Annotated in this window: 41 protein-coding genes (2 of these 41 cut by a window edge); 18 read left to right on the top strand and 23 right to left on the bottom strand. The window is 47.8% G+C overall.

Going from position 1 to position 57,671, the window contains the following annotated elements; all coding sequences use genetic code 11:
* The 3 genes in view from HRU79_06695 to HRU79_06685 are tightly spaced (each overlapping or abutting the next) and all read right to left on the bottom strand, a layout consistent with a single transcriptional unit that may run on beyond the window.
* Nucleotides 1–3,644, bottom strand: the 5' portion of a protein-coding gene (locus tag HRU79_06695; protein QOJ26354.1) for a choice-of-anchor D domain-containing protein. 28 nt of this gene lie to the left of the window's left edge; 3,644 of the gene's 3,672 nt are visible here — the first part of the coding sequence; it begins with the start codon at nucleotides 3,642–3,644; the stop codon falls past the left edge of the window.
* Nucleotides 3,644–5,683: an OmpA family protein gene (locus tag HRU79_06690; GenBank protein ID QOJ26353.1), complete on the bottom strand. Its 2,040-nt coding sequence runs from the start codon at nucleotides 5,681–5,683 to the stop codon at nucleotides 3,644–3,646. Before HRU79_06690 ends, HRU79_06695 begins: the two co-directional genes overlap by 1 nt.
* Nucleotides 5,661–8,774, bottom strand: coding sequence for a choice-of-anchor D domain-containing protein (locus HRU79_06685; protein QOJ26352.1), 3,114 nt, complete (start codon nucleotides 8,772–8,774; stop codon nucleotides 5,661–5,663). Before HRU79_06685 ends, HRU79_06690 begins: the two co-directional genes overlap by 23 nt.
* 418 nt (nucleotides 8,775–9,192) lie before the next feature.
* On the opposite strand from HRU79_06685, the gene HRU79_06680 reads away from it, so the two are divergent.
* From HRU79_06680 to HRU79_06670, 3 genes are read left to right on the top strand one after another with little or no spacing between them, the layout of a single operon-like run.
* Nucleotides 9,193–17,682 carry a hypothetical protein gene (locus HRU79_06680; protein ID QOJ26351.1) on the top strand — a complete coding sequence of 2,830 codons (8,490 nt, stop codon included), beginning with the start codon at nucleotides 9,193–9,195 and terminating at the stop codon, nucleotides 17,680–17,682.
* Nucleotides 17,679–19,655: a hypothetical protein gene (locus HRU79_06675; protein ID QOJ26350.1), complete on the top strand. Its 1,977-nt coding sequence runs from the start codon at nucleotides 17,679–17,681 to the stop codon at nucleotides 19,653–19,655. The genes HRU79_06680 and HRU79_06675 overlap by 4 nt, the downstream gene beginning before the upstream one ends.
* A 1-nt stretch (nucleotide 19,656) precedes the next feature.
* Nucleotides 19,657–21,420 carry a hypothetical protein gene (locus tag HRU79_06670; GenBank protein ID QOJ26349.1) on the top strand — a complete coding sequence of 588 codons (1,764 nt, stop codon included), beginning with the start codon at nucleotides 19,657–19,659 and terminating at the stop codon, nucleotides 21,418–21,420.
* Nucleotides 21,421–21,435: 15 nt separating this feature from the next.
* On the opposite strand, the gene HRU79_06665 is transcribed toward HRU79_06670, so the two are convergent.
* Nucleotides 21,436–22,065, bottom strand: a complete 630-nt coding sequence (locus HRU79_06665) for a DUF1573 domain-containing protein (protein QOJ26348.1) — start codon at nucleotides 22,063–22,065, stop codon at nucleotides 21,436–21,438.
* A gap of 121 nt (nucleotides 22,066–22,186) precedes the next feature.
* On the opposite strand from HRU79_06665, the gene HRU79_06660 reads away from it, so the two are divergent.
* The 3 genes from HRU79_06660 to HRU79_06650 all read left to right on the top strand — a co-directional run bounded on the left by HRU79_06660 (nucleotide 22,187) and on the right by HRU79_06650 (nucleotide 25,700).
* On the top strand, nucleotides 22,187–23,185 hold the full coding sequence (locus tag HRU79_06660; protein QOJ26347.1) for a lytic murein transglycosylase: 999 nt from the start codon (nucleotides 22,187–22,189) through the stop codon (nucleotides 23,183–23,185).
* A 382-nt stretch (nucleotides 23,186–23,567) separates the two neighbouring features.
* Nucleotides 23,568–24,863, top strand: a complete 1,296-nt coding sequence (locus tag HRU79_06655) for an exo-alpha-sialidase (GenBank protein ID QOJ26346.1) — start codon at nucleotides 23,568–23,570, stop codon at nucleotides 24,861–24,863.
* Nucleotides 24,864–25,025: 162 nt separating this feature from the next.
* Nucleotides 25,026–25,700, top strand: coding sequence for a hypothetical protein (locus HRU79_06650; protein QOJ26345.1), 675 nt, complete (start codon nucleotides 25,026–25,028; stop codon nucleotides 25,698–25,700).
* On the opposite strand, the gene HRU79_06645 is transcribed toward HRU79_06650, so the two are convergent.
* From HRU79_06645 to HRU79_06630, 4 genes are all read right to left on the bottom strand, one after another.
* The gene (locus HRU79_06645) at nucleotides 25,681–27,501 is read right to left on the bottom strand and encodes a M3 family oligoendopeptidase (protein ID QOJ26344.1); all 1,821 of its coding nucleotides are present in this window, start codon (nucleotides 27,499–27,501) and stop codon (nucleotides 25,681–25,683) included. The two genes, HRU79_06650 and HRU79_06645, sit on opposite strands and share 20 nt — an antisense overlap.
* Before the next feature lie 84 nt (nucleotides 27,502–27,585).
* Nucleotides 27,586–28,938, bottom strand: coding sequence for an asparagine--tRNA ligase (gene asnS, locus HRU79_06640; GenBank protein ID QOJ26343.1), 1,353 nt, complete (start codon nucleotides 28,936–28,938; stop codon nucleotides 27,586–27,588).
* A gap of 75 nt (nucleotides 28,939–29,013) precedes the next feature.
* The gene (locus HRU79_06635; protein QOJ26342.1) at nucleotides 29,014–29,703 is read right to left on the bottom strand and encodes a PorT family protein; all 690 of its coding nucleotides are present in this window, start codon (nucleotides 29,701–29,703) and stop codon (nucleotides 29,014–29,016) included.
* A gap of 26 nt (nucleotides 29,704–29,729) precedes the next feature.
* A complete protein-coding gene (locus HRU79_06630) occupies nucleotides 29,730–30,617 on the bottom strand; it encodes a PCMD domain-containing protein (protein QOJ26341.1) in 888 nt (295 codons plus the stop codon).
* Nucleotides 30,618–30,659: 42 nt separating this feature from the next.
* Between HRU79_06630 and HRU79_06625 the strand changes: the two genes are divergently transcribed.
* The 5 genes from HRU79_06625 (at nucleotide 30,660) to mscL (ending at nucleotide 34,368) form a co-directional block, all read left to right on the top strand.
* Nucleotides 30,660–31,019 carry a DUF971 domain-containing protein gene (locus HRU79_06625; protein ID QOJ26340.1) on the top strand — a complete coding sequence of 120 codons (360 nt, stop codon included), beginning with the start codon at nucleotides 30,660–30,662 and terminating at the stop codon, nucleotides 31,017–31,019.
* A gap of 49 nt (nucleotides 31,020–31,068) precedes the next feature.
* On the top strand, nucleotides 31,069–32,736 hold the full coding sequence (locus tag HRU79_06620) for a urocanate hydratase (GenBank protein ID QOJ26339.1): 1,668 nt from the start codon (nucleotides 31,069–31,071) through the stop codon (nucleotides 32,734–32,736).
* 108 nt (nucleotides 32,737–32,844) lie between these two features.
* Nucleotides 32,845–33,498, top strand: coding sequence for a sigma-70 family RNA polymerase sigma factor (locus HRU79_06615; GenBank protein QOJ26338.1), 654 nt, complete (start codon nucleotides 32,845–32,847; stop codon nucleotides 33,496–33,498).
* A gap of 12 nt (nucleotides 33,499–33,510) precedes the next feature.
* The gene (locus HRU79_06610; GenBank protein QOJ26337.1) at nucleotides 33,511–33,912 is read left to right on the top strand and encodes a hypothetical protein; all 402 of its coding nucleotides are present in this window, start codon (nucleotides 33,511–33,513) and stop codon (nucleotides 33,910–33,912) included.
* A 54-nt stretch (nucleotides 33,913–33,966) separates the two neighbouring features.
* Entirely contained in the window at nucleotides 33,967–34,368 is a 402-nt protein-coding gene (mscL, locus tag HRU79_06605) for a large-conductance mechanosensitive channel protein MscL (GenBank protein ID QOJ26336.1), read from the top strand.
* Between the two features lie 2 nt (nucleotides 34,369–34,370).
* On the opposite strand, the gene HRU79_06600 is transcribed toward mscL, so the two are convergent.
* Entirely contained in the window at nucleotides 34,371–35,615 is a 1,245-nt protein-coding gene (locus HRU79_06600; protein ID QOJ26335.1) for a hypothetical protein, read from the bottom strand.
* A gap of 79 nt (nucleotides 35,616–35,694) precedes the next feature.
* On the opposite strand from HRU79_06600, the gene pckA reads away from it, so the two are divergent.
* Nucleotides 35,695–37,287, top strand: coding sequence for a phosphoenolpyruvate carboxykinase (ATP) (gene pckA, locus HRU79_06595; protein QOJ26334.1), 1,593 nt, complete (start codon nucleotides 35,695–35,697; stop codon nucleotides 37,285–37,287).
* A gap of 9 nt (nucleotides 37,288–37,296) precedes the next feature.
* Here pckA and HRU79_06590 read toward each other — a convergent pair whose 3' ends face one another.
* Genes HRU79_06590 through ettA form a run of 3 tightly spaced genes read right to left on the bottom strand, consistent with a single transcriptional unit; the run spans nucleotide 37,297 to nucleotide 39,845 of the window.
* A complete protein-coding gene (locus HRU79_06590) occupies nucleotides 37,297–37,542 on the bottom strand; it encodes a DUF2007 domain-containing protein (protein QOJ26333.1) in 246 nt (81 codons plus the stop codon).
* Between the two features lie 10 nt (nucleotides 37,543–37,552).
* On the bottom strand, nucleotides 37,553–38,158 hold the full coding sequence (locus HRU79_06585) for a hypothetical protein (GenBank protein QOJ26332.1): 606 nt from the start codon (nucleotides 38,156–38,158) through the stop codon (nucleotides 37,553–37,555).
* Between the two features lie 4 nt (nucleotides 38,159–38,162).
* A complete protein-coding gene (ettA, locus tag HRU79_06580; GenBank protein QOJ26331.1) occupies nucleotides 38,163–39,845 on the bottom strand; it encodes an energy-dependent translational throttle protein EttA in 1,683 nt (560 codons plus the stop codon).
* Between the two features lie 35 nt (nucleotides 39,846–39,880).
* On the opposite strand from ettA, the gene HRU79_06575 reads away from it, so the two are divergent.
* The 6 genes from HRU79_06575 (at nucleotide 39,881) to pdxA (ending at nucleotide 46,739) form a co-directional block, all read left to right on the top strand.
* Entirely contained in the window at nucleotides 39,881–40,501 is a 621-nt protein-coding gene (locus HRU79_06575) for a phosphatase PAP2 family protein (protein QOJ26330.1), read from the top strand.
* Between the two features lie 61 nt (nucleotides 40,502–40,562).
* On the top strand, nucleotides 40,563–41,954 hold the full coding sequence (miaB, locus tag HRU79_06570; GenBank protein QOJ26329.1) for a tRNA (N6-isopentenyl adenosine(37)-C2)-methylthiotransferase MiaB: 1,392 nt from the start codon (nucleotides 40,563–40,565) through the stop codon (nucleotides 41,952–41,954).
* A gap of 140 nt (nucleotides 41,955–42,094) precedes the next feature.
* Entirely contained in the window at nucleotides 42,095–43,657 is a 1,563-nt protein-coding gene (locus HRU79_06565; protein QOJ26328.1) for a hypothetical protein, read from the top strand.
* The gene (locus tag HRU79_06560) at nucleotides 43,605–44,480 is read left to right on the top strand and encodes a phosphoribosylaminoimidazolesuccinocarboxamide synthase (GenBank protein QOJ26327.1); all 876 of its coding nucleotides are present in this window, start codon (nucleotides 43,605–43,607) and stop codon (nucleotides 44,478–44,480) included. Before HRU79_06565 ends, HRU79_06560 begins: the two co-directional genes overlap by 53 nt.
* Entirely contained in the window at nucleotides 44,480–45,769 is a 1,290-nt protein-coding gene (gene rodA / locus HRU79_06555) for a rod shape-determining protein RodA (protein ID QOJ26326.1), read from the top strand. The genes HRU79_06560 and rodA overlap by 1 nt, the downstream gene beginning before the upstream one ends.
* Before the next feature lie 10 nt (nucleotides 45,770–45,779).
* Nucleotides 45,780–46,739, top strand: coding sequence for a 4-hydroxythreonine-4-phosphate dehydrogenase PdxA (gene pdxA, locus HRU79_06550; protein ID QOJ26325.1), 960 nt, complete (start codon nucleotides 45,780–45,782; stop codon nucleotides 46,737–46,739).
* On the opposite strand, the gene HRU79_06545 is transcribed toward pdxA, so the two are convergent.
* From HRU79_06545 to HRU79_06495, 11 genes are all read right to left on the bottom strand, one after another.
* Nucleotides 46,736–48,697, bottom strand: coding sequence for a hypothetical protein (locus HRU79_06545; protein QOJ26324.1), 1,962 nt, complete (start codon nucleotides 48,695–48,697; stop codon nucleotides 46,736–46,738). The genes pdxA and HRU79_06545 overlap by 4 nt on opposite strands.
* Nucleotides 48,698–48,813: 116 nt before the next feature.
* Nucleotides 48,814–49,056 carry a T9SS type A sorting domain-containing protein gene (locus HRU79_06540; GenBank protein ID QOJ26323.1) on the bottom strand — a complete coding sequence of 81 codons (243 nt, stop codon included), beginning with the start codon at nucleotides 49,054–49,056 and terminating at the stop codon, nucleotides 48,814–48,816.
* A complete protein-coding gene (locus HRU79_06535; protein QOJ26322.1) occupies nucleotides 49,053–50,441 on the bottom strand; it encodes a hypothetical protein in 1,389 nt (462 codons plus the stop codon). The genes HRU79_06540 and HRU79_06535 overlap by 4 nt, the downstream gene beginning before the upstream one ends.
* Complete coding sequence (locus tag HRU79_06530; GenBank protein QOJ26321.1) at nucleotides 50,438–51,502, bottom strand: hypothetical protein; 1,065 nt, start codon at nucleotides 51,500–51,502, stop codon at nucleotides 50,438–50,440. Before HRU79_06530 ends, HRU79_06535 begins: the two co-directional genes overlap by 4 nt.
* Before the next feature lie 3 nt (nucleotides 51,503–51,505).
* Complete coding sequence (locus HRU79_06525; protein ID QOJ26320.1) at nucleotides 51,506–52,135, bottom strand: hypothetical protein; 630 nt, start codon at nucleotides 52,133–52,135, stop codon at nucleotides 51,506–51,508.
* Between the two features lie 149 nt (nucleotides 52,136–52,284).
* Nucleotides 52,285–53,598, bottom strand: a complete 1,314-nt coding sequence (locus tag HRU79_06520) for a T9SS type A sorting domain-containing protein (GenBank protein QOJ26319.1) — start codon at nucleotides 53,596–53,598, stop codon at nucleotides 52,285–52,287.
* The gene (locus HRU79_06515) at nucleotides 53,595–54,425 is read right to left on the bottom strand and encodes a hypothetical protein (GenBank protein QOJ26318.1); all 831 of its coding nucleotides are present in this window, start codon (nucleotides 54,423–54,425) and stop codon (nucleotides 53,595–53,597) included. Before HRU79_06515 ends, HRU79_06520 begins: the two co-directional genes overlap by 4 nt.
* Nucleotide 54,426: 1 nt before the next feature.
* Nucleotides 54,427–54,657: a hypothetical protein gene (locus HRU79_06510; GenBank protein QOJ26317.1), complete on the bottom strand. Its 231-nt coding sequence runs from the start codon at nucleotides 54,655–54,657 to the stop codon at nucleotides 54,427–54,429.
* 3 nt (nucleotides 54,658–54,660) lie between these two features.
* Nucleotides 54,661–55,290 (bottom strand): hypothetical protein, encoded by a 630-nt coding sequence (locus HRU79_06505; protein QOJ26316.1) that lies wholly within the window; start codon nucleotides 55,288–55,290, stop codon nucleotides 54,661–54,663.
* A 149-nt stretch (nucleotides 55,291–55,439) separates the two neighbouring features.
* Nucleotides 55,440–56,615, bottom strand: a complete 1,176-nt coding sequence (locus HRU79_06500; protein ID QOJ26315.1) for a T9SS type A sorting domain-containing protein — start codon at nucleotides 56,613–56,615, stop codon at nucleotides 55,440–55,442.
* A 181-nt stretch (nucleotides 56,616–56,796) separates the two neighbouring features.
* A protein-coding gene (locus HRU79_06495) for a hypothetical protein (GenBank protein ID QOJ26314.1) crosses the window boundary here: on the bottom strand, nucleotides 56,797–57,671 show its 3' portion. 160 nt of this gene lie beyond the right edge of the window; 875 of the gene's 1,035 nt are visible here — the last part of the coding sequence; the start codon falls outside the window, past its right edge — the gene reads right to left on this strand; the stop codon is at nucleotides 56,797–56,799.

The raw sequence follows: 57,671 nt of genomic DNA, 5'->3' as shown, positions 1-57,671 counted from the left end.
TGGACAACTCCGTTTGTGCCGGTAACCGTTACAAACAATACACCATGCGAATTGTTGGGAACTGGTACTGATACTGTTTCTCCTGCAGATACACTCATTTCCTGTGACGACAACAAATCACCTTGCAGGGTATGCCACTGAACCAAGACCGTGCCTGACTCAAAACCAATCAGGCTAACGTCCGCCCCGTATGTGTATAGCTGTACACCTTGCTGTACTGGCGTAACCCGCCTCTGGTCAAATGCACAGTAGTCAGCCCGTAGCAGTCCGTCCTTAGTGCGGATATCAAAGTAGCCGCCGGCAATGGTGTTAAGTTTAATGATTATCGGACTCCGCAACCGGGAACCCAGAAGTATGTCGGCTGAGAGTCGTGCAAGCTCATTAACGGTTCCGGTAACAGCAGGCACACCGCTCACATACGCTGATCCGGGTACTGGCTGAACCGTTCCGGAAATTAAGCCCTGAATGTCTGTTGTAAATCGTGCCATACTGCTGTCGGTACGAACTTCAAACTCGGTCAGTGTCCCCTGAGATGCCAGCACAGCAAACAACGAATCCTGGGTTAGCGTTGTTCGTTCGTCAGGTTGTAAATAAATTGGTATTTCGGATACTGTGCCTACCATGGCATCAACAGTGTCAGCCCACAGCGTCCCGCACACTACTCCAACAATTCCTATCCGAAGTGTAGTATCCTGAACAGTAAACCAGTCGGCATTTGTCTGAACCGTACATTCACAGGCATCCGGACCAATTCGGGTTGGACTTAGCCGAATTGCAAGCTGTTTTTCTTCTCCGCTGTCCAGGCGTATGGGAAGGGGCTCAGGTAGCGTAAATGCATTTGACCCAGTACAGGTTATTTTGTTGATACTCAGTGCTTCGTTTCCAAGATTTCTGATCGTGACGGTTGTATCTGCAACACCTCCATAACACACACTACCTTTTTGGATGTCATGTCGCTCAATGTCGAGTAGTGGCTGAACACCGTATTGTACAATGGTAACCGGCAGAATTGGAGCACATAATTGTTCACGGGTCTGAAGTATGGCCAGGGTGCGTCTCTCACCTATTCCCTGTGTTCGGCTGGTGACAAAGCATGTTTGACCTTGCAGAGGCAGAATCGTTATCGGCCACGGCTGGCCTCCGGGCAACTCGAGTGTTGCGTCGGTAGGATTTTGCCCTCCGTACTGCACACCTGTAATGGTGAGTGGTGTTTGTGAGTTGTTGCTGATAACAACACTATCAAGAACATACACCATATTCTGCGACACTCGCTGGCGTCCCATATAAATACTGTCAGTTACGTTCAAGCTTTTGTCAGCCGAATATCCAACGACCGTAATGTCACGATTACCACCCTCGGCACTGAATATCCTGAATGTTGACGTCCAAGCCCCTTGCACAACCGGTGTTACAGCAACCGAAATGCTCAACGTGGATTTCGGACCTACCAGGAAGGATGTTTGCGGACTAATCGCTGCCGGATCGGTACCAAGTATTCTAACCGAATCGATCAGGATGTCGCAGCCTGTGATATTGGCGAGATCGAAACTTTTTGCAGTGGTTGCGTTTGTACAAATAGTATCCATGTACAAGGTATCACCTTGTACGGAATACGCCGGTTTATCCACCTCGATTTTAACGGGGACTCTTATCACTACGGGTTTTGCCGGTGAACTGAACTCGATTTCGCCTACGAAGGTACCTGCTATTGCAGAACTTGCCTGCACAAAGAGTTGGCCGCGGGCGCCACGGGCAATAGTTTGCGGTATTACGGTTTTCGTATTGAGTGTAAATACGCCCCCCGCATCATTGCTTAGTCGCGCATTTGTAATCGTGGCATCACACCCACCAACGTTTTGAATTTGCATTGAATCAACCATTGTATCGCGCACACAGATCCTTGGCAGAACCAACGTATCACCGGCAGTAAGCGCCTGAACTTCTGCATGCTTACCAACGATTGTCACCTTTACAGTATCAATCAATTCAACCCAGGTTGTATCACCAGGGGCAAGTGATTCCCAGTCACGCACTACAATTTGGACATACACATCTGTTTGCTGCTCAGATAATGGTGCAGATTCAATTTGTACCGATGCACTACCATTGGCAGGAAGTACAGGCAATGGACCTACGATGGAGGCAGGAGCACCGGAAGGTGCAATCACAGTTGCACGGTACATGGGCAGACACCGGATTCCATCCAGTTTGACAGGAATATCAAACGTATCACGGTTTCCCGGACACACCGGTAGAGTAACAGTATTCGCTCCGTCTATCTTTCCAAGTATGCCGGGGACGATCACACACACTGTGCTTTGCAGAATCGTATCTGATGCGTTAGCCATAAACGCAATCGGGATAGTATAGGTTTGGTCATACAATCTGGGGACAACTTCGAATGAGGCCAGACCAACACCAGTTTGATCAACAGTAAGAGCCGCCGGAATTACCTGTGTTGTCTGAACAAGGGGCCTAATTCCTGCCGGCAAAGCACCCAGCTCAACTCTAACATTGTTTAACAGGTTCTGGCCAGTGTTTGTAACCAGGAATAAACTGGTAACGGTATCAGGGGCATACGGTGAATATCCGGCCTTCCCACAGGTATCCTCTATCACGGTGGCAACACGCATACACCCTCCGGGTCCGGCAACACCAAGGCTACCCCCGCCCCCGCCACCACTACCACCACCACCGCCACCGGTTCCAAACGAAACCGAGAGCGAATCAACCAAACCAATTTCGGTTGCAGCGAGCAGTTTTCGCGTTCGTGCAGCAAGCTTTTGTTGCTCCCACAGAAGTAAAATTGCACTGTCAGTAAAGCTTAATCCCGATGGAATCCGCTCGTCCCACATAACTTTGTACAGCCCGGGAATACCTGTACTGTTATCGTCAACCCAGTTACCAAACAAAAACCGGTCGGGCTCAATAAGTTCACTTGCCCGAAGGTTACCACGCGCCGTCAGGCCGGGTGCCAGCGGCGTTCCTTCCAGTGCAATCCAAAACTCCGGAATTCCGGGTGCTGTATTTCTGCGATACTGCGATTCGATCCCGCTGTAGCCGAATGCCGTTCCGATTGGTGCTCTGTCGTTCTTCCCAATCTTGGTATCAACAAGCATCAGCACACCTATTGAGTGCGGTACAATCCCGGAATTGTCAACACGAACCGATAAGCGGATAAAGCCGCCACTGGGACGCTGCACCGGCTCCATCGTAAAAACCAGTTTCACGCTGTCGCCGGCGGATGGTATTGCCAGAAGTCTGGTATTTATCCTTGGTCTGCCCTGGACGGTATCCCGAAATAAATCCTGAACAATAAGGGGGTTGGGTGGCGGCGGTAGGTCAGTTGTCCTGTCAATTTCGTACGGCAGCTGGTAAACCACATCATCAATTTTAATATGAACGTGCGAGGTATAGTTAACCGGACGATTCCCTGCACCGTCTTCCCGGTATATCAGTGTCTTGGTGGTATCTGTAGTATAGTTTGTCGTTATCGAAAAATGTCCATTGTTTAGGAGTCTGGCACTCAGTAAATACGGCGGCAACTGATCGTTAAGTTCCAGCATGGTTTGTGCACCGGCCGAATTGCCCAGTACCACACATGCAACAACCACATACAGAGAAGCTATTGTCAGCGCTTTCATTATTCCTCCGCCGGGGTTGCAATTTCGATGAGTACGGTACGGTTGTACCACCTGCCTTCGGGCAACTCATTATTGTAGATTAATGTGGGGCCGGCAGCCTGTAAGCTAACATGATTCGGAACAATGCGTTGCTTAATATCTGCTTCGATGGCTTCGGCTCTACGCCGCGATAGTTCAGTGTTGTACGGTACACTGCCCATTCTGTCAGTAAAACCGGTAATCCGAATAGCCGAATTAGTTCGCATCCTACTCCGAATGAGATCTAAAATCGATTTATTAAAGCTGCTTATCACTGGTTTGTCAAAGTCGAAAAAGATTAGCCGAAATCGTTCAATCACACTATCGCGCACAAGCTCATTTGAGTAGCGACGGCTTTGAACAATACGACGCACGCTCATCAGTGAGCTTCTGGCATCGGTCTGCCCGTCAGAATACCGAACTGAAACATTCACTTCACCTGTTACGGAGTTCTTCACACCCAGAACTTCTGTTAAACTGCCCGCATTCACCGTCCACACTGCTTCAGCACCGGATATCGGGATACTGCTTCCAACCTGATTCCCGTTCATGATAAGCCGAGCTTCCTTCTCTGCGATATCATCCTGAGTCGAGAACACGGGCTTAATAACAAGTTCACGAGGTTCCACGTTCCGTTTTGTGAATGCCAATTGAATGGGTGCCAGAATCCGGGGATCAGCACTTGAAAGTTCAGCACGACGGTTTTCTTCCCTTCCGTCCTGCGCTGCACGATTGGAAACCACGGCCGGCAGTGTACCGGACTTTATTTGAATTCGTGATTCGCTTATTCTCCATGAATTGGCAAGAAAATCTTTTACGGACCGTGCTCTCTGCAATGCAAGGGTTGTGTCGGTTTCACCATCCAGGGGTTCACAGAATCCCTGAATCACGAGGTTGGCATCTGGATACAGGCGTAAACGTGATCCCACGATGTTCAGGAGGTTGTGATACAAGCCCAGAATACTATCCTGCAGCATCCGTTCATCAAAACTCATTCCTGCAAATTCTTTGTAACGAGCCGGCACACTGGCAGATCCAGCATCAAAAAACACGAATGGCAGCAATGGTGCTACATCGCCTATACGCTCTTCGTGAATCAGGATGTCGGCACCGGGTATTATGCTTCCATCCGACATCTTCCCGCTTACATCAACTGACATTGACCGAACCGGCCTGGCTGCCTCTGCAACGATGACAGGTTTTGCGTCAGCCGGAGGTGTAGGCTGAGCAGGAAGCGGCTCGGGTGCGGACTTCACTGACCAGGCTACTGTTACACCGGCATGCAGGTAATGGACGCTCCAGTCAGATGTATTAAGGATATTTGTAAATCCGTAGGTATAACCAATTTCGGGTGATATTACAAGATCTGCTGTTGTCGGTATATCATAACCGGCCAGAGCGGATACAGCGATACGCAGATTTGCACTTGTATTGTTCTGAGCAAAGCTGGAAGAAAGGAATGTACGTTCCCGTCCTCCCTGCGTAAACTCAAGGAATGATGGTTCAAGAATTGTCTCTGTCTGCTCAAAAGCTGCACGAAGATTGCACCCAACCTGTGGCCCGAATCCCAGGAACAGCCGCTCGATTGGATACCATAATGCAAGCAAGTCCAGGTTGATATAGTCAAGCGATGTAGAAACACGGTACTCACTGTTCATTCTAACCAGTGTACCGTTGGGTAGGGCAACATTTGGCTGTACATCATTCGGAGCCGTGAACACCCCGTCGGCCTTCCAGTATTGCAGTCGTGGGTTAAATACAATATTCTCCGTTAACGGATACCAGAAGCTGTTGCCTACTGTCCACCCGGGAGTTGTAGCATCAGTAAATTTTCCGCATTCCAACAGACCGTCATTGGTAGTCAGCGTTCCATTGTGCATGTTGAGACCCGCTGACCCGGTAAGCCCGATTCGGAATAATTCCTGTGGGGCAGCAAACATGCCGCATACAACAACAAACAACAACGTACACAAGCACACCAGTCGTTGAATGTGCTCCTTAGTGTAGTACAACGAATACATACGAATCCTCAAGCCCCTTTTCGGAAAATAGTTGTGCTGAGTAAATGCCGGCAGGCAGGTCTGATACTCCGATGCTCATCGGAACAGATACCGACGGGTTTACTACGGAATGATGAATAATGCCATCAGCGTCAACAATCCGTAACAACTGCGGTGTACGGTTAACGGCAGAAACTGTAATGATCATGTTATCGGTGGCAGGAGTGGGTGAAACACGCACGTTGGCACCTGAACTCATGCGTACGAGTGACCTCTCCAGGCCACAATTGGGATTTACTGCGATTTCGGACGTGTCAGATGAAACACATGCTTCGCCAATAGCAGAACGTTCACAGTATAGTTTCGACACCACGTCAGAGCCCCTCAATGCTTCTACCTGTATTCCCACCCGCGCAACCGGTATCGGCAACGGCGAGTCCCATACAATCCGAATCCGTGTTCCTCCAGATTCCCGCTGCACTGAACTGCGGGCCGAGACAACGGCATCTGTCTGCATCGTACTCACACCGGTAATAGCGAGCATATCATACGCATGAGCAATGCTAAACTCTGTTACTGTATCAGAAATGGCGTTGATTTCAACCGGCAACACCTTGATATCCCCGGGCTGCATTGAGGCTGACGGAAGCACAACTGCAAGTGCGTCCATCGCCCGGCCCTGAATTGGTATTGCCGTTGAACCCCGTGTAGAATTCACGACAAGTGATCCAGCAATTGCTCCAGGTTGTGAGGCAGTAACAGTTACTCTTAGAACCTTACTTGATCTTGGGGATAGCACGAAGCCCGTGCCTGAGTCAACCTGCGCCTGCTGCGTATTCTCGACCGTAACATCTGTTATGGTAATTGATTCAACAGCACTGGTGTTTGTAAGGATAACGGTTGTAGACACCGTATCGCCTATACAAAGGTCACCTACTGCAATTGCAGAAATGCTGGGAACAACGGACCTTGACAGGACAACTGCACACAGCACTCCGCCAACGGCTGAATCACTATTCGAAATGGCAGATAGCTGAATACGTTCTTCACCCTCTTTTTGAACGGTTAGAATTACATCAACAAAGCGGAGTTCGTTTGGACGTAGCGTAAACGGTATCGCTGATGAATCAGCAAGCCTGGCTATACCGGGTAGCGAAGTAGCAAGTGAAATTGCAGATACCTGTATATCTCTGTCTGCAACATTCTCAATCATGGCACTCAGCCTGACTTCTTCGCTCCGCTGGGCCGAGACGGTATCACAACCCGGCTGACGCAGAACGGCAAGCGTACGGTAACCATTGCCAATAACCGACACCGGGTACGAACGTGGTCCAATATGCAGCGATGCAGATCCGGCAGCTACTCCGCGGGTGGCAGGAGTAAACGTAAAGCAAACCTCGAGTGAAGTCCCTGGGGCAACCGCCACTCTGCCAACCGGGCTTTCAACTACGTACACTCCTGGAGGTTCAATCACAATCGAGTCAATCCATGCCGTGTCAGATCCGTTATTCTTTAACACCGGCAAGCAAATTTTGCGCGTACTGTCTACACGTACATCTCCAAAGTCAACGGCAGCAGTTAATACTTCCACTGTTGAAGCAAGCCCAGTTCCGCTTAAGAGTACTGTGTCAGCAATCATACCCAGGTTAACCACTAAACGGGATGTTCGCATTCCCGACATGGATGGTCGGAACCATCCAAGCAGTGTGCGTGACTCTCCGGCAGCAAGTTTAACCGTTGTTGTATCAACCGCAACAATAAAGTCGGCCCCATCGAGAACAGTAATCTTTTTTATCTCTATTGGCAACATCCATGTATTTGTAACAACGATAGGAACACTATCCGACCGTGCCCCTACTTCAGTACTCGGAAATGATACATTTGGAATTGAAAGGGGCTGGAAGCATTCTACAGATGACGTAGCGTTACCGCCAACAACAACGGGCAGATTGTTACCGGCAACGGCTACCTGCCGGCCGGATGCCGCAGTATTCAACGGGCTAAACTGTACCCACATTCCGGCCGGATCAGAGCCCGATGGCAGCGTAAAGATTTCGCATGTACGAAGGGCCGTTCCCGTACCCCGGCCGGCCACTGTTATGTATGCCGCTGCTGTATCTCGTGTCCCGGCTATCTGCGTAACATCAAAATCAGCACGGGCTTCAATCATGCGTGGCGCATTGCGCCATCCGCTCTTGTAGTCGTACCATTCACATGTGGCCACAGGTGTTCCTCCAGATTCGCCACCAAAGGCACGTGCAATACCGGCATTATCCGATATGCCTACTAAGTTCGTCCGATGGATCAGCGGCGCATTTGCACGAGGATCCCACACCGTACCGGCCAGGAGTTCCGTACTTGTGCCTTGGGCATCCTCACCGCCGGCAACGGCCACAGTTCGCTGTAGATTTTGATCAAGAAAACAATAGGCGGCATGAGCAGCTCTGGCAGTAATGTGATCACCAAGTCTGCGCACAACCCCCGTCTGGATATTGATAGATGCCGTTGCTTTTGTCACAACGCCAACTCCCAGTGGACCGGCACTCTGAATACGTCCACCCGATACAATAATGTTCCCTGCGCCGTCAGACACTGCTCTGCAGTCCCCCACTGCAACGGGAAGAGTTCCCACATTTTCGTACGACCACAGCTTTGATACTGAATCATACCGGATTCTTGTAATGGCAGCACTACTTACATACGTTCCAGCTCCTCCTGTATAGCCACCTATCACGTATACAATACTCTGGCCCGCTGCGTCCTTCACCGCAACAACTGCACTATTTGTTCTGGGTACCGGATCTTGGTTAACAAGCGGGCGGTAGGACCCTGTCGCAGCATCGATCAGGAAAGAAGTTCCCTGAACCACACCTGCTGAATTTCTGCCCCCTATTACCACCAAGTCTCCGGTGTGCAATTGTACCACATCATGCCCGAACCGCACATCACTCATCGGACTGAGTTGTCGCCAACCGGGAGTACCGCCCAACATGGGCAGAGTACATGCAATCAGCCCAATCCATACTAAAACATAAATCAATTTGCGAAGGCAGTATATACCGTCTACAGAGCCGGGAGAGTGGCTAAGGGGCTTTAAGCAAGTGATTGACATAGCATTTATTCACGTTTGTGGTACCCTATACAACGTCAACCGGAAGACCGTTGAATACCGTTCGAACGATGCGAAAACTACGTAAAAACTAAATACGCACTATTATCCTGACATCTGGGCGTCCGAGGCCTGTACATGTCCGATTTATACAACTACCCTTTCATGCTGAGAGGTTTCAACAGTCTATGTGTCGGAAAGCGATAACTGCTTCAGCCGAAAACCCTTTTGTTTACGAACAAGAAAAGTGGTAGAAATCCAGACAGATCGATTGAGCACGGTACTCCATTTGCCTTGGTTAACAGTACTGTACTACCTGCTTATTAATATGATGATATTATTGTTTGTCATTGTTTGTTTATTTAATTTATGATCGTATTGGTTACTTCGGTGATTGTATGTTCTTCTGAAAGCTGCCGCTATGTCTCGTTTATTGCTTCTCGGTGCCGTTCTTACGGCTCTTCTTAATCTTTCTGTTACGGCTCAGCCTTTGCAGTTGCAGCTCGTGATTAATCCAAATCCGTCAGCATACCTGAGTGACTGGCAAACCAGGAGTGAAACCGTGTTTCTCTCGGTTACAAATGCAACTTCCGGAAGCTTCCTTGTACGAGTAAACGCCTCTGTTAAAAAAGGAACACAATCGGGTAGTGTGGTAGCAGAAACAAAGACTGAACAGATGCAGCCAATCGAGATTCCCCCCGGGGTTACAATCCTGAATGCCGAGGATGTGTTTCAGTACGATCTGGTTCGGTTTTACGGAAATATTGACAAGATTTCTACCCGGACTGGACGGCTTCCGTCCGGACTTTATACCATTTGTATTTCACTGGTTGACGCACGTAGTTCTGAACTGGCGCTGACCAATGATGTTTGTGCTCAGTTTTCTGTTCAGGAGGTGTTGCCTCCGCGTTTAATTGCACCTCAGAACAACGCCGAGTTATCGCCCGAGCTGCTACCGTCAGCAGTGTTTCATTGGAGCAGGGAAACTCCTCCCGTAACCGGCACGCATGCCGAGGTTGTTGTTGTTGAGTACCGGGACGGACAGCCTGCTTGGCAGGCCCTTGAGTCGAATCCCATTGTTTTCAGAGATCGGGCTTCTGAAGGTTCAACCGGGTTGCCGTGGCCTCCGGATATTCAACTGTTTGAAGGTCGCCGCTACGTATGGAGTGTGCGTATACTCGATGAACAGGACCGACCGGTAACTCAGCCGCCATGGGCAGAACCGTTCCTTTTTAGTGTGGTGCGGAACAGTATGGTTGCTAATTGCAATTGCAACAATCTGCGAATTGTGACTTCACCTGATAACATAGAAACCCAACCACCTGAAATAACAGAGGCCATACCCGAGACTGAGCTTGCCACCAAGAGTGTGACTCCCGCGTTCCGCACTCTTTCGGGTCAGCCTGTTGAATTAAATTACATTACGGATTGCCAGCCTGCTTGCATCAAGGAAGCCACATGGGAGGTACGGTATGTTGGTAGTGCGGCAGACGGCACCGGAAACAACGATGTCTCCACCAGTCCAATCCCTCCTGGTGCTATCGTACAAGCCGGTACCGGAGTATCATTGATATTTCTGAATACGCCCTCCGGAGCCTATCAGGTGTTATGTCGCATTGCCAAAGCCCCTTCATCAACCTCAGCAAGATTGTCTGAGACAAACACTATGGTCGCAACGGCAACTGTTGTGGTGCAGGCCGGTGAAACCCCTGCGCAGTCACGTGATACAGTGCCCTGCTCACTCTCTGTTGTGGAGCCACTCCTTCCTTGTACTGGCACCGTTAAGGACTATCATACAAGCGGGGCTATTACTGTCACCTACGCCGTATCAGGAAACGTGACTGATGCCACTATTACAATTACCGACAACCCTTGCGGTAAATGGATACCACCCGGAATACCACGGGTACCAACGGAGACAACAACTCCCAGTCCCTCTGCCCGACTGCCGGTGCCTTCAGCTGCCGGAGTACACTCCGTTACCATCCCAATCATCGAATATGTTGAGCCCGGTGCAGCATATATTATTCGGATAAACGGACGTTGTACCTCACCCGCCGGGCTGACTGCTGATGTTGTTTCTGACGATGTGTGCTGGCGGTATCGGCCACTGAAGGAATCACCCGAAACCGACACGGAAACTCCGGCATCGGACCGTACCACTGAAACCAGACCCGGGTCTGGAGACGTAACTGAGACCCCCGTACCACGAGTTCCGGGAATACCCGTACCTGAACGTCCGTGCGACTCTATTCCGCCTACCGTTGTGCAATGCAATCCAACACGCGGCACGAATCCGGCAACACCAATTCAGGCAACGCTGGAGCTGAAAGACGCTGACCTCTACAAGTACCCCAGGGCAACCCCGCTCCGCGTTAATGCTGTTGACTGGGACTATGCGATTTTCACCTGCGAGGGCTGCGGAGGCGGAGATGCACAGAAGTGGATTCCTGTCCGTGACGGCATCAGCACCATTACGTGGAAACTTACCGGCAAAGGCTCTTTAAACTCTCCGTTTAGCAGCACTGCAATCGGTGCCGTTGATAGTAAACTTAATGATTTGCTACAGCTGCTTAAGGAAGTTACTGATAGTTTGAAACAATTAGCTGTTAGCCGACAGAACGCAATTGATGAATTTAAGCGCATTCAGGATAATGCACAAAAACAGCTGGCAACAGCCAATGATGATCTGCAACACACTCGCGATACCCTTAGCGTAACTGAGCAACAACTTTCGGCATTAGCTGATTCACTATCGGCCTGCTCCAAACGCCTTCAGCACATTAGTGAGAATTCCCTGGAGTTGTTCGAACAGGTCCGTCGTGCCCAGGATTCGGTAGCTCGCTATGATAGCTTGCTCATTAACCGTCCGGGCCCGGAGGAACTGTCGCGCTTGATTACTTTGGAGAACACTCAGTCAGCTGTGAACAAAGCAAAAGCAACCCTCAACTCAATCCAGCAAGAAATTGTCAGTCAAACAAAGGTGCTTCAGGCCTCCATTCGCACTACCGAATTACTCCTCGCCCGCGCACAGAAGACGTATTCTGATCTGGTTAACACGTCAGGCCGGCACACCAGGAACATAGCAAATTTCCAACAGCAGTTATACCATAGTCCTGAACTTCGATCATATCATGGAAGTGTTCGGGACCTGCACCGTTACCTGACACTGTACGCTGCTCAATTCCCCGCAGCCTTGAACCTGGCTGTAAACACCTCCCGAATTGAAAACATGATCAGCACCGTCCACGAAGCTCTCACCCGCGGCTCAACCCCAAGACAGCGTAGCCAGGCCCGCTCCTATGTGGACTCACTGTATCCGATAACACGAGCATCGCTTCTTTTATCGTGCAGTGTAATATCCGACTCTGTGCAACGCACATCATGTTCAACGGCAGCGGGTAATGTTACTGGCGCCCTCGATGCATTTGTAACCATTGCTATTACCTGCATTGATGGTGGCCAGACAATGCCACGTGGAGTTGAACAGAGAATTCAGTCAGAGCGCACCTCAATGCTGTCGTTCGAGGCCGCACTGGCGAGTGCTTACGCAAGTGTTGAAGTTGCTTCTGCACAGCACAGTAAGGCACTGCTGGCATATTCTGACAAAATGGAATCTCTGGATGCAAGTCGCGTGAATACCGTGGATGAGGTAGAACAAGCAACCGTTGCTCTTGCCGAGGCGCAGCAATTGTATGACCAGGAGCGCAACAGCCGCGACTCGCTGTTCAAGGCAATGCAGCCCCAGCTTCTGAACCAACGGGCGCACCATTCAGCTGTTCGTGACAGTGTACGCAGAATGATAGACTCGAATGCTGTTTCGTTTACGAAGGCCATTGCTGATTCTATTGCCGTTAACCTTCAGAATGATTCGGCACTTGCGCGGAAACAGGAACTCACCATCAGAGAGGCCGGACTCAAGCAAACAATTGCCCGTTTGAAAGAACTGCTAAAGAAAACCGAAGCCGATGTTAGAAAACCGTTCGACAACCTCGAAACAGCTCTTCGAGCCGACAGCATCAGAATTGAAAAAGAAATTGCCGAGGCACTCAAGACCCGCGAACAGCTCTCGGGTGGCAATAAGGCTGCTGAAGGTGAATTTGCGTACTACATCCCTCCTCCGCTTGAAATCCTGATGAATGACGCCGAGAAGAAGGAGTTTCAGCGTCTGAAAGACTCTGTTGCCGTAGCCGAAGCTGCCGTTACCATCGCGCTGACAGCAAAGGAAGCACTGCAGGCGGAACTCACCGGGATGCTTGTGTCAATATCTACAGCACTTGCCGAAATAAAGCAACTGGCGTATCAGCAATCCGAAGCAGAGGATGCAATTAAGGAACTTAATTCCAAGATTGCCGATGATAAAAACAACCTTGCCCTGGATTTCAGAGAAACCTACGACAAGCTTCAGGAGATCATTGGAAAAGCTCAAAAACTTGAGCAGGATGCCGGTAACGGACTCGAGGTTAAAATCAGCGAGGCAACACGGAAGGCACGCGAACTTGAAACAAAGAAAGCAGAGTACGACAAGGTTGTGTTGGAACTCTACACGGCATCAATTGAGGCAAATAACACCATAGAGGATGCCAGAACAAAGGCATTGGCAGCCCGAGAAACCATGAACACTCTTAATGATGCCTCCCTAATACAACACGAAAACCGCCAACAGCTAAAGAGCGTTGCACGAGAACGTTCAAGAGCTAATGATCAGACTCGCCGGGCTATTGCACAAGAAAGTGCGGCTGCCGAAACTGCGGCAAAAGCAGCAGAACTTTCTGCAAACGCAAAGCATCAGAACAAGGTAAGTGAAATTGCAGCACAACAGACGATACTAAATACATTGAATACCTTGTTCGAAAAGGAAATCAACAATATGGCTGCAGCCGATTCTCTGGTTAGCAAAACCCAGAAAGAGTGGCTAAGGGTGTATAATACATATCAAAAAAAGCATGCTACTTATAAGGAGGCATTCAGTTCACTCGAGACTACGGTGCAGGAAATCGAAGCAATTCGCGGAATTCGCGACAGAGCCTCTGCAAAAGCAATGAACGCACAGGCCGCACAGGAAAACCTGCCCGACCAGGATGATGTTGTAGAAAACAACAGTGACATAAAGGCCAGCCAGACTGAACGTGATGCAAAACAAAAGTTGGTTGAAACCATTAAGAAAAAGATAGATGCACTCAGTACGGAGATCTCCGGGATTTTGTCCAGTAAAGAGGAAAAAATCAAAAGTGCACAAGAACACCTTGAGAGTGCCCGTAAGAACCTACAACAAAAAAACGCCGATCTCCGGAGTTTTGTCCTGACCCGTTTTAACAGTCCAAAGAACCTTGACACCCTTGAGATTACCGTTACCGACAAGGTTGTGGATGCCTTTCGATCAAAGGATGGTGTTACCAAATTTATTTGCTATGTACGATACGATGGCTCCCGAACACCTATGGTTCAGTGTGACCCCTTTAACGAAAACAAACCACCGGTAAAGACAACTGCCGGTCCATGCATCCCTAAAGTTGATCCACTCCCGGATGCTCCGGTGACCGGTGCCGATCCGCATATCGAAAAGTTCGAACCACGCACGATTGCCCTGCTGTACAAGAATGGTGAGCCAATCTGGCCAGAATGGCCGGTGTTCGAGTCCGGACTATTAGCCAAGGATGTGGTGGTTTTACAAGGCGCGGCTGCTGATAACGACGTTTTTATTCACAAATGCCTTCCATCCGATGCCTGGTGTATTCGCCCACCACCAAAACGCCTTTCCGTTGTTGACCTTCCGCACCGACAGTGGAGTGGCAAGGGTATGTTCAGGCATATTCTGCCAAGATCGGAACGCGTACTGTGGGAGCCTGAACACGTAGAGAAACCGGTTTGTAAGGAACCACAGGAAACAAAGGCTGATTACACTGCTCCTGAAATCGCCCCCGACCCGGAAGCTCCCAAGAAAGCAAAGCACATTGTCAAGGCCGCGGTTCTGATCGAGGTTACTGACAGTCTCACCGGCTGGCCAAAGCATACCGATACAGTGATTGCCCGGTTAGTGACTGGCGATCATAAGGGGCTGGGGGGTGAACGGATCATCCTAAAACCACACCTGGAACAAGGTGAATCCAAGGATTGGAGTCTGAATGGTGTTCACGATGTTGTCGAGGTTACTACCGATGCCAACGGATACATAAAAGTGCCGTTTGACTTCGGCGATGGGTTTGCCTCCTGGAAGATCAATCTGTCATGGGTGCGCACCGACACCTGCGAACGAAGAACAATTCATGTTATCTCACCCTTACTGCTGAAGTTCCATCGATTTAATAAATCAGCGCCGACAATTGCGTGGGATGCCGCAGTGAAAGTATGGGAAGGTAGTAGCGTAAATAGTGTTCTCGACGAGATGCCCGATGTTACGGAACATGATAATCCGTATGGCAAAATGGTTCACTCGGTTACAGGTTTATTGGACCACAATCGTGATTTTGTTAATGATGAAACGATCAACTTTAAACCATTAGCACCGAAGTTTACTACCGTTCCTGACAATGCAAAAACGGGTCTTTTTGGAATAGCACGATCACAGGTTAAGGATACAATCGAGAAAACCGTGCTAAAAATGCAGGTCTTCCCTTCCGATACACTAAAGCCCCTTTCACATCCGCCAGCAATTACAAAAGAATACAACCCCAAGGGTGGCAAGACATTTTCGATCGGAGCTTCTGACGATCTGTTTGTTGTTGAAATGAATGAGTTATTTGATCCGCAGGATGTGGTTGCGGGTGAAGGTACTCTGAAGATCAATAGTCCCAAGGAATTCCTCCGTAGTCTTGTAGATCTCCCAGTTACCGCCGAAGGCATTGTTTTAAACGGTTCCCTGGTTGCAACCGAAGGCACGGTACGGCATGAATCAGGTGAATTACAGGCAAGATGGGATGCGTTCAGCTTCTCTATTACATCTGTGGAAATTCAGGCCGGTGTAGGCTGTGCAATCGAAGGATCAGTATCTCATTCCAAGATTGAAACTCCGGTTGTGTTTACAGCCGCACTAAGTACCAATGGTGAATTTTACGGACGAATTGAGAACCTTCCGTCAATCACTGCCGCTGGTTTTACAGTAAAACAGGGCGCATCGGTTGCACTGGATTTCCACTCCAAGTTCCCTGCCAACGATCCGTTGGGGGCTGATTTCCGCGGTATTGCCATTGGTAAGGCCGAGGTTGAATTTCCGGACGAATTTAAGTCTAAGGATGGCGGAATACCAACGGTTCTGAGTGTGTCGGATTTCGGATTTGGGTCATCCGGGCTAAGCGGTAAGATCTCCATTGAAGGAGGGCCTCTTTCAATGTCGTTCTCGAAGTTTAGTATCAGTGTTTCTAAGCTAACGGTGGTCTTTGAGAAAAACAGTATTAAAGAGGGTTCAATTGAAGGCGCATTCTCACTGGAGAAACCATTAAGTGGTACTCTCGTTACAAATCTTACATGGTCAGATACCTGGAAGGCTGAATTCGAAACAAAGAGTTCGTTAAGCATACCACGGTGGAAGGCTGTTGTTGCTATTCTGCCCGGTACCCAGCTTGAATACGATCCACAAACCGGTGTTGGGTTGTTCACGCTGGTGTCCACAATCCAGAGTGATCGGTTTGGTACCATCCGTATTAATGAACTGATACTGGGATCCGACGGAACCTTTAAAATTAACGGCGGAATCGAGAAGGACGTTAACATTAAAATCCTGTCCGGTCTGGACCTAACAATTACGAACATTAATATTGAGGCAACCGGAGATGATTTTAAGCTTGCAATTGATGGAGGGATTGGGATTCCTGGAATTGGGCTTCAGCAGACGTCAGGAACACTATACGTACTGCCGGGACCTGAATTCTCAATTAAGTTTAATAGTGCGGACATTACGATTACCAAGGGTCCTTTCACTCTCAATGGGAAGTTCGAGTGGGCAGATAACAGTATATATGCCAAGCTCAAGGTTGAAATCACAAATGTGCTTAGTGGTATCGAGGGTGAAATCATGGTTGGCACTCAACCAACCAGTGATAACAAGACGTATACATTCTGGTATGTTGGATTAACCGTCAGCACTGCTATTCCGCTTGGACAGAGCGGTTTGTCCATCACATCAATTGGCGGTGGCATTGGTTGGAACTGCAGACCACCAGCGGCTTCGGGAAAGCCAACGCCTGAGTTCTTCGATAATATCGCTCTGCGTGCCAGCGTAGGTGTCGGGAATACCCTTCCTCCACCTGCCGGAAAAGTGTTTAACAGCGAGTTTGTAATGGTGTACGTACCCGGCTCAATTACACTGAACGGGCAAGCATGGCTCATGAACCAGCGGTCATCAATTCTTGGGGAGGGCGAGCTAACGCTGGCATGGTCTCCGAATACGCTGGTCTCGGGATTTCTGCGTGCAAGCGTTGGTATTCCCGATAACGAGGGTAAGTTTCTCCGCATTCAGGGCAAGGTAGATTTTAAGTTCTCACCCTCCGAATTTGTTATTAAAAGTGAATATTTAGATGCCTCACTCATGGGTATTATTAATGCAAATGCTCAATTTGAAGTAACCAAACAAAGGGGCTTTATTCGCGGCACATTGTCGTACAATGTGAACAAGGAAGCCAACATTGTTATTGGTACTGTAAAGGCAGGTATTAACCTTAGTGCTACAGCCGAGCTTGCATACACAACCGAGCCGTTGGTTTCCGTAAGCGGCAGTGCTTCATTCAGGGGCGATGCCTATCTCACCTTTGAGAACTGGTTAACGAGTTTTGACATTGCCCGAATGAATGCAGTCTGTAACGCATCATTCAGCACAACGGGATCTACCTTTACCATGAATGGGTCTGTGGACCTGTATGTTTCTGTACTTTCGTTTGGAGGTACCGTCAATTTTGATGTGGGAGTATCAGTATGAAAGCTGTTGTACTTCTCTGCGTTGCAGTGGCGTTAGTCGCTGCCGAACACGCGATGGCTGCCCACGACATTCAACTCTTCGCATTCCGGACCGATAGCGGTATTCACCTGCGGTGGATTGGCAACACTGATCCCGACATTACGGGATGGCTTCTGGAACGGCAGGTTCATAATGCATCCTGGGAACGATTAACGCCTGCTCCATTGCCTTTCGTGCTGTCGTATAAGGAAATGAGCGCTGTTGTAGGACGCTACAAGGCAATGTACTTTTTAACGCTATTTGGCGTAACAGATGAGCGCGATCTTAACGAAGCTGATATTCGCCGTACACTCACCTCACCGAATGTTGGATTACATTTGGCCTTCCGGGCTGCTGCACCGGAAGTGGCAGTGATATCCGGTGAGTATTATTTTGACACACTTCGCATAGCCACCCCTGTCTCCTATCGTATTATCCCTGTCAGCGCCCGATCTGTACACGAAGAGCTTGCAACATCAGTTTCTGTACCATCCACACAGCCACGTCTTCCACAGCCTATCGACGTTCAGGGATCAGCGTCTGATGAAGGGGCTTTACTGACCTGGCTGCGGAACAGCAGCAACGATAGCGCAAATGCCATTGTTGGCTACAAAGTGTGGCGAAGTGCATCAGAGTCCGGACCTTTTGAAAGGGCAGATCTCTTAACATCCATTCCGTTATTTTCAGCTCATGATACCAGAGGTCTGTACAGCTGGGCTGACCCCTCAGTGGCGGTCGGCGATACGGTTTACTACTACATTACAAATGTTCATGTAACCGGAGTTGAAAGCTCCCGTAGCAGTATCATCAGAGTTGTTGGTACTCCGGCACTATCCTTGGTTGTTCCCAATAACTTCCACTACGTTCCTTTCGCAGCAGGAGTAAGATTGCGATGGAATTGGGAAGGGGCTTATCGCCCGCACACATTAATCCTACACAGGAAGAGCTCCGATGGTGATGGTTGGCAGGAAATTTGGCTAAAGCCTGCCGACACACTGTACACCGACGCACTAATGCAGCCCGGATATTCATACTCTTACTTTATCAGCGTGATGGTTAATGACACAGCAGCACATACCGACACGCTTACGGTTTCGTTACCCGATAACGTGCCACCATTACCACCACGCATTACCAACGTTAAATCTGATACCGGCAAGATACTGCTCTGGTGGACAAGGTCTCCCGACAGCGATGCAGTAGGATACGTTGTGTATGCCACTTCTGACACGGTTCGGCAGAATTTTCTTCAATTGAATTCCAGTCCAATATCCGATACAGTTTATACTCATCATGTTGACAAGTTCACTGACCACGAATTGTTTTACAAGGTAGTTACGGTTGACGCTGCCGGCAATAACTCGCAGTACAGCATAACCATTAGTGCAAAGCCCCTTGATATCAACCCACCGGCACCGGCACAAATACAGAACTTTCGGTTCGACAACGATGTGGTTGCATTTTCAATCCTTCCGTCGGTTTCTGAAGATGTCGCGCAATACACCGTGTTTCGTCGGCATAACGCTGCAGACTGGATTACACTAACAAAGACAAGTGCGCTTGAGGTTACCGATAAACCAACCGACCCGGGCACCTATGAGTACCGGGTTGCAGCGGCTGACCATGCGGGAAACATGTCTCGGCTTAGTCAGTCGCGTATAGCACATAAAGCAGCAACCTTGCCATCACCCAAGCAGCTGACAGTTGTTGCGGAAGCTGTATGTATCCGATTGCAATGGCAGGCAGTGCCCAATGCTGCGGGTTATCGCATCACTCGAATTCACCCGCACACGAATCAACGAACGGTGATTGACAATGTAGAAGCGTCGGTGCAGAGTTACGCCGACAGATTTGCTGACAGGCTGCAGCAGCATACGTATGAAGTTACTGCCAGAACTGACAACTGGGAAATGGGTTTGCCCGCCACTATTCTGTACACTCCACCGAAGGAGTAAAATGTGCTGGCTTCTTATCGTTGGAATCATGTTGTGTGCAGGGTGTGCGTATGGGGCTGACACTGCATTTGTATCTGTTCACGGCTCCGCCCGTGTTTCAGCCGAGTTCTACAGTCTAACCAGCAGTGGAGCAACGTCTGCAGTTCCACGCCGCCCGGAAGCTATCTTTAGATTGTATTCCGGCACCCATCTGCGTTTTTCAGATGTACTGGAAATCCCAATTCAAATCCAGTACACCTATCGTAGCCCCTTCGATCTTCAGGCTAACGTAGCAACGGCATCTCTGCCCGACATTTTGTTTAACCCACTAAATCATTTTAGCATATCTCCTGTTTTTGGTCCGGTTCGTCTGGAAATTGGGTCAGTGTACACGCGATATGGTTCTCTGATAGCTGACAACGCCCAGGTGTTTGGTGCTGGAGGCAGCATATCGGTTGGTAAGCTTACTGTAAGCGCAACCTACGGCATTCTGCAAAGGGGCATCCAGGCCGATACTGCAACTGTCTCTCCAGGCAGTTTTATGAGAACATTGTTTGCATGCCGCATTTCTTCTGAGCCTGAGCCACAGTTTTCGTATGGATTTTCGCTTGCAAAGATTAATGACGACGAGCAGTCAATCCCTCTGATCACTGATGATATGACCGTTCCCATACCGATCGTGAATGATAGTGGCATTGCCGTACGCGACACCCTTCTTAGCCTTACCATACCCGATGCCTTGATGCCCGTGGCACAGGAAGGTATCGCTGTCGGGTTTGACATTCGAGCACCGGTAACAAAAAATTTTACCATCGCTGCTGAAGCTGCCGGAGTATGTTTTACCCGTGATAAAGCAGCCCCCGAACTAACGACCGAGGTACCGGTTCTAAGTTTACTGTACCTCATGCGCACCTCTACACGATTGGATTGGGCCGGAATCGTATCAGCCGGTTATGAACAAGAAACCTGGGGTATTGAAGGTCGGGTTAATTACGTAGGACCCGGATTTATATGTCTTACGCAGCCTTTGTATCAGCCTGACCGTATAGATGTAACCATCAACCCACGCATTTCCATGTACAACGGCCGGCTAAATGGAACGGCCACGTTGGGCTGGCGGAAGCAAAATATCGCGGATGCGCTTGATGTTGCGTCTGACCAGATGTTAATTCGTGCCAGCCTGACGGCCACTGTTCTGTCCGAGCTGAATATCAACGCATCCTTTACAAACTTCGGGCTGCGCACAACCTCTGATTTTGATACTCTACGGTATGAGCAGGTGTCACAGTCTCTTGGCATAACACCAACATTTACGCTGTTAACACAGAATCACTCTCATCAAATTAGTGTCTCTTTTAATCGGGATGTGTACACGGTTCAAGCTGTTCTGTCGCAACCTGCCACAGTAACCTCGTCCATCTCTGCAAATGCACTCTACGGTCTTTCGCAAACAAGTGGACTATGGGGAATGCGTGTGGTAGTATCCTACGTCAGCAGCAGTCAGCAGGCATTCGGCGTTTCTCACTATAGTGTTTCGGCATCCGGGAACTACAAACTGTACAACGGACTTCTACATCCCGACGTATCACTTGTAGTAGGATCTCAAGCTATTGGAACTCTTCCGTCTGAACTACGAAAAACTGTTCGAATGGGAATTCGGTCAAAACTATCCTCGTCTCTTACCGGTAACGCACAAATGCAGATAACGGATGTTAACTCTACAAATCCGTCTGGCAGGAGCTTCACTGAATATGTAGGCTCCGTAGGCCTTCAGATTTCCTTTTAGCGTTCCGAATGCCGACTACTTTTTGGGATCTGCGAAACCATAGCCCCATAAATCAAGATGCGGATATTCTTTGTGGTCGGTGTTAACAACTACCTGACACGAAAAGGCACCTGGCTTATCGGCATAGTAGCCAACATCTATCATGCCTGAGCCCCCCGGCTGAATGGTAAATTCGGAAGGGCTATACAGACGGGTGTGCGATCCGGGTGACTGGATTTTGAATGTAATTGGTGATTTGCCAAAAACGGTAAGCTGAATTTGTCCCCGTATAGTGTCACCAACAGAGCCCTTATTAAACGGGATGAAGCTTGATGATAATTGGAGGGGTCGCTCAACCACCGCAAACAGGTTTACCACTTTAACTGAGTCGGATTTATCATTACTAAAAATAGATATCAACTTATGCAGTTCACCATTTTGATTTGGAAGCTTGAGGCCAATATGCATATACGTTGAGTCTCCGGGAGGAACAACATTTTTGTCGATCGGTGCCGCTGTGCATCCGCAGGAGGGTTTAACTTCTGAGATGATAAGGGGTTCTGTTCCCTTGTTGTAAATGGGAATACTATAGTAAACTGTAGGCTCCAGATCGTCAAGTATTGTATCCGGTGAGACTGCACCCCAGTTAATTGTGTCCTGTACCACTATTTTCGGTTGTGCGTATAAGGAAGTTCCGCACACAGTGATTGCAAATAGGACAATAAACCAGTAATTGTAACGCTGTTTTAACATCATCAACACGCAATAATTCGGTAATTTGATAAGTATGCAACTTAAGAAAAGCGATTGTTCAAAGCTGCTTCGAAGTGTACGCAAGACAGATCCAGGCCATAAAGGTTACGGTACGGAACGCGAGTATCGTACATCTATGTTCCGATTCCGGTGGCTACTGACGTTTAGTGTGCCCGGCATATTTTTTTGTGCAGCACTTGTTCTGTTTAACGCAACTGCTCCTGTTTTAGCAGCGCCGGCCGACAGTTTGCTGGCTTCAGCGGCTGCAAAAGCAAGGTCACTCGGTCTTGATTCATCATTTGTACAGCGGATTAGTACAACGCCTTCGGCTGGATTTGTTGCAAAAGCCGTTCGAATTAACGTAACCAACTATGCGTCGGTACCCGACTACTCCTGGAGCTGGAATGCTTCCAGCGTAAAAAGCGTTAAAGAATTTATGAAGGCAAATGCCTTGTTATTTAGTGGCGCTCAAAAGAAGTATGGCGTAAACAAAGAAGTTATCGCAAGTATATTGTGGATTGAGTCTCGGTGCGGAAAAATCACTGGCACGTATCATGTCCCCAGCGTTTATCTTAGTCTGCTGATGGCCGCAGATACCTCCAACATTAACGCTAGCCTGAATCGCGTGATAGAGTTACAAACATTAGACAGTAGTAAAATTGACAGCATGCGAACAGTGATTGAGAAGCGCGCCTCGCGCAAGGCAACATGGGCATTACGTGAACTCAAAGCTTTAGAGAAGGTGGACAAGGCGGGGACGATGAATGTGGTCGAGTTAAAAGGCTCGTGGGCGGGTGCATTTGGGTTTTCTCAGTTTCTTCCGTCGTCGTACGCATCATGGGCAGTAGACGGAAACTCTGATGGTCAGGTTGACCTGTATTTGGCTGACGATGCTATTTACTCAATTGCCAATTACCTGAAGTCCAACGGGTGGAGTAAAAGCTTGAAGAAGCAAAAAAAAGCAGTACACCACTACAACAACAGCGATGCCTACGTTAACGCCGTGTTTACGCTGTCGCGCAAGCTAAAGTAGGACACCCTGACTTAAACCTGCCACGGCCTCTGGCGAATGCACGGTAAGCTGTACGTTACACTCTCACCGCCTGATACCGGTGAGCCCCTTCCCATAAAAGTCTGACTGATTATCCTCATCTGAGCATTCATCCTGAAGAGTCTATAGGGCTTTGTTTAATCATTTTATTTTACAAGCTCATCGTTTATTTTTATTGACTCACGAAGCCGTCACATTGTGATCACCCAGGAGATAGCTTATGAACCGAGCTTCAATTTTAGCAGTCACTCTGCTGTTGTTTTCCCTTTATTGTCCATTATCAGGACAAGTTCAAATTCACCCTGTTAAACAAGTTGCCCTCGAACCGATTGGTATAAAGTATTGCTTCAACAATACCAAGCTAATGGTAGGTAAATCTGCTGACAGCAGACATCTGGTGTATTTTTCCGACGACACGATTTACGTTGTGTCATACACGAATGGCTCATGGCAACGAAACATTGCTCATACAGGAAAATCCATCTTGTCGGCAACCATAACACGATATGCCGATACAATCTGGTTATGCTGGAAGGAAGGACCTCTAATTATGGCCAGCTACAGTGCAAACCGGGGCGAAGTATGGTCAACCCCGATTCCGGTAAGTGATGCCGGGAGAGTATCTTCACCATCGGTATGGGCTTCTCAAAACGGACGTATCTGCTTTGTTTGGTCCAATGAGTCTGACGCCGGTTCAGTGATTTGTTATCGCAGTTACGATAACGGCAGCCTAACGGATAGCACCATAACTATTAGCAACCCCGAGGATATGGCATCATTCCCGTCGGTTATTGCTGTTGGCGATACTGTTCTTTGTACCTGGAAAGTAGGGAAACTCCCTTCGAAGGTTTGGTTCAGTTCGTCATTTAACGGTGGTGTGCATTGGAATGAAGCAGTTCTTACGGCACCCTCACTTTCGGCCTCGAAGGACCCGAACCTTGCACATGCCTATGATTCGGTATCAGGCACTCACTACGTTTATCTTGCGTATGACGGTAGGAATAAAATTTACTTTCAGCGTTCAACAGACTGGGGGGTAACGTGGAGCGATCCTGAAGTTATCAGCAGCCAGAGTAAGTCGTCGCAGTTTGCCCACATTGATTGCAATCACCGTGGCTTTGTTGGAGTATCCTACGAGCAATTTCCATCCGGCACATCACTGTTTAACGATAAGCTCAAAGACGTTGGATTTACGTATTCAACAAACTGGGGAGCACCCGGGAGTTTCGGTGCAGATACGTTAGCCTACACCGGCAACCCACTTGGCTCGATCTATGCCGCACTGTGCAAGGTCAGTGAAACCGCATTCTACCTTACGTGGCTCTCGGTTGACAGTACAGGTGGCAATACCCACGTTTTTGAGCGAAACATTTCGGTGGACTACGCATCGAGTATTAACGAAGGAATCTACCGTGAACGTGAAATAACCATCATACCTAACCCTGTGGTTGATGTCTGTACTGTTGGTGTTGAACGTGGATTGCACAACGCTACCGTTTTTGTGTATAACGAAATCGGTACTGAAGTTATCCGGCTACATGATGTATCGGGTCTCGAGATTCGGCTGGACTGTAGTGATGTGCATCCGGGACCGTACTTCATTAAAATTTCTCAAGCGGCTGAGAATGCATTGTTTGGTAAGTTTACGGTGTGGCGTTAGGCTGTTTACCAGTAGAGCGGGACAGTTACCCGTCTGAGTCAACTCTGACCCGTATTTGAACCGTTATTCTTGAGCCTTAAATGCTACTCGTAACATCACACACATTTCCCATTGACGTTGCCATTTTAACTATTATCTGTAACTTTAACTAATATACGCTCTATGAACAATAATCTCCGGCTGCTTGCATTTAGCCTGCTGGCATCTTCCATCATATTCACATTTCCTGGCCAGAGTTTGGCCCAGAACCCAGGCACTGATTCTGTACAAACTCTTTTTCCTGCTTCTCCATTTGAGAGCGGTGGCTATGGTGGACCTGTAGTAAAGTTCGGACCAATGAATGATGCTACGGGAGTAGTTTTTGGAGGCAAGGGTGGCTGGGTAATCAACCGCACCTATGTAATTGGTGGTGGAGGTTACGGGTATTCCGACGTTCCCTTTAGCCGTCAGACTAACACACAGGTGCCAGATACCAACATCTCCTTTGGCTACGGTGGGCTTGAGTTAGAGTATCTGTACGAGGCAAACAAGGTTCTGCATGGAACCGTGGGATTGTTTGTTGGTGCAGGCGGGTTTACCGTGTTCCGCCGACACCGGTTTGATCAGGACGATATTGAGTGGGACGATGACACGCGTGTTCTTTACGCTACCCCATGCTTTGTAGCAGAGCCAACAGTATGTGCAGAACTCAACATTCTAACCTGGTTGCGTCTTCAAATAGGTGCCGGATACCGATACGTAAGCGGTATTGATGCAACCATAGGAAGCAAACACTATACAAACTCAACCGTAAGTGGTTTGTTTGGGATGGGAGTAATCAAGTTTGGGCTGTACTAATTCCGGTAAGTGCCGCGAACAACTCTTCTGCCTCGCGCAGCCCTCGATCCATTACATCTAAACCTGTATTCCAGAACGCAGGATCTTCAACGTTGATACCAAACGGTTCCATGAGCTCCCGTGGGCTCTTGGAACCACCTGCCTCCAGCATCGTAAAGTACAGCTCAGGGAACCCTGACCTATTCTTCTTGTACTTTTCGTACAGGGCCAGCACAAGCAACTCACCGTATGCGTATGCGTACACATACCCGGGTGTATGGATGAAGTGCGAAATGTATGACCACCAGTACTGATAGCCATCGGTAAGTGTCACCGATTCCCCAAATTGATCTTGCTGTGTTTGCATCCATAACTCGCACAGGGTGTCAACCGAAAGTTCACCCTGCGACCTGCGTGTTGTATGGATTGCATCTTCAAACCGATTCAATGCTATCTGACGAAATACTGTATTCGTCATATCTGTTAATTTCTCGACCAACATTCCAAGCCGTGCGCTATTATCAGTCTCTTTGTCAAACAGACTGTTAAAGGTAATGATTTCGCCAAACACCGATGCAGTTTCGGCAACGGTTAGTGGTGTGTGCATTAACAGGCTACCTTTCTTGCGCGACAAGTACTGATGCACTCCATGGCCAAGTTCGTGGGCAAGGGTCTGAACATCCCGAGCCGTTCCGGTATAATTCATAAAAATATATGGATGTACCGACGCCGCAGTACCAGCACTGAATGCGCCACTGCTTTTGCCCTTGATGACCGGAGCATGAATCCAATTCTTATCAAAAAACATCTCAACAATTTCACCCATCTTAGGATGAAAACTCATATAGGCATTGACAACAATTTCTTTGGCCTCGGCCCACGTCCATAACCTTGAGGTTGCCATGACTGGCGCATACCTGTCATAATCATAAAACTTATCGTATCCCAGGATATTACGTTTTAATTCAAACAACCGCTGAACCGTACTGTAGCGTGACTCAACTGCATGAATGAGGCTAAGGGCACCCTGATCTGTGACTTCGTTGCTTAGATTTCTTTCGGATAGCCAGGTAGGAAACTTCCTCAATTTCATCTGAGTTGCATGATCGGCTATCACTGTGTTAAAGATATATGCGTTGGTTGAGGCATTGTTTTTTAGGCCCTCAGAAATTGTCCGTGCAACCGATTCGCGAGCGTTCCTGTCATTGTCATGAAGCATTGTAAAAATCTGCGGACCCGTGAATTCCTTTCCATCCATGACATAAACCTGCTCATTCGATACCTGATCAAAAAACCGTACCCAAGCAGATCTGGATGTTAGCCCCGTAACTGACAGTACTTCTTCAACTTCTTCAGAGAGCTGATACTGTTGGAAACTACGAATATTGTCGAACCAGTGTTTATACTTCTGCAGTTCCGGTGCACCCGCAGCTATCGCATGCTGTTCAGCCGACAACCTACCCGTTTCAACCACAAAAAACACCAGATTCATACTTGCCGTTGACGCCACCTCTCTTGCTGTTTGCAGGCTTTTTCCTGCTTCGGGATTAGTCGTCTGAGTTGTCCACTGCAAGTGTGCAAACGACATTATCCGGTCAAAGGCTTCATGAATTTCCTCATACTCTAACAGAGCTTCAAAAAACTGCGGAGGTGTTAGTGTTGCCACCTTCCCTTTCCACCGTGATTTAAAGTCCGCACACCGTTCGTTAAGTCCGTTAAGATCAGCCACAAATTCCTTGCTCACCGCCGAAGGATAAAGGTCTGTCAAATCCCAGATAACATTATCTGCACCTGAAACAAATTGCTGGTTTTCACTAATCATGGTTGTTTCAATGTAAATAACAATAAAGACGAAATGCAGGCTATTTTGTCAATGCTGGTTCGGGCATTGCAGGGCCACCTCACATTACGGAGAAATTCTGTATATCATTCGCGGGAATGGGATACACTCCCGAATATGTTCTGCACCGCTGATCCACTTAACTGTGCGTTCCAGTCCCAGCCCAAAACCGCTATGTGGGACTGACCCGTACTTCCGTAAATCCAGGTACCACTGGAATTCTTCCGGCGACAGGTTTTCGTGGACAATGCGCTCAAGCAGAGCATCATGATCATCTTCGCGTTGTGACCCTCCGATTATCTCACCGGCTCCTTCCGGACCTAACATATCCATAGCCAGAACAACCTTGGGGTTTTCCGGATCACGTTTCATATAAAAAGCCTTAACTTCTGTGGGATAGCGATGAATGATGCAAGGTTTTGTGAACTGCGTCATTATGGCCTCTTCTTGTGGTGCACCAAAGTCCTCGCCCCATGGGAAGTCTATGTGCATCTCTGTTCCATCCGCCTGTTTTCTGGTAAGCTGAACGTTATGAGCGTTGAGCCATTCTACAGCTTCGGTGTATGACATTCGGTGGAAGGGTCGCTTAACAGTTTCAAGTTTCGAAGTGTCTCGTTGCAGAGCGTTCAGTTCCTGACCGCACTTCTGCAGGGTATATTTAACGATATACTCCACAAGGTCTTCGGCCAGATCCATGTCATCGTTAATATCAAAAAACGCCATTTCAGGTTCAACCATCCAGAACTCAGTAAGATGGCGTCGGGTTTTACTTTTTTCAGCACGGAACGTCGGGCCAAACGTGTACACCTTACCCAGGGCCATAGCGCTCGCTTCGGCGTAGAGCTGACCACTCTGGGTGAGGAACGCCTTGCCCAGATCAAAGTATTCGGTTTCGAACAGTGTAGATGTTCCCTCGCATGCATTTGGCGTGAGCATCGGACTATCCATGAGTTTGAAACCATTGCCATCAAAGAAATCACGAATTGCTTTTACAACTGCGGCCCTAATCCGCATAATGGCATGTTGTCTGGTTGACCTTAGCCAGAGATGTCGTTTTGCGATTAAGAACTCTACGCCGTGTTCTTTGGGTGTTATTGGGTAGTCGGCTGAAAGCTGGTAAATTTTAATATCGGAAACATCAACCTCAACACCACCGGGGGCACGTTCTTCCAGGCGTACTGTCCCTGTAATAGCAACAGAGCTCTCCTGAGTAAGTGATTTGGCACGTTCAACTGTTTCTTCACTAACGTTCGGTGCAAACACCACGCACTGAACCATCCCGCTGCCATCACGGAGCCTGATAAATGTTAGTTTTCCCTTTCCAGTCTTATCTTGAACCCATCCCTGCAGTGTTACGGTCTGACCGGCTTTTTGGGTGAGTTCCTCTACGGTTACGTAGGTTTTATAACGAGATTCCATACACAAATCTACCATAGGCGTGGGAGTTCAGTAGAAAAGTGCTACTAAAACTGAAAAAAGGCAACCGCGGAGGAATCACAGGAAGTACTGAACGGTGCCATGAAGGAAGATGTTACTCACCGTACGATCTATCGTAACGAAACCGGGTGCAAATATCGACGTCAGACCGACAACGGCCCGAAGGTCCAGGCCCAAGGAACGAGAAACCTGATACCAGGCTCCACACTGCACACCGTAATCCAGCCCGTTGATTTTTTCATCAAAGTATAGACTTTTTTCAACGATTTCCGTACGAATTCCAACAGTACCTACTCCGGTAGCCACCGAACCGGTACCCAGCAGCCACCCCAGATAGCCGCCAACATACGGGGCAACAGATTCCGACGCACGGTACTTAGCAAGAACCGGAATCTGGACATAGTCATTCGAAAACTTTCCGGATGCCATGCCGGAAAATGTAGTATTCACTTCAAAAACGGCCGTCGATCCGTCGGGTGCCTTAACGTTTACCCTGTCAATGTATGGCTGATTTTCCATTGGTGTCCTGAACGACGCACTGTAGTGAACGTACTGAACCTCACTTGCAATTGTCCACAAATCGGATAACTGCCAGTCAGCACCCGCCCCAACAACTACCCCGGGTATTGCCGAACCGTGTGCTCCTGCCGGAACGTCGCCAACGGGTATCGGAGAACCCACGCTAAGTCCTAACCGTGCATACATCGTTGGGACAACAGCACAAACGGTTGGAACCCAAACCACCATGAACAGAATGATAACGTAATTTATTTTTAATGTACTAGAATTTTCTGACGGCATACCAAGCCCCTTTCAGAATTTACCTGAACAATGTATGCACCCGGATGCAGCTCATCAGGAATAATGGATTTGGTGTTACGTACAAGCGTGACCTGGCGTCCGCGAACATCGAACACAACTACTTCCGAGAAGGTACCAAGACGATTCCGGAATTCTTCGATATCGCCAATTGTATGCCCTGTCCGGCTATCACCCGCTTGTACGCTCGATCCGTATACCAACACAACATCATCCACATACAAAGTACTACCCTCAGCCCCCTTAAAAAACTCACCTCCCGCGCTGGCGGCAAACACAACAGCAATGGTGTCGGGCTGCTCACCTGAATAATAAACAAACGGAACAGTAAGTTTTGTCCACTCCTGAACCTCCGAAAATTCCTTCTTCCTGGCTTCGGCTATTGCAACTCGCTTCGAACCATCCCATCTTGACAGTATGGCATACAGCGTTGCGCTATCGTTCTGTTGCGGTGCATACTTATACCAGGCTGTAAAGGCCGTCGGCTTCTCGGTAAACGGAATTCCTCGTCTTGCACTTTCGGCGGGGTTGGCCAGATTTAGCTGGAACGTACCCGTAAACAGACTTCCCGACGCAACCTGACCAAAAATTTTCTGTGTCACCAGCTTTGCGGCATAGCTACCTGAATGGGCATCCGTTGTTTTCTCGCAGACGGGATTGGAGCCTGCAGCAATATGAATCGCACCATTGCCGGATGACCAACCTCCGGCCGGTTCTTCGTAAGTTTTGTACTGTCCGGAACCCTCAGTGGTAATCCATTCCTCGAACGAGCCGTTTGGAACCTGCTGAGCACCAAGAGAAGAAACTGTTAGTAGTAATGCAATGAGTACTGCATACACCATATTCACTCCTTTAATTCTTTTTGCAAAATCGTGATTTTTCCTATGCAACCACACACCATAAAACGTCGTAACCCTGTAGTTCTTTCTGCATCATGGCCCGATGGTTTCGAAGCCCACATTCTGCTGAGTAGTCTGCGTGACGCATGTCCGTGCGCATACTGCGTTGGTGAGCAAGTGATGGGTCAGACAGTTTTTATCGGAATTAAGGCAATTAATCCAAGGATGAACGAGCTAGCCTCCCTTGTGCCTGTTGGTAATTACGCCATTCAGGCTTCATGGAACGATGGTCATAACAGCGGGATTTATACATGGGACCAGTTTCGAATGGTTTTTGAACAAAACGCACTATCGGAACAAACCCTGGTAGAGCTCGACGAGTTATATCATCAGGACCAGCAGTAGTCTGTTTGAAATTGTTTTTCGGAATCATCCGATTTCGTAGTTTGAGACCATGAAACCACAATCACACCCACCCATACGTGCACCGCGCGGTAGCAAGCTAACGTGTGCCAACTGGCAAATCGAAGCGGCCTACCGGATGATTCAAAACAACCTGGATCCAGACAATGCCGAAAAACCTGACGAGCTTATTGTGTATGGCGGTCTGGGTAAGGCAGCACGGAACTGGGCGTGCTATGATGCCATTATTCGGTGCTTAACCACGATGGAACCGGATGACACACTGCTCGTGCAAAGCGGTAAACCAGTGGGAGTAGTAAAAACCCATACCATGGCGCCTCGTGTGATAATTGCCAACAGTAACCTTGTCCCCAAATGGGCTACCTGGGAAGAATTCCGACGCCTGGACGAGATGGGGCTGATAATGTATGGTCAGATGACAGCAGGCTCCTGGATTTACATCGGAACACAGGGGATTGTGCAGGGTACGTACGAAACGTTTGCCCAGTGCGCGCGCAAACACTTTGGCGGTACGCTGCACGGACGGTTTCTACTTACAGCAGGAATGGGTGGCATGGGCGGCGCACAGCCACTGGCAGCCACTATTGCCGGAGCTGCAGCCTTGTGCATCGAGATCGACGAAACACGAATCGATAAACGTATTCACGATGGCTACTGTAACCGCAAAATGTACAACCTTGATGAGGCTCTGGCTGTTATCAGGGACCATGTGGAATCCAGAACCCCTATCTCTGTTGGGTTCGTTGGTAACGCAGCCGAAATCCTACCACTGCTGGCAGAACGAGGTGTAGTCCCTGATGTTGTCACCGATCAAACATCGGCTCATGACCCGTTAAATGGATACTACCCTGCCGGCATGACAAAGGCTGAGGCTGATGCACTGAGAGTTTCTGACCCCCAGACTTACCTTAAATGTGCGCATGCCAGTATCGGTGTCCACGTTCAGGCAATGCTGAAATTTCAGCAGAAAGGGGCTGTGGTTTTTGACTACGGTAATAATATCCGCGGTATTGCCCGCGATGAAGCAGGGGTTGCCAATGCCTTTGACTTCCCGGGCTTTGTCCCTGCCTTTGTTCGCGAACTGTTTTGCGATGGGAAGGGACCTTTCAGGTGGGTAGCACTGTCGGGAGATCCGGCCGACATTAAAGTTACCGATGATGCACTCATGAACCTGTTCCCTGAAAATGTTGCATTGCACCAGTGGATCGAGAATGCTCAAAAACATATCGGCTACCAGGGTCTGCCCGCCAGAATATGCTGGCTGGGCTACGGTGACCGCGCTAAAGCTGGTCTGCTTTTTAATGAGTTGGTGGCCTCAGGAAAGGTCAGCGCCCCAATCGTAATTGGACGCGACCACCTGGACTGCGGCAGCGTGGCCAGCCCATACCGCGAAACCGAGGCTATGCTGGATGGCTCCGATGCCATTGCTGACTGGGTTTATCTTAACTTTGCACTGAATACCATCGGCGGTGCAACATGGGTTTCCCTCCACCACGGCGGCGGTGTTGGCATGGGGCTTTCACTTCATGCAGGCATGGTTACCGTTGCCGATGGAACCAGCGAAGCAGAAAAAAAATTGGCACGGGTATTGACTTTTGATCCATTATTAGGTATTATGCGTCATTCCGACGCTGGATACGAACAAGCTCTCACAAATTCAAGGAAATTTGGCATAGAAATACCAATACTCTCTGTATAACCCGATTATCCATATAAGCGGACAAAATGACATAATTGCTACGACACACTGACATTCGAAGACTGACATTTCGTCTGTCGATTCTTTAACCTAGTAGCAGGAGTTGTCATGAGAACTCGCGAATTCCGTCGGAAGACGGGTCTGCAAGTACCCACCGTACTTAGTGGCGATCGGTATCGTTCCACAACAGAAAGTATTAATGCCATGGATTTAGCCCTTCAAATCGAACAGCTCTTTCGCACAGACCGGAAGAAGTACCTTGGATTTATCCGTCAACGCATTCGCAACCAGGAAGAAGCCGAAGATATTCTGCAAGATGTTTTTACAAACGTACTTGCGGCATCTAAGGATGTAAACAAGCCAATCGACAATTTGGCTTCGTGGGTGTTCACGTCGGTCAGAAACCGGATAATCGATTCCTACCGGAAAAAACGTACTGACAACTTTTCCGACCTTGGCAGTAAGGAAGACAAGGATGACGGGATTGACTATGTAGAGCGTTTTCTTGGTGACTTCTCGTACAACCCTGAGGAAGATCTTGTCCGCAAGACTATCTGGGATACCGTAATCGAAGGATTGGAAGAGATCCCTGCTGAGCAGAAATGGGTATTCGTGAAAAATGAATTCGAAGGTGTTTCGTTTAGAGAGATGTCGGACGAAACAGGAGTAAATATCAACACCCTGTTAGCCCGAAAGAGATATGCGGTACTGCATCTGCGCACCAAGTTGCAGGAGTTGTACAACGCAGCTAACGAAAACTAACTCGGATTTATAATGTCGCTGTTAACAACACGAACAGCCCGTTCGGTGATGTATGTTTTTTGCATCGGCGGGCTGTTAATGTTGAGTAGTGTAGCCGTAACAACAGTCTGGAATGCCTTGGCTACCGCCGATGAACGCGATGATCGGAAGATTTCATTGCTCGAGGGAGCCGGTGTTTCTGCTATTGCCTATGTTTTGCTAACCGCAATCCGGTATGGTACAAAATGCGACGTATCGATCCTTGATTCTCTCAGGCGTACAGGCCAGACTACCTACAGACGTGCCAAGCAGGACTGCTCACACCTTACACCTGAGCAAAAAGCTGCTCTAAAAAAGGCCCTGGTTGATGAATGTGGGTGCCGCGGCGAGCAGGTCCCCATGTCATCTTCTAAGAACATACCACCAAAAGCCTGATCGTACTATTTTCGCTGTACACACAGTTTTTCTCAGTATCAGGGATGGTGTACAATGAGCCTTCTTTCCGAATTTAAAGAGTTTGCTTCACGCGGTAGCGTTGTTGATATGGCTATCGGTGTAGTTATCGGTGCTGCGTTTGGTGCAATTACCAAAAGTTTGGTTGACAACATTATTATGCCGCCAATCGGCCTGCTCCTGGGTAATATCGACTTTTCGGCAATTGTTACTACGCTAAAAGAAGCTGGTGCCGATGGTAAGGGCGCCGTAGTAATCTCATGGGGCGTCTTTTTTCAGACTATTATCAACTTTTTGATCATTGCGTTTGTGCTGTTCATGGTAATTAAAAGCATGAATGCCATGAAACGTAAGCAGGAAGAAGCACCGGCACCTCCAGCTGAACCGTCGGACGAGGTGAAGTTGCTGACCGAGATTCGCGATGCCCTTCGCAAGTAACACTATTCCACAACCTCGCAAATAATTGTGATATGGTCATGCCCTTTGCGGGTAATCACAATTGCATACTCAGAGTTAACCGGTACATCAGTCTGGAATGGCAACTTTTTATGGAGTTCAACCGGGTTGCCATTCCAACCTCGTTTTTTTATGGTGGTTGTTGAGGGCAACTCAAGGGTTCGTACCTGCCGACATAACCATGATGTACGAATGCCGGGGCTGATGGCAACCACTTTATACGTGGAGTGAAATGGACTGGAAGGGGGCTTTGTATTCGTTATCCCGTATGCTATCATTTTGTCAACAGGCATCGCTGAGTAGCGTGTAAAGTAATCATTCACGGCTCCTGCCGCGATAATCGCAGCATGCGGCTCAATGATGTACATACCGGGCTGAACATTACCACATTCCGGAGGTGCAGGCAAATCAGTACCAGCCTGAATAACACCCGGCGTGGCACCATCCTTAAACAAGGTTATTTTTGTGGGTGACCCTGTTTGTTGGAGGGGTGGCCTGGCAATCCAGAGAATGTGTTCCCGACATTCCCGTTTCCAGCCTATGTACTCAGACGTAGCCCCAACCGGCCGGGACACCCTGTCACCCGGCCCCACTTTAATACCTGCAAATTCGACCTTGCAACTAACAATCGCCGAGTACAGTACTTCGAGCGGTGGCTGGTACAATGTGGCATCCCGCAGTCGTTGTCCATGCGCTTTCCGCCGGGACGGATCTGCCCAAACTGCCTTGGTAGCTATCACCGTGGCCGCCGTAAATGCTTCGTTGTTCACAACAACATTTGTGCATTTGTTTCTGGCCAGATTACCGGTCAGCACCGCTGCAGTTACAGGGTCCTGTTCATAACAAACCACCTGACCTGCAACATCTGCCAATGCTGCTGTATCAACCCCGCATCCGGCGCAAACCTCGGTAACTGTATGGACGTCACGAAAGTGGGACGCATGATATGCTGCTATAACAGGATGGGTGGCCTGCTCAGCACCGGCAGAAGTAAAAAGCCATCCCGGACGCCATTTACCAAGTCTGTTTGCTTTTGATGTACCGGTGAGTACATCAACAACCAATGTACTGGCGGTGAGCAAAGACGGAATCTGCCGGCGGACGTATTCTACCTGAGCGGGCAGCAGCCTGTCACCCATACCCTGCTCGAAAATCAGAGTCGTGGCAAGCCGGTACAGTTCATCTGATTTCAGGTACTCCAACAGATCGGCACTACACTGTTGTTGCACTGCGTTCTCCATCGGAACAATGAAAACAGCGATATTTGTAACGCTTCACGATTTCTCCAAACATGTATTGAGTTCTGAAATGCAAGAAGATAACACAACACTCCGCAACAGTCTCGCCGAACAAGGTTTAGAAAACTTAGGCGACATTAGTTACAACCTTACAACTCCGGAATTATACGAGCATGCGTTACTGTACGATGAAGGCATTCTTAGCAGGTATGGTGCCTTGTGCGTAAACAGTGTGCCGTACACAGGCAGACGCGCAAACGATAAGTTCATCGTGGACGAACCGGGATCAAGTAAGGATGTTTGGTGGGGCACCGTGAACAAGCAATTCAGTATTGAGAAGTTTAATGCTCTGAAGACCAGGGTATATGCTTACTTACAAGGGCGTGATGTGTATGTTCAGGATTTGATTGCAGGTTCCGATCCGTCATTGAAACTTCCTGTACGTTTTATTCAGGAGCACGCATACCATTCGCTGTTTGTAAAAAATATGTTTATCGAGCCAACAGCTGATGAACTGGAATCTTTTGTACCCGGATTTACCGTCATTACTGTGCCCGAGTTTAAGGCTATTCCTGCGATAGACGGAACTCGAAGTGAAGCCTTCATCATCTTGTCATTCGAACAAAAACTTGTTCTCATTGGTGGCACGTCGTATGCCGGTGAGAATAAAAAGTCAATCTTCACTGTCCTGAACTACCTGATGCCAAAACAAGGCGTAATGAGTATGCATTGTTCAGCTAATGTTGGGTTAAGTGGTGACACAGCCCTGTTTTTTGGTCTATCGGGTACCGGGAAAACCACGCTGTCAACCGACCCGGATCGCGCCTTAATCGGAGACGACGAGCACGGCTGGAGTGATGACGGTGTGTTCAATTACGAAGGAGGCTGTTATGCAAAGGTTATTAATCTGAGCGCGGAAGCAGAGCCGATTATCTTTAACCTTTCAAGGACCTTTGGAACAATACTCGAGAATGTGGATATTGATGAAGAAACCCGGCTTGTTGACTATGAGTCACAGAAGTACACCGAAAACACGAGGGCTTCATATTCTCGTGAAATGATTAAGAATATCACACCCGATAACCGCGGCGGTCATCCCAAGAATATTGTCTTCCTGACTGCGGATGCATTTGGTGTTATGCCACCAATATCACGGCTAAGTCCTGAACAGGCAATGTATCACTTCCTTAGCGGATATACAGCCAAGGTTGCCGGTACAGAAGCCGGTGTTAAAGAACCGTCGGCAACATTTAGTACATGCTTCGGCGCACCGTTCATGGTACACCACCCAAGCGTATATGCCAACCTCCTTCGCGACAAAATCAACGCTCATGGGTGCAAGGTCTGGTTAGTAAACACCGGTTGGAGCGGTGGGCCGTATGGAGTGGGTAAGAGAATGAAAATAGCCTTTACCCGTGCAATGCTGAAAGCAGCCCTGGGCGGGGAACTGGACAAGGTGGAGTTTGTAAAGGACGGCTACTTCAATCTTGATATTCCAACATCGTGCCCGGATGTTCCCGCCGAGGTTCTAAACCCGCGGAACACGTGGACGGATAAAGATGCGTACGACAAGCAGGCTGCTCATCTGGTGGGTTTGTTTAAAAAGAATTTTGAGCAGTTTGCCGATAGTGTGAGCGAAGAAGTGTCCGGCACAATGGGATAGGTTTACTAACTACTCGTCGTCGAAGTCATCAAGGTCCATTTCATCGTCAAAGTCAATATACATGTCCGAATCATCGGCGGTATCTGCTGACTCCATGATTTCCTTTGCTTCTTCCAGATCATCTTCGAAGACGAGTACCCTGTAGGTATCCATTCCTTCGAGAACTTCAATCTTGGTGTCGACCCCTGATGCTTTCAGGCGCGACTCCAGCAGCTGTGCGCTGACCTGGTTATTGAATGTTGTAAGTAAAACCATGATGCACCTGTTACTTTCCTTTGTTGGCATTCATTGCGGCGCCCATCTCACTGATCAGCGAAAATATCATCTCCTGATGATTCTGCCGAACCTGTGACTCATCGTTTTGAAACGCCCAAATTACAACGGTGTTGTCATTTACCAAGAACTGCTCTTTATGTGTGCCTTTATTGGGATCCGGAGGATCTTTCTTTCCAAAGATCGCCAGTGAGAGTACTTCCTTTGCATTTGCCGGAAGCTTATTTGCGTACTCAAGGAAAACGATAGCCCCCTGCCCATCCTTACCGTTAAAGCTCTGGTAGCCTTGCTTCTGCGGTGTGCCAAATGCTTTTAATTTACCCGCAGGGTCTTTTTGAATGGCTGCAACTTTTGCAGAGGGCGATACAAAGGCAGACAGCAACTTGTTGCCGGCCGGTATCTGATTTGACGGTAGCGGCAGCCTATCCCAGGGCAACGGAATGGTTCGCGTAAGCGGATAGAAGTTATAATGTTTTACAGTCTTAACAACCTTTGCGTTTTTCCCCAAATTGGGCATCTGCGGGGCATTGGCTGGTTGAGCAAACGAAACAGTTGCAAGAATCACGGTAAGAACAACAGCAATCCCGGTTGACTTCATGATGTTAATCCCTTGTTAATTTCCTGTATGTAATTCTGTGAGGCCTGTCGGCGCTGGTACCTAAACGACGATGACGATCCTCTTCATATTGCGAGTAGTTACCTTCGAACCAGATTACATTCGAGTCTCCTTCGAAGGCAAGAATATGGGTTGCAATTCTGTCAAGAAACCAGCGGTCGTGACTAATGACAACCGCACACCCTGCAAAATCCAGCAGTGCTTCTTCCAGGGCGCGCAAAGTGTTCACATCCAAATCGTTGGTTGGCTCGTCCAAAAGCAAAACGTTAGCCCCTTCCTTCAGCATTTTGGCAAGATGCACCCTGTTCCGTTCACCGCCTGAGATTTGTCCTACCGGCTTCTGCTGATCAGAACCGCTAAAGTTAAAGCGTGCAACGTAGGCACGGGACGGCATTTCGCGTTTCCCAAGCGTTAACACATCAAGTCCGCCTGAAATCTCTTCCCAAATTGTTTTCTTGGGATCCAGCGGACGGTTCTGATCGATATATCCCAGAACAACGGTATCACCAATTGTAAAGGTTCCGGAATCCGGTTCCAGCTGCTTAGTGATCATTTTAAACAGTGTGGTTTTGCCGGCACCATTCGGTCCTACAATACCAATAATACCGCCTGGAGGCAGTGAAAACGAAAGGTTTTCGTAAAGGATTTTATCACCAAAGGATTTGCTTATTCCGTTTGCTTCTATAACAACATCACCAAGACGAGGTCCGGGCGGAATAAAAATCTCACGTTCTTCGCTGCGTTTAACGGTTTCTTCGGATAAGAGCTTTTCATAGGCGCCTATTCTTGCCTTACTTTTTGCATGACGTCCCTTTGGGTTAAGCCTTACCCATTCCAGCTCTTCCTTAAGAGCTTTTTGACGTTTGCTTTCTTGCTTTTCTTCAAGTTCGAGTCGCTTTTGTTTTTGTTCCAGCCACGACGTATAGTTTCCTTCGAACGGGATGCCATGTCCGTTATCCAGCTCCAGGATCCACCCTGCCACGTTATCCAGGAAGTATCTATCGTGAGTTACGGCAATAACTGTACCTTCGTAGTTATGCAGGTGTTGTTCCAGCCAGGCCACGCTTTCTGCATCCAGATGGTTTGTGGGTTCGTCAAGCAGCAGTACGTCTGGCTTTTGTAACAGGAGTCGAACCAAGGCTACGCGCCGCCGCTCACCGCCAGAGATAACAGCGATCTTGGCATCGGGTGGCGGACACCGCAGAGCATCCATTGCCATTTCCAGTTTCGAGTCGATGTCCCACGCATCCAAGGCTTCGATTTTTTCCTGTAGTTTCCCCTGTTTTTCAAGGAGTACGTCAAAATCAGCATCCGGGTCTGCGAACTGCTCGCTAATGGCATTGTATTCGCGCAACAGATTCACCGTTTCGGCAGCACCCTCTTCAACAATTTCGCGAACTGTTTTGTTGGCATCAAGTTCCGGTTCCTGTGGCAAGTAACCAAATGTAACATCCTTATTCTTGGTGATTTCACCAAGATAATCTTCGTCTAATCCGGCAATTATTTTGAGTAGTGTTGATTTCCCGGCGCCATTTAAACCCAGAACACCGATTTTTGCACCATAGAAAAAACTCAGATAAATATCGCGCAGCACCTGGCGGTTCGGTTTATAAACCTTGCCAACGCCAACCATGCTAAAGATGATTTTTTGGGGATCTGTAACTGACATAGAAGTCAAACTTACCACACCAACACGATAGTGCTATGCAAACACACCCTTGGCGTACTCTGTGGAGCCATAAACACGAGCGCTGGATGGCAATTACTACAGTTATTGTCTGTATAGCCGTTATTGCCATTGCCTCGAGGTATCTTCAGGTTGTAGAGCAAAGGCAGGGCGTTGTTCTTCCGGACCCGATACACCAAATGGTGGGTCCGTACAACCTAACCTGGCCTACATTTATCGTCTTGTATGGATCGCTTATTACGGCATTTATCTGGTTGCGCAAGCACCCCAATCTAATGCTGCGAGGTTTGCGTGCCTACTCTATCCTGCTGAGCTTACGGTTACTTGGTATGTATCTGCTGGCATTGAACGCCCCGCCTTCAATGATTCCTCTGAACGATCCGATTGTCCAGGCCGTAGCGTCGGATACCGGGGCAACGCTGACCAAGGATTTATTTTTCTCCGGTCATACCAGTGTAATGTTCATGGCTGCTCTGGTAATGCCGTCACTGTGGAAGCGTAGGGTTTTCCTGGTATTGGGGACACTTGTTGGTGTGGCCGTAGTACTGCAGCATGTTCATTACACGGTAGATGTAATGGTTGCACCAATGGCTGCAATTACCGCCGTTATGCTGGCAGGTAAAACAACACGATCGTAACCAACGGCTGCGGTCACCTGAAATCCGTACCTGCCCGCTGGCTGTTGTAGTTTTGCAGCGTATGAATACAGATACACTCACACCAAACGATACAGTTGTTGCAGGCCAGACAAAGCCTCTTACCAGCACAAACACCCTAAAGGTGTTTATCGAAACCTATGGTTGCCAGATGAATGTTGCCGATAGCGAAATAGTTATGGGTATTCTTGCTGCCGACGGGTATTCCATGACTGATACAATTGACGATGCTAACGTGATCCTTGTAAATACCTGTGCCGTACGCGACAATGCAGAGCGCAGAATACATGAGCGCCTGGGACACCTGCAATTTCACAAAAAGCAACGCGACAATGTTGTGATTGGTCTGTTGGGCTGCATGGCAGAACGACTGAGATCCAGACTCCTTGAAACCGAACTCGTTGACATTGTTGTTGGCCCGGATGAATTCCGCAAAGTCCCGGAATTGGTGCGGCATGCACTTACCGGCGAAAAAGGAATTGCTGTACGCCTGTCAAAAGTTGAAACCTACGACAACATCGAGCCACTGCGCACCGACGGTATTTCGGCATGGATCAGTATTATGCGTGGCTGCGATAAGTTCTGTACATTTTGTGTGGTGCCATTTACGCGCGGCCGCGAGAGGTCTCGCACGCTACCACTCATTACCGATGAACTGAAGCGCCTTGCCGACCGCGGGTTTAAAGAAGTGACTCTCCTAGGACAAAACGTAAACTCGTATCGTGACGAAAAGACGGGTGCAGACTTTGCCGATCTTCTGCATGCATGTGCAGTTGCGGTGCCCGGCATGCGCATCCGGTACACTACCAGTCATCCGCAGGATATGACGGATAGTGTTATCCAGGCAATGGCTGCACATGATAATATTTGCAAGTATATCCACCTGCCTGTTCAGAGCGGCTCGAACCGAATACTGGAGCTGATGAACCGCACATATTCCATTGACACCTACATGCGGCGCATTGAAACAATTAGGAAACTCATTCCCGAATGCGCACTATCTACCGATATCATTGCGGGATTTTGTACCGAGACCGAGCAGGATCATCAGGATACACTCGAGATTATGCGCACCGTACGCTACGATGGCGCATACATGTTTGCCTACTCGCCAAGAGAAAACACAAAGGCCTGGAAGATGGGCGATGACGTACCTAACGATGTAAAAAGCAGACGCCTCACCGAAATCATTGACCTGCAGAACAGTATCTCGCGCGAGATTAACCAGGGTGAAATCGGACGCATCCACGATGTACTGGTTGAAGGTCCTTCCAAGCGCAATGCCACTGAGTGGAAGGGCAGGTCCGACACAAACAAAACCGTGATCTTCCCTCATAGCGATCAGGCAGACTACGATGTTGGAAGCATTGTAAGAGTACAGATCGAGCGAAGCAATAGCGCAACCTTGTTTGGCACCCGGGTACCCAAAGCCTGACCCCTTTCCCTGTTATGATAAATTGTTTTGGCATAGTGATTCAACCGTGGAGATACTTTTATTGGTGTAAAACAGAATCGTTGTTGCTGTTAAGCAGTATCAGCCGAACACTTTGCCTTACTCCCGTTGTGCTTGTGCTCGTGGCGTCTGCTTCTCTGAGCGCCACCCCCATCACTGTTAGCAACATCCTTACCCTAAACGTAAACTCCGATAACGCTGTCACCCAGGTATGTTACGACAGTACAAGAAAACGCATTTATGTGGTAGGGGGCTTTGGTCACACACTTAACGTTGGTGCGCTGTCCGCAACCTCTCGTGGTGATCTTGACGGTTATGTACTGGCTCTCACGGACCGGCTTGAGCCGCTATGGCTTGTTCAGTTTGGCGGGAGTGCGCGTGATGAAGCCACCTGTGCCGTTACTGTTGGTGAACGGGGAATTGTTGTAGGGGGCTATTGCGGCAGCAATGCGGCAAACCTCCCATTTTATACCATCGGCTCGGTAACGTATTCCGGGCGCGGCAATGCCGATGCTGTTCTCATGCTTGTTGACACATCCGGACACATCGTCTGGTCCCGTAATGATGGCGGTGAATCGTCTGACAATGTAACCGGAGTTACAACTCTTGCCGACGGCTCTATTATCGCAACCGGAAAGTTCCTGGGCACAACCCGGATAGACTCAAATGTTTTTCATGCATCTTCCGGTCTGCAACATGCCTACACGCAGAAACTAACACCCAACGGAATTCAGACGTGGGCACACAGCATCATTTCATCAACTACCACTAACCGGGGTAGTGCAGAATTTGTCGGAGTAACCCAGGGCAACGCCTCAGCCATATACCTGCCGTTACGATATAGCGGGAGTGTTGAGTGGTTCGGTGCGATGATTTCTGACGGGGATTTAACTGATTACCAACAACATGTTTTGGTACTTGACCCTGACGGAAAGCCCCTTCCCGAAATCCTTCTCAGTGGCTGTAATATCGGCAGTTCTGTATGGGATTACCACTCGCATTCTGGCAGGAATGTTTGGCAGGAGCAAGCAGAACTCTGTGGCGACTTTGTGCCACCTGCGGTTTATACATTGAGTATTTCCGACACGGTTAAAGCCAAAATTGGTCATGGTACTTTACATATCAACGCCGTACAGGAACAGTTTGGCCGCGTATTATACGTTGGTTCAGTTGCGGGTGGGATTGTGTTAAATACTCCTGGTAACACCACATACGCACCAACGGTAGGTGCTACTGCAGCTATCTGTATCCTGGCAGATTACAACGGTCTCCCAACCGGATTTATCGGAATAGAAGCCTCGGAAGACGCGCAGGCCTTGGACGCTGTTGTAACGAAGCCGGGATTTGTGGTTGCTATACAGGCTGGCGGCAAATTAGCAGGGTATCCGGAAGCCGGTATGCTAACGCATGACCACCGTATAATAGCTACAGTTTCTACTACATCCGGAATTGAGTCAGCTCCCACGGTTGCCCTCCCAGGGAATCATCACGATGACCTATACTGCGGTGAACCCGCCCAGTTCTTCCGGCTCACCGGCGAATACGTTTTATCGTCAACTCTTGCAGAAGCAGCCAGCAGTTTAGTTCCGGGTTTATACGTGGTGCGTTGTCGCCACGGTCTATTTTTGCGTTATGCCAGTGCACAGCACCTCTATAAAATCGTATCCACTGCTACATCGTGGTAAGGTACGCGACGTTTATCAGGCACAAGACAATTTACTGCTTGTTGCTACCGACAGGATAAGTGCGTTCGACGTTATTATGTCGGAGCCCATTCCCGGCAAAGGCAACATATTAACGTCTATTAGCACCTTTTGGTTTAACTACCTGCGTGACGTTGTCCCGAATCACTTTATAAGCACAGACCTCCGGTTACTAAACCTGACCGATGAGGAGTTTACCCAGCTCAATGGTCGTACAATGATTGTTAAGCGTACGCAGCCAATCCTGCTTGAATGTGTTGTGCGGGGCTACATTTCCGGAGGTGGTTGGAAGGAATACAGGACTACCGGATCGGTATGCGGGATACAATTGCCGGATAACCTTGTTGAAAGTGACAAGCTGCCGGAGCCGATTTTTACGCCAACAACCAAGGCAGCCGTTGGCCATGATGAAAGTGTTACGTTCACCGAAGCTGCACAAATTGTTGGACGTAGCGTCGCAGATACAATCCGAACACTTAGTCTTGAGTTATACAGACGTGGTGCAGAGTATGCTTCTATGAAGGGACTCATCCTTGCTGATACCAAGTTTGAATTCGGGGTTGACTCGACGGGTGATATTATCCTTATTGACGAAGTACTTACTCCTGACTCTTCCAGGTATTGGCTTTCATCCGAATATCAGCCCGGCAAAGCACAGCACAATTTTGACAAACAGATCCTCCGCGATTATCTGGAAGAGATACAGTGGAACAAACAGCCTCCGCCCCCCTTGCTCCCGGCAGAAATCATTGAGGGAACCAGACAACGATATTTGGAAGCACAACGAATGCTAACAGGACAGTGATGCCAACACCATATTTATATGAAGGTAACGATGACGGTTTACAGCGGACAGTAAGCGACATGATTGACTGGGGGTTGTTTCTGGCCGTAATTGCTGTTTTGGGGCTGGGCTTGATATCAATTTACAGTTCAGTGTTCACGTCGGATCCGGGTATTTTTCGAAATCAGGTTATTTATGCCTTTGTTGGATTGGCTTCCGGAACTATTGCTTTTTTTATTCGAGAGCGATGGATAAAGGGGCTTGCATTCCCGATATATATCCTGTCGGTACTTCTTCTGATTGCCGTACTCACACCGTTAGGCCATGAAGTAAACGGTCAGCGATGTTGGATTAAGCTCGGGTCGTTCACGTTTCAGCCGTCGGAGTTTGCCAAGGTCGCCACGATATTTGCGATGGCACGTGTAGCTACCCGCAAGGGATTTAGCATATCAACACTTCGGGATTTTGCCACAATCGTATCGTTAATCCTTCCGCCATTAGCGCTTATCATGTTGCAGCCCGACACCGGGTCAGCTACCGTTTTTTTTGCAATTCTGATGGGAGTACTGTTATGGGTTGGTGCTGACCTTTTCATACTCTACGTTTTAACATGTATTCCATTTATCGGTGTTGCCGCTCTGTACAGTACCTTATTCGACAATATTTGGTGGTTTGCCGGAATAGCTGCTGCTGTGTGTGGCGGAGTGTTTTTCTTTAGAAAAGGTGTTATACCAAAAGTAATTGCCATCCTGCTTTTGATTGGCATTGGTTTGTCAGTCGAACCTGTATTTGATAAGCTGGAAACATACCAGCAGAACCGCCTGATTACTCTGTTCGAACCGGAACGTAATCCGCGTGGAGAGGGATACCACGTTATTCAGAGCATGCTTGCTGTTGGGTCCGGTGGGCTATCGGGCAAGGGTTTTTTAAAGGGTACGCAAACGCAGCTTCGCTACATACCGGAGCAATGGACTGACTTTATCTTCTGTGTCCCCACTGAGGAATTTGGTTTTATTGGTGGTGTACTGGTGATAGCATTGCTGGCATCAATCATCCTGCGGTCATTTAATATAGCAGGCAGTGTACGCACTCAGTTTGCATCGGTGATTGCAGTAGGGTTTGGTACTATGTTGTTATACCACACCCTGATTAACATTGGTATGGCAATTGGAATTGTACCTGTTATGGGAATTCCACTGCCGTTTTTAAGTGCCGGCGGTACGTCACTGATCATCAACCTCACCGTGGTAGGCTTACTGATGAATTTTTACAAAACACGGAAACGCCGCCGGGCAGGTGCCGCTGCGTGATGCCAGCACAATGGATGTAACCAGCACTACGATTTACGTCACCAGTGGTGATATTAATGGAATTGGTTTACGGTGTCTGTACGAAACACTGCGAAACCATCCGCAATTAGCCGACAACCTGAGACTTGTAATCAACCCTGATGTGTTACGGCAGGCGTGCGAGCAATACAACATCAGCTTTTCTGTCCCTGTAGTACCTGTTAAAGCAACTTGCATTCTGCAACCTGGTACCGAGCACGACGATGCATCGGCACATGCTGCCGATTCGCTTAAAGTAGCGGTGGACATGGTAATGGCCAACCGGTGCTCCAGTCTAGTAACACTACCTATTAACAAGCATGCGCTTAATAACATCGGATGGGATTTCCCCGGTCAGACGGAATACCTTGCCGCACAAAGCGGTGGCAAACCGCTGATGATTATGGCATACGAAGACCTTGTTGTTGCGCTTGCAACGATCCATGAGCCCCTGTCCATAGTACCAAAACTGATTACTGCTGACCTGCTACTGTCAACACTTCAAAAGTTTAATAATTTCCTGTGCAACGATCTGGGAATCAGCATGCCGCGAATTGCCGTCCTTGGCCTGAACCCTCATGCGGGTGAATCCGGAAAAATGGGTACTGAGGAAGCCGCCATAATCAGACCTGCAATTGAGCAGGCTGGTTTACTGGGCATACGTGCAGAGGGTCCATTCCCGGCCGACGGTTTCTTCGGATTCAACACTTTTAAGCATTATAACGGCGTACTGGCAATGTACCACGACCAGGGCCTGATTCCCTTGAAACTATATTCGAAAGGGGCCGGCGTTAACGTGACCGCAGGCCTTCCGCTTGTTCGCACCTCACCCGATCATGGCACTGCATATAATGCCGTGAACAGCAAAAACATCGAGTACGAAAGCACAGCGAATGCTATCAGAATGTGCAAACAAATTATAGAACGCCGAAACAGTTTACGCAACCGTTAGCGCGGAGACACGGAACTATTATCAAAGTTGAAGGGGGCTATATGCACACCGGTAGTCCGGATTTTTCTTAGCGGATAGTCTTCGAGAGCTGGTATGTTTACCAGTGTCGTTGTCAGCCATACAACAACATCTTCTCCGCGAAGGCGCTGGTTGTTTGACGCGTAAATAGAAACACCTGCCGGTTGCACATTTTGATTGGGGAATGGCCCAGCTGCTAGCATTTCTTCAGGATGATAGCGAGTTACCCAAAGACTATGTCGTAGGAAGTCAGCTCTGCTTCGAAGCGGATGACCTGTTGTTAGCAGCGGAACACTGTAGGTTTTAGGTGTAATCGAATAGCCAGGGGTACCGCCTAGTGCGTTTCGCGAATTTGCTGCCCAAACAATCCACGAGCGGTTGCGTTCGGCACTTATCTCGCTCTGAGCCTCCTTTTCGAAGAGCCACTCATAATTATCATACTGCATCGCAGCGCCATACTTGTTTATGAAATCAGGAGCTGATGTAATTTCAAATTCGCTGACACGGTTACGTGGTCCGTCAACATCAAGGTCAAGCCGGAAGCAGTAAAACTGCTGCCATACAGGCAACAACAAGTTCGGGCCTGTAAGAGTCCCAAGCGATTGGCCAAACTCACGATTTAATGATCCCGAAGTGTCGATCACCGACCTTACCTCAGAAAGTCCGGTACTTCCTGCTTCAATATCAATCGAACCATCTGAATGAAATTTGTAGGTAAATACGTAATCACAGTTCCTGACGGTAGAAATACTTGTAATATTTAGAGTTTTATTCGGGTACGACATTTTATTTCCGCTACGAGAATCGGTATGCCTCCACAACACTCCCTCATCAGTTTCATAAACTGCAATTGCGTCTGGTATCTCTACCGGCTTACCATCCTGAAGGATGACAGCAGAAAGTGTTTTTGAGTTTTGAGGAACGTCATATCCTGGTGTTAGCTGCGAAACATTGGCACCCAGTCCGTACTCGCCAACGGCAAGCGTATATCTGGCATTCCAGTGAAGCGCAGTATCGCCATAGGTGGTTACAACTTCGGAAAGACTAAGCCTGTGTGCAACACTGTTTAATTCACCATTACGCATAAAACTTGCCGAGTAAATTACTAATCCCTCTGAACTATGAATCAGTGCTGAAAGTTTCCAGCCATTCCATTGAATAGTATTACCGCTAACAGCTATTGAGGAAGGGGGCTTTATAAATTTTAATAATTTGCTTTTTCTGCTCTTTATGTTTTCAGGGATCCACCTGCTTGAGCCGGACTGTTCAGGAATAGGACCAAGCTCGCGATCATAAAACTCAACAAGGCGGTGCCCATCGAGATTTACAACGCATACAAGCCCTTCCACGGGCCGACCGTATATGGAGCTCCCCTCCGCGGGACGCATGTAGGTGTACACGCGTACAATTCTGAACGGCATTGTGGATACCGGGATACCACTTGCCACACATTCTAACACCACGTCGTCCGGGGTCAGTCCCCGGCGTGTGAGTCCTTGCAGCCATCCCGACGTGTTTCGTACAATAGCCTCAGCGCTGTCGCAGTCGGAATCAGTTAGTACGGGTTGTACAACACCAATACGACGCCATTCAACCACAGCGCCCGTTTTCGCATCTGAAAATACCTCATGAATCAGGTGTGAAGTGCGATCGCGGAGAATTGTCTGCGTCCTTGCAACAGTACTTTCTTCTCCGCTGAGTGCCTTATCAGCGTCGGCCGGACCGACCGATATAATCTGGTATTCCTTCGGACATCTCGCGTCGGCCGTGATTACAGTAATAATCCGTTGTATTTCTTTTACAGTCGGTTGGTGGAAGGTCTGTGAGTAAGAAGCGAACGGGTAAACGCCAGCGATAGCAAGAAGCGTAAGTTTTATTGCGACACGTCTGAAAAATGTTTGCACAACACATACCTGTACCTGGCGCGTTAAAAGTGGCATGGCTCAGTCATTCAGTAGATACATATTAAATTTATGCAAGCAGGTTTCTGCACAAATTTATCACTCAAGAGCGGATCTACTTTTTAAGAAGAAACGACAGCGTCAGCCCAAGCCCCTTACCGTCGTATGAATTGAGTACGGTGCTGTGGTGATACCAGCGTGTACACCCCGGGTGGCAGATCCATGAGGGAGAATTTTAGTTCTGGGGTATCGGGCAGCAGTGTGCGTACCACCTGACCAAGAATATCAACAACGTGATAAACTGTTCCGGGTTCCATGCCACGCACAGTGATAGCATCATCGGCAGGGTTGGGATAGATGGATAGGGGGCTTGGGTTCTGTCCACAGCAAATTCTCACCGCAAGATAACTTTACAGTACTTGTTTCCTTGAACAATAAAGTATATCCCGGGACTGTAATTATGTAAGCTTACCACGGCACCCGACTCAGAAGGCACAATAACATTTAAGGTTTGACCTATTATGTCTAGAACTGAAATTATGGCTTTCGTATCTACCTCATCTATTGAAAATGTACGGTATGAGATTTCTTTCAATTTTAATTTGGTAGGGTTATGACTTAATTCGTCTGATTTTGATTCAGCTGTACTGTTGGGGTCTAGCCTTCCGGCATAAATTATTTCGTTGTTTCCAGCTATCAGAACATAGCCATCTGATGTAGTGGTGATCCGCCTAACTTTTGAAGGTGGGGCTTGGCCGACATTGTGCCATGTTTCTCCACGATTATGTGAGATGATTACCGAGTTACTGTCAGTAATCACAATTACAGCACCAGAATTAACCGCTATATTGATAGGAACCCCCAGCTCATACCCACTTGCCGGACTAAGTCCTGCAACTGCCTGCCATGACAATCCAGCATCTGTCGTAAACCATACTATTGGTGACGTCTTACTCGGATTAGGAATTGTTGCATCAGAATTCGTCTCCGCTAACAGAACGAAGGTAGAGTCCCCCACATAAAGCAGTTTCTGTGGTGAAAATTTATGATTCCACCATGCATTAGGATGAGCGTCCGGCAACTCAATAGGCATTGATTCAGATGTTTCCCAGTTATCGCTGGTTCTCGATAATATCGGACGGGACAGAGCAGGTGTTACAACAGCCTCATCATCATTTTCGATACCTACGTGGATACCACTGTGAGAGTTCATCATTGCGAGAACACCCGAGTGCAGAAAGTCCCTGTACGGTAACAGATGTAAAGAAAAATTGGTACCATTATTTGTACTTACAAAAACACCGGCCTGGGAGAAACAGAGAGCGGGTTGCCAAATATAGTCACCAATACGAGTAGTAAGATTTTCCAGACCTGGTAACGTACAATAGCGTTCCTTTATAACATCGCTAAAAGTCCACGTGGCACCTCCGTCGTCTGAATAACTCTGCGGACCTGGTGTGTACATAATACGTTGGTGGTTCAGTATCGCTGTTGGTGTCGACTGAATAAGCATCCAATTACACCAGCAGGCTTCAGTTCGCCGCCAGGTTAAACCGCCATCAGTTGTGTATAACAGAGCGGTGGTTATTGAATCTACTTGTTCATCTTGAGAGTTGAGTACAAACACTAGAATATGTTGTCTGTTATCTGCAGAAAGTTCACGTACATAGCAATTTCTGAACCCTTCTGGCAATGGGATGGACGCCCATGACAACTGAGCCTGTAGAGGTCTTAAACAGAACACAAGTAGTATAGATATTATAGCATATAAATACTTTTTCATTGCTCTGCTCCTCGAGGTACTGTTATTAACTCATTTGAACAGCAACACCACGCTTCGATTGGCATTTCTACGATTTTACACCCACTCTGATCGAACAACGTCAGACGATCAATAATTTGATAAGGCCTATGTGTACCCAAACGAGTGCAAGGTATCGTGTATAGTAGCCCAGGTTCTAATTTGGGAGATGCAATTGCTGACCTATTCCCTGTGTTTTTATTTATTCCAGTTTGCTGCTCTGTAATTCCTCCTTTTACCTGCCTGTTTTCAAGTTCCCATCCTGCTACACATCCGGATGACTCAGCTGTACTGTTATTCCTATCCAAAACAATGTTAACACCACAGCAAAACCCAGTAGTTGCACTACCTTGACTACATGCACTTTTAGAGCACCCTTTTACGGAAATGCTGTAATTACAACCACAGCTCACAGAGCATTTATAATCATGAACAACATAATCAGCCGACCTTTTAGGATCGATGCCGGGATGGTTTTTCCACGAAACAACACGAAAAATTATAAGTTTTATCGTGTGTACTTTGCTATCCCTTTGGATGCATATAATATTATTTTCAAAGCGAAGCCGATACGGAAACTCAGACATACCAATAGGATTAAGTTCCCATTGGTATTTGCCATACACCATATACGCTCCATAACGCATTTTGCCAGCAAGATGTACTTTTTCTATAGGAGGAAACAGAAGCGTTTCTGTCTTAGTGGGTGAATTAATACCATCAATTTCTAAAGATATGTACAGCTGATTTGTATACCCAAGTTCCTCATGTGCTTTAAGCCACCTTAGATCCGCATTTGTATGAAGGTACCATCGATAGCAACAACTTGAACCTGGAGCTTTGTCTTCGTTATAATAAGATTGTGAACATGAAGCATCCGGGGCAGGTTCAACAACAATATTGAAATTATCTCTTTTGAATGGTGAATCCTCAATCAGGGACTCTGTACCATTAATAGAGATCGTACGTTCCAAGTCAATCCCTGACCCACTAAAGAAAACCTTTGCCGGTAATAGCCCACCCTCTATTCCACTGCCATTCATCGCTTACACTCCAACAACATCAAGAGCGAACATGCCCCATCCGGGAGGTCCTGGACTTGTGTTGTTATCAATGGTGCGAATACCAAAACTGTAGCGGCCGGAGCTGTATAAGACAAGGCGTAGAAGGACTAATCCGGTATATGTATCGCCTGTCCAGTGAATTACCGGGATTGTCCCTTGCATATCTCCCCGTGTAGCTGCATTATCCAGCATGCTTAGTTCTATGTCCACCACGGCATGGGGTGAACCTTGAATTGTTAAGGGGATAATGTTGGTCCATTCTACACCTGCTCGTACAAAAATCGTGTTGCGCAATGGTGGCGGTGTTGTTGTTGAGGTATTGCTGGTCTGATTTCGGAAATTCCAGCTCTGTGCATCAAACTGTTGCTGCATCTGATCAGCCCCGTTGCTAATCACTGTGACTTCACCGTTAACACTTACAGGGGTAGGCAACCACGTAGATGGTACTGTCGGCTCGCGGTATGTTGAGCTTAATGCCCATTGCCCCACCTGTGATGGACCGGCAACTGAAAGTTCTGCATAGCTGATCACACTGAGTGGATCTACTGGGAAGGACTGCAGAAGTGAGTTCCAGTTGCGTATATCACGGCTATTGTTACATCCGCATCCCATAATTCCTACGGATTAGATGTTTTGTTAATAATTATGTCATAACTAGTTCAACGTCACCAAAATAATAAGAATTTCCAGAAATGCAACTTATGTAACCAAAATGTTTCCCACTGCCTGTGCATGACCTCCTTTCCGTGAGCCCAAGCCCCTTACCGTCGGATGAATTGTATGCGGTGTAGTGGTGACACCAGCGTGTACACACCGGGTGGCAGGTCCATGAGGGAGAATTTTAGTTCTGAAGCATCGGGCAGCAGTGTGCGTACCACCTGACCAAGAATATCAACAACGTGATAAGCAGTTCCGGGTTCCATGCCACGCACAGTGATAGCATCATCGGCAGGGTTGGGATAGATGGATAGGGGGCTTGGGTTGTCGTGGGTTGTAGCTTCATTGACATCTGAAACACCACCGGTAGTTGTATAGTAGATGGTACCGGGGCGTAATAAAAAGACAATGTTGTTAGTGAACGGTACAATGTAGGAGTCTAAAGCTGGGACTGGCACAGGCGGGCTAACTACTGTCCACGATAGACCGCTATTAGTAGTGCGGTATAATCTGTTCCCCGGACTGACAGCGTAACCAATGGCACCTTTCTCCGGAAAATATAAATCTTGTATGTAATTAAGAGTATTAAAGAACTCTACCGGGACCCACGATACGCCATTATCAGTTGAGCGCCACATGTGCCACTTACCCGGTACATTGATGCTTTCCTGTCTGCCGGCAAGTATCAGCGTACTGTCCTCTGCATAGGCAAGGGATGAGTATATAATCAGGGGCAATCCTGTATTTTCTATCTCCGTCATCGTTTTCCAGTTATCATCTGTCTTGTATATTCTTGTAAAGTCGTTATAGATGTCCTCGCTATACTTACTAATTGCAAGTATGCCTTCTGTTTTCGTACGCATTGCAAGGCTACGACTGACGGATTTACTATCTAATGCAACCAGGGAAAATGATGCACCGCGGTCAGTACTAATATCTATTGCATCTTTACCGCTTTCTCCATTATCACCTGTTAACCATAAGTACTCCTCATCAATATCCTGTATTTTGTCGAACACTAAGTGCATTGGTGCAGGTTTCCACGGATTACCGTATCCCCGCGTTCTATGCGGTGCCCAATTCATTTTCCGGTACCATGTATCATCACCTAGGTACCATATACTCTGTGGGAAATTCGAATCCTCACCACACCATACTTCAGTGGTGGTCCAGTCAGCCCCACCGTTGGTCGTGTATAAAACACAATAAGGAACATCATTCCCTCCATACGGTTCAGTGCGCGCAATAACCACCATTTCCATTAAACTTTTCGCCGCTATTCCACCTAAGATATAGTTCCGGTACTCTTCCGGCAGGTCAATCCTCCTCCACACATCCTGTCCATGTAGGTTGTGCGATAGTGTGACCAGGCTAATTACAAGTATTGGTACGAAGAGAAGGTGTTTGTGTCGCATCATTGGAAATCATTAGTTTGTTCTTTAGTTGGGGGATTGCATATACACTGGATTTTTATTGGAATCTCTTCCAATACTCTTGCACAGCGATCATACAATTCTAATATATCTTCATAATCATTACCACCCGAAAAGCAAGTGAAGCAGTGAAGCACTGAACTTGGTAATGAGGGATTTAATATACGCTCATACGGCGGATCGTCCTCCTGTTCCATCATCAATTCCCCCCCACTTAGGCCTGCTTTCTGTAGCTTCCAGCCACCAACGCACCCTACATCATTATTTCCACCTGAATTTTCTAAATGGATACACGTTTTGCAACAGATTCTCGGATCACCAAAAGCTGGACCAGATTGAGAAGAGCACCGAGTGTGACTCGACGTGATCTTGATTTTATAGGAACAAGGCTTGCATGACAGAACAAAGTCTGTATATCCCATATACTTCTGTTCAACTTCATACGGTGAATAGATTTCGAATGCATCAGAGTTTTTAATGTAGGCATGAATACGAACTCTATGCACTTCCCCATCCATTGGAATACATACTTGTGGAGGTCTGTGGTACTTATATCTAAAATTATCACGATTGGGTTTAAGTTTAACCCACTCTGTTGTGGCGACTGAAACCAATGCACCGTACCTAGTTTTACCACCAAGTTTTTCGTTACCAGTGTACCCGGGAGCAAGAAGAGTCATGTATTCTTTAGTGTCGGGTAGTCCCGGTGCATTGACTCCATCAAGCTCAAGGAAAAAATAAAACTGCACACTTTTCCCTTTTTCGTTCGGGTTTCGTAAGCCCTCCAACGTTGACTTTGTATAGATATCCAAGCTATATATAGCAACAGCGTTTCAATTTGTCTTCTACATTTCTGTAGTCTTGATCACAAGTTACGCTTTCGTGAAGCTCAAAATAGAAAAAGTTGTCTTTCACTTCTTGGGTATCAAAGAATTGTGAGATTGGCTCTCCGTTTAGTGTAATATTACGTTCCTGATCGGCTTCCGACCCACTAAAGAAAACCTTTGCCGGTAATAGCCCACCTTTTATTCCACTGCCATTCATCGCTTACACTCCAACAACATCAAGAGCGAACATACCCCATCCGGGAGGTCCTGGACTTGTGTTGTTATCAATGGTGCGAATACCAAAACTGTAGCGGCCGGAGCTGTATAAGACAAGGCGTAGAAGGACTAATCCGGTATATGTATCGCCTGTCCAGTGAATTACCGGGATTGTCCCTTGCATATCTCCCCGTGTAGCTGCATTATCCAGCATGCTTAGTTCTATGTCCACCACGGCATGGGGTGAACCTTGAATTGTTAAGGGGATAATGTTGGTCCATTCTACACCTGCTCGTACAAAAATCGTGTTGCGCAATGGTGGCGGTGTTGTTGTTGAGGTATTGCTGGTCTGATTTCGGAAATTCCAGCTCTGTGCATCAAACTGTTGCTGCATCTGATCAGCCCCGTTGCTAATCACTGTGACTTCACCGTTAACACTTACAGGGGTAGGCAACCACGTAGATGGTACTGTCGGCTCGCGGTATGTTGAGCTTAATGCCCATTGCCCCACCTGTGATGGACCGGCAACTGAAAGTTCTGCATAGCTGATCACACTGAGTGGATCTACTGGGAAGGACTGCAGAAGTGAGTTCCAGTTGCGTATATCACGGCTATTGTTACATCCGCATCCCATAATTCCTACGGATTAGATGTTTTGTTAATAATTATGTCATAACTAGTTCAACGTCACCAAAATAATAAGAATTTCCAGAAATGCAACTTATGTAACCAAAATGTTTCCCACTGCCTGTGCATGACCTCCTTTCCGTGAGCCCAAGCCCCCTACCGTCGGATGAATTGTATGCGGTGTAGTGGTGACACCAGCGTGTACACACCGGGTGGCAGGTCCATGAGGGAGAATTTTAGTTCTGAAGCATCGGGCAGCAGTGTGCGTACCACCTGACCAAGAATATCAACAACGTGATAAGCAGTTCCGGGTTCCATGCCACGCACAGTGATAGCATCATCGGCAGGGTTGGGATAGATGGATAGGAGGCTTGGGTTGTCGTGGGTTGTAGCTTCATTGACATCTGAAACACCACCGGTAGTTGTGTAGTATATGGTTCCGCTATCACCGACAATATATACCGTTTGTTTGTTCATAATCGCAACATCGTTCAATTTAAATTGTGTTGGTGAGATAAGTTGATACCATGAAGCCCCGGCATCCAATGATTGAAGGATTATACCATTTGTGCCAACACCAATGCACAGTGAGTCTTGCAGGCATTCATACTGCAAAATGCGCGACAATGAATCCCCTTCGATGAGATGATATTCGTTTATTGGTCTCCAGTCTGTACCAAATGAGGTTGTTAAATACGACTTTGTGGCTGTATTAGGAGGACCCAATACATAGAGAAGAGCATTAGAATCGTTAACGATTAACAGTTGATAGATATTACCGAATTGAATAGTATCAACTACCTGGTAGTCCTTCCATCCGTTGGTAGTGCTAAGAATTCCATATGACTTAAATCCGGTGTTACCAATGCCAGCAACGCTCACAGCTGCCAATCCCCTTTGTTCGTCCAGCATAGAGATCAGGCTTTCATTAGGTATCTCATCGGGTATGTAGCTTACTTGATTTACCTCCTCCCACGAACGACCATAGTCTGTGCTAAGCTGGATAGATCCTCCTCCTCGAACCTCGCAATCTACAATTCGCCACAACTGCCCGTACTTGGTAAGAGAATAAGAAGCAGGATTATGAACCCCTTCATGAATACAGTCGTCATCCGGTCCATCAGAGTGTATCCATTCGTTTCCACTATTCGTAGTGTACATACAGCCGCCAATAGGATGATAGTACACATAATTATCTCCGGAAACATGGCGAACCTGGCGCGCCCAATTCAGATATCCTCCACACCAGCATGTATTAGTACAGGTCCATGACACACCGGCATCAGATGTTAACAAAATACACGAAGCTGAATCCTCTGGGAGAAAAGCCATTACCATTATCGAATCTGGTGACCGAACCGCAATAGACTGTATCCGGCTGTATTGATATTGTTCGGGAAGAGATATTCTCGCCCACCCATCAGCATAGGACGACACTATGCTGATGCACAAAATTAGCAGGCTTAGAATGAATGCCGAAAGAGTCAAGGTAAAATCTTCAGAATATTCATGATTACTGATTGTCATGCATTATTATGGTGTCTTCTGGACAGTATAACTCAAAAGGCTGCACTTTAACGAGATTTCCACAGCGATCGTATAGTTCCATTTCGTCAATAAATGTACCAAATTTTCGAATACAGATAAGAATACCACTGGGCAAGGCAGGATTCAATTTTACGCTGCCATCGGGGTGTCTACCTTGCGCGAGCATCCCTCCTTTTTTTCCACTGTTTCGGAATCTCCAGCCACCAATACATGCTTCATCGCCATTTTGATATTGCAAGGTAAAGCAATAGTCGCAGCACAATGCTACGGGAGATTCTAGGGGTAATTTACTTTGATTTGCACCACGACATGGCCAAACAGAAGCAGATACAACAAAAGAACAGTTTGGGGGACACTCAATTTCTATTGTATTACTGGAAACATAATAATCATACAATTTCGTTTGTAAGTATTGATTATGTACGTCTGTATAAATATGAATCTCGTGTGATACTAACGTGATTTTGTGCTTCATCCCATCACAAGCAGAAATTTTAATAGAACCAAGTCCACTACCTATATACTTCCATATGCGTTTACTTGCAGAATCTGATACTATTTCCCATTTCTCAGGTTCCATTACTCTAAATACCCCTGATATCATCTTTCCCCCGATTTCCCATTCCCTACTATCAGAGCCGATGCTTCCATACTGCATCAATACATCGTCATTATTCTGTCCATCTATAAGTAGATATAAGTAATATTGTATTACTTGACTTCCTATAGTACCTGCTTTAGCAACAACGGTTGGATCAACAGTAGAATAGAGTTTGAAATGAAAAATGCATGCACCATCTATACTATAATCTGGATACAGCTCAATAAAAAAACCGAACT

Source organism: Ignavibacteria bacterium, from assembly GCA_015709655.1.
Lineage (GTDB): Bacteria > Bacteroidota > Ignavibacteria > Kapaibacteriales > Kapaibacteriaceae > OLB6.
This window is presented reverse-complemented; position numbering and strand designations above follow the sequence as displayed.

Coding starts and splice junctions, on each gene's coding strand:
- HRU79_06690 (QOJ26353.1), bottom strand. CDS start 5,683: ATGTATTCGTTGTACTACACTAAGGAGCACATTCAACGACTGGTGTGC.
- HRU79_06685 (QOJ26352.1), bottom strand. CDS start 8,774: ATGTCAATCACTTGCTTAAAGCCCCTTAGCCACTCTCCCGGCTCTGTA.
- HRU79_06680 (QOJ26351.1), top strand. CDS start 9,193: ATGTCTCGTTTATTGCTTCTCGGTGCCGTTCTTACGGCTCTTCTTAAT.
- HRU79_06675 (QOJ26350.1), top strand. CDS start 17,679: ATGAAAGCTGTTGTACTTCTCTGCGTTGCAGTGGCGTTAGTCGCTGCC.
- HRU79_06670 (QOJ26349.1), top strand. CDS start 19,657: ATGTGCTGGCTTCTTATCGTTGGAATCATGTTGTGTGCAGGGTGTGCG.
- HRU79_06660 (QOJ26347.1), top strand. CDS start 22,187: ATGCAACTTAAGAAAAGCGATTGTTCAAAGCTGCTTCGAAGTGTACGC.
- HRU79_06655 (QOJ26346.1), top strand. CDS start 23,568: ATGGTAGGTAAATCTGCTGACAGCAGACATCTGGTGTATTTTTCCGAC.
- HRU79_06650 (QOJ26345.1), top strand. CDS start 25,026: ATGAACAATAATCTCCGGCTGCTTGCATTTAGCCTGCTGGCATCTTCC.
- HRU79_06645 (QOJ26344.1), bottom strand. CDS start 27,501: ATGATTAGTGAAAACCAGCAATTTGTTTCAGGTGCAGATAATGTTATC.
- asnS (QOJ26343.1), bottom strand. CDS start 28,938: ATGGAATCTCGTTATAAAACCTACGTAACCGTAGAGGAACTCACCCAA.
- HRU79_06635 (QOJ26342.1), bottom strand. CDS start 29,703: ATGGTGGTTTGGGTTCCAACCGTTTGTGCTGTTGTCCCAACGATGTAT.
- HRU79_06630 (QOJ26341.1), bottom strand. CDS start 30,617: ATGGTGTATGCAGTACTCATTGCATTACTACTAACAGTTTCTTCTCTT.
- HRU79_06625 (QOJ26340.1), top strand. CDS start 30,660: ATGCAACCACACACCATAAAACGTCGTAACCCTGTAGTTCTTTCTGCA.
- HRU79_06620 (QOJ26339.1), top strand. CDS start 31,069: ATGAAACCACAATCACACCCACCCATACGTGCACCGCGCGGTAGCAAG.
- HRU79_06615 (QOJ26338.1), top strand. CDS start 32,845: ATGAGAACTCGCGAATTCCGTCGGAAGACGGGTCTGCAAGTACCCACC.
- HRU79_06610 (QOJ26337.1), top strand. CDS start 33,511: ATGTCGCTGTTAACAACACGAACAGCCCGTTCGGTGATGTATGTTTTT.
- mscL (QOJ26336.1), top strand. CDS start 33,967: ATGAGCCTTCTTTCCGAATTTAAAGAGTTTGCTTCACGCGGTAGCGTT.
- pckA (QOJ26334.1), top strand. CDS start 35,695: ATGCAAGAAGATAACACAACACTCCGCAACAGTCTCGCCGAACAAGGT.
- HRU79_06590 (QOJ26333.1), bottom strand. CDS start 37,542: ATGGTTTTACTTACAACATTCAATAACCAGGTCAGCGCACAGCTGCTG.
- HRU79_06585 (QOJ26332.1), bottom strand. CDS start 38,158: ATGAAGTCAACCGGGATTGCTGTTGTTCTTACCGTGATTCTTGCAACT.
- ettA (QOJ26331.1), bottom strand. CDS start 39,845: ATGTCAGTTACAGATCCCCAAAAAATCATCTTTAGCATGGTTGGCGTT.
- HRU79_06575 (QOJ26330.1), top strand. CDS start 39,881: ATGCAAACACACCCTTGGCGTACTCTGTGGAGCCATAAACACGAGCGC.
- miaB (QOJ26329.1), top strand. CDS start 40,563: ATGAATACAGATACACTCACACCAAACGATACAGTTGTTGCAGGCCAG.
- HRU79_06560 (QOJ26327.1), top strand. CDS start 43,605: ATGCCAGTGCACAGCACCTCTATAAAATCGTATCCACTGCTACATCGT.
- rodA (QOJ26326.1), top strand. CDS start 44,480: ATGCCAACACCATATTTATATGAAGGTAACGATGACGGTTTACAGCGG.
- pdxA (QOJ26325.1), top strand. CDS start 45,780: ATGGATGTAACCAGCACTACGATTTACGTCACCAGTGGTGATATTAAT.
- HRU79_06545 (QOJ26324.1), bottom strand. CDS start 48,697: ATGCCACTTTTAACGCGCCAGGTACAGGTATGTGTTGTGCAAACATTT.
- HRU79_06535 (QOJ26322.1), bottom strand. CDS start 50,441: ATGAAAAAGTATTTATATGCTATAATATCTATACTACTTGTGTTCTGT.
- HRU79_06530 (QOJ26321.1), bottom strand. CDS start 51,502: ATGAATGGCAGTGGAATAGAGGGTGGGCTATTACCGGCAAAGGTTTTC.
- HRU79_06525 (QOJ26320.1), bottom strand. CDS start 52,135: ATGGGATGCGGATGTAACAATAGCCGTGATATACGCAACTGGAACTCA.
- HRU79_06520 (QOJ26319.1), bottom strand. CDS start 53,598: ATGATGCGACACAAACACCTTCTCTTCGTACCAATACTTGTAATTAGC.
- HRU79_06510 (QOJ26317.1), bottom strand. CDS start 54,657: ATGAATGGCAGTGGAATAAAAGGTGGGCTATTACCGGCAAAGGTTTTC.
- HRU79_06505 (QOJ26316.1), bottom strand. CDS start 55,290: ATGGGATGCGGATGTAACAATAGCCGTGATATACGCAACTGGAACTCA.
- HRU79_06500 (QOJ26315.1), bottom strand. CDS start 56,615: ATGGCTTTTCTCCCAGAGGATTCAGCTTCGTGTATTTTGTTAACATCT.